Source organism: Mycobacterium sp. IDUB_28, from assembly GCF_055419285.1.
In genome coordinates, this window is record NZ_JBVAXK010000002.1 from 81,425 (window position 1) to 139,095 (window position 57,671).

Genomic DNA, 57,671 nt, shown 5'->3' on the forward strand with positions numbered 1-57,671 from the left:
GAGCGTCACGCCAGCGTGGGGGCGGTAGCCGGTGGGGTGGCGATGCTTGTGCTTGCGCACGTCGAGTGTCACGCCAGTGTGGCTGTGGCTGTCGAGCGTCACGCCAGCGTGGGGGCGGTAGCCGGTGGGGTGGCGATGCTTGTGCTTGCGCACGTCGAGTGTCACGCCAGCGTGGCTGTGGCTGTCGAGCGTCACGCCAGCGTGGGGGCGGTAGCCGGTGGGGTGGCGATGCTTGTGCTTGCGCATGTCGAGTGTCACGCCAGTGTGGCTGTGGCTGTCGAGCGTCACGCCAGCGTGACGCCCCCAGCGCCGGGGGCGCAAACACCGGCTTGCGAGTCGGGCCTACAACCCGAGCGCGCGATAGGTGTGCCGGACGAACCTCGGTTGCGCGGTCCGCAGCCGGGCCAGCGTCGGATTGCCCGCGACTGCCGCGGCCGCGTTCACCGTCAGGTCGGGGCAGTACTGAATTAGGTACATCAGGATCAGGTCTGCGCTCGGGTCGGCCTGCCACCACGTCCCGTAGGCGCCCGGCCAGCTGAACGTCCCCACGCCGCCCGGCCCGAACAGCGGGGTGGCCTTGGCCGGGTCGGTCACCACCGACAGGTTCAGGCCGAATCCGCGTCCCACCCAGTACGGCGACCCGAGGAAGTTGTGCCGCTTCTGCTCCTCGGTCAGCCGGTCGGTGCGCATCAGCGCCACCGACTCCGGGGTCAGGACCCGAACGCCGTCGACCGACCCGTCGCCCAGCAACATGCGCACGAATCGCAGATAGTCGTCGGCCGTCGACCACAACCCACCGCCGGCGTTGCAGAACGTCGGGGGCTTGACGTGCGGCGGACCCATCACGTCGTGCCGCAACCGGCCGTGCTCGTCGTGCCGGTACATGGTGGCGGCCCGGGATCGCGCCTCGGGCGTGACGAAGAACCCCGTGTCCGGCATGCCCACCGGTCCGAGCACCCGCTCGTCGAAAACCTCGTAAAGCGGCTTGTCCTCGATGCGGGACAGGATCACGCCGAGCAGGTCGATGGCGTGGCTGTAGGTCACCTTTTCGCCCGGTTGATGCACCAGCGGCAATTCGGCGAGTTCGCTCAGCCAGACGTCGGAGCCCTGGTTGAACGGCAGCCGCAGATACGCCTGCGCGATCGGACCGGTCACTGAAAAGCCGTATGCCAGGCCGCTGGTGTGGGTGAGCAGGTCCTCGATCAGGATGGGCCGTCGCGCGGGATGGGTGCGGTCCAACGGGCCACGCGGATCGTCGAGCACCTGCAGGTCGGCCAGCTCCGGCGCCCACCGGGTGATCGGATCGCGCAACGTCAGCTTGCCTTCGTCGACCAGGCTCATGACCGCTGCCACCGTCACCGGTTTGGTCATGGAGGCGATGCGGAACAACGTGTCGCGCTGCATGGGTAGGCCGGCCTCGACATCCCGGTACCCGATTTCGTTGACCTGCAACACTTCTCCGTGCTGCCAGACCACCGTGAGGGCTCCGGCCAGCAGACCCGCCTCGCACACCTCGCGGATGGTCGCCTGATTGCCGTCGAGATTCACTCGGGTAGGTTAGCGGCCCGGGCGCGCGCGCGGGAAATTGGCGTTTCCGCAAAGATCGACTGAGGCCGCCGCACCGGTCAGACCCCACCGTTAGTTACTGCCGGGAAACGGTTTGCACCGCGCGGGCCGCATGTTACTGTCGCGCTCTCCGGCAAAGTGATCTGGTGAACGCGCTGTGAGGGCGGCGACTCGGGAGAATGGTGTCGTTGCTGGTGAACCAGGGTGCGGGTGTGCAGTCACCGAGGTCCGCGACGAAGGGTGGGGGCGCGACGCCCAGGCTCCGTCCACACCGTACGACGAGGGTAGCGACCCGCTGCTCAATACCACCGGTTGGTTAACTCAGCAAAGGCTGGCCATGAATGGCTTGATCTCACAAGCGCAAATCTCCCATCGACCCGTCTCCCGTAAACCCTCGACCCGGGTGTAGGTCGCGATCCTGTTCGCCGCAGCACTTGTCGCGACCGTCATCACCGGCTGCGGCGGAAACAAGTCCTCCGAGCCGTCCAAGTCCTCGGGATCCTCGACCACGTCGGCGACGAGCGGAGCCGCTGGAACGTCCGGTTCGTCCACGTCCCCCTCACCCGACGCGCAACAGCTGCTGACGGACAGCTCCAAAGCCACCACCGGGCTGCGCAACGTGCACATCAATCTGTCGACCGCCGACATCAACACCTTGCCGATGGAATCGGTCAATGCTGATGTGACCAATGAGCCCGAGAATCTGGGTGGACGGGCCGTCGGCGACGCCACCATCAGGTTGCAACCCAAGACTCCCGCGGTACCCAAGACGTTCATCGTCACCAACAAGACCATGTTCATCAAGGACGACGCCGGCAAGTACAACTCGGTCGGCGAGGCGGTCAAGTTCTACGACCCAGGCGTGGTGCTGGACAAGGAAAAGGGTATCGGCGCGGTCATCGCGAAGGTCCAGAACCCGCAGGTTGCCGGGAACGACAACATCGACGGGGTCGCCGTGATCAAGGTGACCGGGACCATCGACCCGGCGGTCGTGGACCCGCTGGTGCCGCAGATCGGCAAGGACGCCAAGGGCCCATTGCCGATCACGCTCTACATCGCCGACGTCAAAGCGCCGGGGGCGCCCGGCACGCCGCCGAGCGCATATCTGGTGCGCATGGTGCTCGACAAGGACAAGGGTCACGTCACCATCAACTTGTCCAAATGGGGTGCGCCGGTGACCATTCCGAACCCGGAAGGTTAGCCGGGCAGTCTCCGATCGGGACCGACCCGGGCAAGGCGGCATCGCTCGAGCGACCGACGCGCCCGGGTCGCATCCCGTTTGACGTGCACTTTCTAACACCGAACAGACATCCTTTGAGAATCCTCCAAGGCTCCTCCAAGGCCGGCCCTCCACCATTTGGGCCAGCTCGCCGGAAAGCCCGGCGCGCAGCCGATTTCATTCGACCAGACCCGGAGGACCACGAATGACCAACGACCTCCCCGAGGTTCGGGAGCGCGGCCTCGCGCCGGGTCCTGAGCCCGGGCGGAACGGGGAAGCTCAAGAGCGGGGCCCCGGCCCGCGTCCCGGGCCTCCGCCGGGCGGCCCGCCGGTGCTTCCCGACGTGTGGGTGTACAACGGGCGGGCCTACGATTTGAGCGATTGGATCGACAAGCATCCCGGTGGCGCCTTCTTCATCGGGCGAACCAAGAACCGGGACATCACCGCGGTCATCGAGTCATACCACCGCGACCCGAAAGTGGTCGAGCGCATCCTTGATCGCCGCTATTCGCTGGACCGCGCCGCAACTCCGCGCGACATCCATCCCAAGCACAACGCGCCGCCGTTTCTGTTCAAAGACGACTTCGACAGCCGCCGGGACACACCGAAATACCGGTTCGGCAATCAGGAAGACCTGATGCACCGGGTCAAGACGCGGCTCACCGAGCCGGCGCTGGCCGCGCGAATCAAGCGCATGGACCGCGTTTTCAACATCGTGGTGGTGCTCCTGGCCATCTCCTATTTCGGGGTGCAGGCGGTGCGTTTGATCGAGCCGCGGTGGATGCCGTTGTGGGCGTTCGTGTTTGCGATGGTGCTGCTGCGCAGCTCGCTGGTCGCCTACGGCCACTACGCCCTGCACCGTGCCCAGCGGGGCCTGAATAGGGTGTTCGCCAACACATTCGACCTGAATTACATCGCGTTGGCGCTGGTCGTGGCCGACGGTCACACCCTGCTGCACCATCCGTACACGCAGAGCGACGTCGACATCAAGAAGAACGTCTTCACGATGATGATGCGACTGCCGCGGCTGTATCGCATTCCGGTGCACACCCTGCACAAATTCGGTCACCTTCTCACCGGTATGGCCGTGCGGATCGCCGACGTGTGGAACATGACCCGCAAGGTCGGTGTCGAAGAGGGCTACGGGAGTTGGCGCAATGCGCTGCCGCATTTCCTCGGGTCGTCCGGAGTGCGATTGCTGCTGGTGGCCGAGATGGTGGTTTTTCTGGCAGCCGGCGACTTCTGGGCCTGGGCTTTGCAATTCGCCGTCACGCTGTGGATCAGCACCTTTCTGGTGGTGGCCAGCCACGAGTTCGAGGACGAGGACAGCGCCGCCGTGCCCGCAGGACAGGACTGGGCCGTCGATCAGGTCCAGCACGCCAACGACTTGTCGGTGCTCGGCAACCGCTACGTCGACTGCTTCCTGTCGGCGGGCTTGAGCTCGCACCGCGTCCATCACGTATTGCCGTTCCAGCGCAGCGGATTCGCCAACATCGTCACCGAGGACGTGCTGCGCGAGGAGGCAACGAAGTTCGGTGTCGAATGGTTGCCGCCGAAGAGCTTCTTCGGCGACCGGCTGCCCAAGCTGTGCCGCAGCTATCTGTTGTCGCCGTCGCGGCCGGCGCGGGAACGCAAGTGGGGCGTGGTGCGCGAACATCTTTCGCCGACGGCGTTCAAGGACAGCGCCAGGTACGTGGTGGCCGGCTTCGTCGGGATCGGGTCGGTGTGAGTACCCCTACGGAGGGCGGCGTGATGTTCCCCGCCGCAGCAGAAGTCGAAGTCCGGCTGGCTCAGTTGCCGCCGGCGCCACCGACCACGGTGGCGGTCATCGAGGGCATCGCGACCGGTTCGCCGCCGCGGGTCGTGCACCAGGCCGATGCCGCCGAGCGAGTCGCGGAGCTCTTCGACGATCCCGAACAGCGGCAACGGATCCCGCGGCTGTACCGCAAGACGCGGGTCGGGGCCCGCCGGATGGCGGTGGACCCGCTGGATCCCGCGTTCGACGCATTCCGCAAGGAACCCGGCACCGTCCGGGACCGGATGAACCTGTTCTTCCAGCACGCGGTTCCGCTGGCGGTCGACGTCAGCAGACGTGCTCTGGCCGGTCTGCCGTACCGGACCGACGAGATCGGGCAGGTGGTGTTCGTCACCAGCACCGGATTCATCGCACCGGGTGTCGATGTCGCGATCGTCAAGGAACTGGGATTGCCGAAATCGGTGTCGCGCGTCGTGGTGAACTTCATGGGCTGTGCGGCGGCGATGAACGCCATACGCACCGCCGCCACCTACGTTCGGGCCCATCCGAGCATGAAGTCGTTGGTGGTGTGCATCGAATTGTGTTCGGTGAACGCCGTTTTCGCCGACGATGTCAACGACGTGGTGGTCCACAGCCTGTTCGGTGACGGGTGCGGGGCGTTGCTGATCGGCGCCAGCCAGGTGCACAAGCAGCTGCCGCAGGGCAACGTGGTGATCCGCAGCGCGTTCACCCAGCTGCTCGACGACGCCGAAGACGGCATAGTGCTGGGCGTCAACCACAACGGCATCACCTGCGAACTGTCGGAGAACCTACCCGACTACATCTTCCGCAGTGTCGCACCGGTGGTAGCAGAAGTATTGCGGGACAATGGATTACAGAAATCCGACATTGATCTGTGGGCGATCCATCCCGGTGGGCCCAAGATCATCGAGCAGTCCGTGCGATCGTTGGGTATCGGCCCGGAGCGGGCGTCGCACAGCTGGGAGGTGCTGGCCCGGTTCGGCAACATGCTCAGCGTCTCGCTCATCTTCGTGCTGGAACTCATGGTGCGACAGGCGGATTCGGCCAAGCCGATCTCGACGGGCGTGGCGTTCTCGTTCGCGCCGGGGGTCACCGTAGAAGGCATGTTGTTCGACATCATCCGGGGTGAATGAAATGAGCAATCGGCTGCGCGAGCGGGTGCTGTACCGCGAGTTGATGACCGACAATCTGCGCTGGGATGCGTTGCAGTTGCGCGAGGGTGACATCGTCATCTCCACCCCGCCGAAGTGCGGGATGACCTGGACGCAGCGGTTGGTGTCGTTGCTCGTCTTCGACGGGCCTGAGCTGCCCGGACCACTGTCGACGGTGTCGCCGTGGCTCGACCAGACGATCCGGCCCATCGGCGAGGTCGTCGCCGTCCTCGACGCGCAGCGGCACCGGCGGTTCATCAAGACCCACACGCCGCTGGACGGCCTGGTGCTCGACGACCGGGTCACCTACCTGTGCGTGGGGCGCGACCCGCGTGACGCCGCGGTGTCGATGCTGCATCAGACGACCAACATGGATCGCGCGCGGGTGCGGGCGCTGCACGAGATCGCGGTGCCTCCGCAAGAGCGCCTGGGTCCGCCGGGACCCGAACCCGGTCCGCTGGGCCGCGGACCGATCGACGAGTTCCGGCACTGGCTGGAAGGGCCCGCGCTGCCGCCACCCGGGGTGGGTTTCACCCCGCCGAAGGGAATCGGCACTCTGGCCAACGTGATGCACCAGTTCGGCAAGGTATGGGAGCGCCGCCACCTGCCCAACGTGGCGCTGTTCCACTACGCCGACTATCAGGCCGATCTGGTGGGGGAGATGCTGCGCCTTGCTGCTGTACTCGGCTACGACCTGAGCCGCGAGCGTGCGCAGGAGCTGAGCCGGCATGCCTCACTCGGTGAAATGCGTTCTCGGGCAGCTGAAGTCGCGCCGAACACCACCGACGGCATCTGGCGCAGCGATGAGCAGTTCTTCCGTCGCGGCGGCAACGGTGAGTGGCAGGAGTACTTCACCCGCGACGAGTACCGCCGCTACAACCACCGGATCAACCAGCTTGCGCCCCCGGACCTGCTTGCCTGGGCGCACGAGGGCCGCCGCGGGTACGACCCGGAAGTAGTCGCGGCGTCAGGTTAGTCCGCTCAACCCGTCCGCTCCGAATACGAACCCGCCGCCCCCGCCGGTGCCTGGATTACCTACCGGGCCGCCGACGCCGCGGTTACCGCCGTTGCCGCCGTTGCCGATCAACACCGCGTTCCCTCCGGAGCCACCCGCGCCGCCGAGACCCCCACTGACGTTGTCGCCACCGGCCCCGCCGGCACCGGCGACACCCAGAATGGCGACGTCGCCGCCGCGGCCACCGTTTCCGGCCGACGCACCACCGATCGTGATGCCACCGGTTCCTCCGTCACCGCCGAAACCGATGATGACGGCGCCGTTGCCGCCGCTGCCGCCGTCGCCTCCCGGGCCGGTCAGCCCGACTCCGCCGGTGCCACCGGGGCCACCACTCAGGCACAGCACCAGCGCATCGCCCCCGTCACCGCCGGCGCCCCCGGTGAGTCCGAAGCCACCGGTCCCGCCGGTTCCGCCGATGCCGAACAGGAGGCCGGGATTGCCGCCGGTCCCACCCTGACCGCCGGTGCCGGTCGCGCTGACGCCGCCGGCGCCGCCGGCGCCACCGGGACCGCCCACCAGCGCGCCCACCCCGCCGGCTCCGCCGGTGCCGCCGAGCAGGCTGCCGCTGCCACCCGACCCGCCGTTGCCCCCGACCGCGGTGACCACGCCGCCGAGAGGTCCGGCCGATCCGCCGGCCCCGCCCGTCCCGCCCAGTATTCCGCCGGTTCCCCCAACGCCACCGTTGCCGCCGGATCCGAACAAGCCACCGCCACCGCCGCCGCCGCCTACGCCACCCCGGAAGGAGTCGGCCAGCGTGGACCCACCGGCGCCGCCGAATCCACCGCGGCCGAACAGCAGTCCGCCGCTGCCGCCGGCCCCGCCGATCCCGCCGTCGCCGGTCGCGCAGTATGCACCGGTGCCGCCGGTGCCGCCGGCGCCGATCAATCCGCCCGCACCGCCGCCGCCTCCGCCGGTGCCGCCTGCTCCGGCTGACCCGCCGGCGCCACCGGCGCCGAGCAGGATTCCGCCCGCTGCACCGTCGAGGCCGGAGCCGGTCGGCGCGTTGGCCCCGTTACCGATCAGTGGACGGCCCAGCAGCGCTTCGGTGGGGGCGTTGACAACGTTGAACGCGCCCTGCAGCGGCCCCGCGATGCCGGCGGATCCGGCGGTGCCGACGGTGACCGGCGAGAACCCGCCGTTGCCGCCGTTGCCGGCGACACCGATCAGCCGGGCATCACCGCCCGCGCCGCCGATACCCCCCGTCCCGGCCGAGCTGTCACCGCCGGCCCCGCCGGCGCCGCCATTGCCGATCAGCAAGCCGCCCCGCCCTCCGGCCCCGGCGGCTCCGCCGTTCCCCCGTTCACTGAACCCGCCGGCAGCCCCAGCGCCGCCATTGGACACCCAGCCGCCGTCACCGCCCGCGCCGCCGGTCCCGCCCAGACCCGAAATGCTCTGTCCGCCAACACCGCCGGGTCCTCCGTCGGAAAGGAACATGCTCGCCGCACCGCCTGCGCCGCCGCTCCCGCCCGCCCCGGATCCGCTCGCCGCCCCGCCACCGCCGCCGGATCCGCCCGCGCCGACCAGGAACCCCGCAGTTCCGCCCGGTCCGCCGGCGCCGCCGTTGTCGAAGACGCCCACCCCGCCGGCGCCGCCGCTCCCACCCGGTCCGGCCGGCAGGCCCGCAGCGCCACCCGCCCCGCCCGCACCTCCGGTGCGGCCGACCCCGCCGTCGCCGCCGTTGCCGCCGCCCTCGGCGACCATCTGGCCCATGAACCCGGCGGCGCCGCCCCCGCCGCCGGTGCCGCCGACACCGGTCGGGTTTGCCCCACCGACTCCGCCGGGCCCGCCGCCGCCGAGCCACACCCCGGATCCGCCGGCGCCACCGGCGCCGCCCAGTCCGGTCGCGCTGCTGGACATTCCGCCGCTGCCGCCGGCGCCGCCGTTGCCGAGCAGCAGGCCGCCGGCCCCGCCCGTACCGCCGTTGCCGCCGACGCCGGCCGTCATGCTGCCACCGGCGCCGCCGGGACCTCCGTTGCCGAACAGGCCGGCTGCGCCACCGTTGCCGCCGTGTTGTCCGGGGTCGCCCGATCCGCCGGCGCCGCCGCTGCCGATCAGCCAGCCGGCCGCGCCACCGTTCTGACCCGATCCCGGCGCGGCGTTGGCGCCGTTGCCCACCAACGGGCGCCCGGTCAGTGTCTGCACCGGGTCGTTCACCGAGGCCAGCAACGTCTGCAACGGACCGGCGTTGCTCGCCTCTGCGCTCGAGTAGGCACCCGCCCCGGTGCTCAGCAGCTGTACGAACCGGGTGTGAAATGTCATGGCCTGGCCCGCGACCGCCTGGAACTGCTGTCCATGTCCGGAAAAGAGCGCCGCGATCGACGCCGACACTTCGTCATTCGCGGCCGCCGCGATGTGTGTGGTGGAATTCGCGGCCACCGCCTGGGCCGTTCGAATCAGGTCGGCGACGCGGGCCGCATCACCGGCAGTGGCTTGCAGGATTTCTGGTACGACACCGACAAACGACATGGTGTTTGGCTTCCTTCGACGTGGACGGGAACCACGCGTGGTCCGCCGGAATAGCCCTGCGGGCTGAGCCGTGGGTGCCCGGGCAACATCGCCCTAAACGTGCAGTCGCCGTCCGGCGCATCGTGCCCGTTTGGGCCGCAGAACGAACGATTGCCTGGTTCTGGCCCGCCGTCAGTGCTGTGCGCGGATGATCTGACCGGGGGATATCGGGTTGGTCCCGGCGGCGACGCGGCTCGCACCGGCGGGAGCAGCACAGTGCTGTGGCATCGGGGAGGGGCCGAGGGATGAACTTTGTCATGCTGCCGCCGGAGGTCAATTCGGCGCTGATGTTCGCAGGGGCGGGGACGGGGCCGATGTCGGCTGCCGCGACATCCTGGGAGCTGCTCGCGACGGAGATGAACGCGTCGGCGGCGGGGTTCTCCTCGGTGATCTCCGACCTGACCGGGCAGGCGTGGCAGGGCAGTTCGTCGGTTGCCATGGCCGAGACCGCCGCCCGGTATGCGTCCTTCTTGAATGTGGCTGCGGCGCAAGCGGAATTGGCAGCGCGCCAGGCGCAGACCGTGGTGAGCGCGTTCGAGGCAGCGCAGGCCGCCACGGTGCGTCCGTTGGTGGTCGCAGCCAACCGGAACAACCTGGTGGCGTTGGTCGTCTCAAACCTGTTCGGCCAGAACGCGCCCGCGATCGCCGCCGTCGAGTCGGTCTACGAGGAGATGTGGGCGCGCGATGTGAGCGCGATGGCCGGCTATCACGGCGAGGTTTCGGCAGCGGCAGCGCAATTGCCGTCGTGGCAAACCGCTGCGCTCGACCTGGTCAATGCACCCACTCAGGTGCTGCTGGGACGACCGCTGGTCGGCAACGGGGCCGCCGGCACGGCGAGCAATCCCGCCGGAGGCGCCGGGGGGCTGCTCTTCGGCGACGGCGGCGACGGCTACTCCAACTCCGCGCCGACGGGCAGCGGCGGCAGCGGCGGGTCCGCCGGCCTGGTCGGCACCGGGGGCAACGGCGGCAACGGTGGTACCGCGGGATTCGGCGGCGCCGGCGGAACAGGCGGGCTGCTGTTCGGTGCCGGAGGCCAGGGTGGCGGTGGTGGGGCCGGCGGCGCCGGCGGCAACGCCGGTCTGCTCGGGTTCGGCGGTGCCGGGGGCGCGGCTACCGGCGCGGGCCAACCCGGGGGCAATGGCGGAAGCGGTGGAGCTCTGGCCGGCAACGGCGGTGGCGGGGGCTTCAGCGCGTCCGGCAACGGCGGTGCCGGAGGCAGCGGCGGCGCCATCGCGGGCAGCGGGGGCGACGGCGGGTCGAGTGGGTCGGGCAACGGCGGCGACGGTGGAGCGGCGGCGGTCATGTTCGGCAACGGCGGCAGTGGCGGCAGTTCGTTGTTCGGCGGCGACGGTGGCGACGGGGGCGCCGGGGCGTCCCTGGCCGGCAGCGGCGGCAACGGCGGCAACGGGGGACAGGCCGCCCCCGGTGGCAACGCCGGTGACGGCGGCAACGGCGGCGACGCGGGTGACTTCGGCAGCGGCGGTGCCGGCGGTGCGGGTGGCAACAACCTGGTCGGCACGGTTGGCGCGATCGGCGGCAACGGCGGTAGCGGCGGCGCGTCCGTCATCGGCAACGCCGGTCCCGGCGGCAACGGCGGCACCGCGCAGACAGCCAACGGGTTCGCCCAGGGTGGCAACGGTGGCAACGGCGGTAGCTCGGCAGGATCGGGCACCGGTGGCTTCGGCGGACTCGGCGGAGATGCGAGCTCACTCACCGGCGACGCGACCGGCGGCCGGGGCGGCGCCGGTGGCAGCGGTGGGTTGACCGGCAACGGCGGACCGGGCGGCAACGGCGGTGACGCCGAGGCCGGGCTGGTCGCGCGCGGCGGCGCCGGCGGCCCCGGTGACAACGGCGGCATCGTCGCCCCGGGCGGCAACGGCGGCAACGGCGGCAACGGTATTGGCGGCGATGACGGTTTCGGCGGCAACGGCGGGGCCGGAGGTAACGGCTTCGGCGACGCCGATGGCCGCGGCGGCTTCGGCGGTTTCGGCAGCACCGCCGACGGCGCACCGGGTTGACTTTCGTTGCTGCGCTGACATTTCACATCGGTTGCGGTTGGGCAAAGTTACGGCAGCGTCCCTGCGGCGAGGGGGCCGGTACCGCCTGTCCGGCTATAGTGTTGGCTCCTATGAGCGGACGGCACAGATGCGAGAAGCCCTGGCGCACAGCGCTTCACGCAACCATGTCGGCATTCGCGGTGGCACTGTTCGGGATCGGCGCCGCCCCCGTGGCCGACGCGGCTGCCGCCACCGCGACGTTGACGGTGGAACACACCTGGCAGACCGGTTTCATCGCCCGCTTCATCGTCACCAACATGAGCGTGGCGCCGCTGACCGACTGGAAGCTGGAATTCGACCTGCCGGCGGGCGAATCCGTTTCGCATACCTGGAACAGCACGGTCACCCAGGTGGGCACGCACTACGTGATCACCCCGGCGAACTGGAATCGCACGATTGCCCCCGGTGGTACCGCCAACGGCGGCATGCGCGGCGTGTTGTCCGGTACCTATTCGCCGCCCGCGAACTGCCGGATCAACGGGCAATACTGTTCCTAGCGACGGCATCCAGCCAGTGGCGCAACAGCTCTGTGATTCGTGCAAAAGTCGCGCATAGGCAGGCAATTCGCGCAGAGGTGGGCAAACCACCGAGGGTGTCTGAATCCGGTACAGCTGAGCCGGATGGGACTGAAGTGACCAACATCCTTTTCGGCCTCCGCTGAGCCGCTGCCGGCGCCGAATCACCCACCCCAGCCCGTGTTAGGCTGCCCGGCAGTCGACATCCTTTAACGATCCGTCCGGAGAGGCGGAGAAGGAGGTCAAGCTCTCGTATGGGTGCTGTCCGGGAACCGCGAGAATTGATGTCAGCGGCCGACGTCGGTCGGACCATCTCTCGTATGGCTCATCAGATCATCGAGAAGACCGCACTGGACAACCCCGACTCGACCCGTGTTGTCCTGCTGGGAATCCCCACCCGCGGCGTCACACTGGCGGGCCGGCTCGCCGCCAACATCGCCGAATTCAGCGGCGTCGACGTCGGCCACGGCTCGCTGGACATCACCCTCTACCGCGATGACCTGATGATCAAACCGCCGCGACCACTGGCCGCGACGTCGATCCCCGCCGGTGGCGTCGACGACGCACTGGTCATCCTGGTCGACGACGTGCTGTATTCCGGTCGCTCGACCCGCTCCGCCCTGGACGCGCTGCGCGACGTCGGACGTCCCCGGGCAGTGCAACTGGCCGTCCTCGTCGACCGCGGCCACCGCGAGTTGCCGGTGCGCGCGGACTATGTCGGCAAGAACGTGCCCACCTCGCGCAGCGAGAGCGTGCACGTGCGGCTGCGCGAGGACGACGGGCACGACGGCGTGGTGATCACCCGATGACCAGGCGACACCTGCTCAGCGCCGGGGACCTGACCCGCGACGAGGCCACTGCGATACTCGACGACGCCGACCGCTTCGCCCAAGCCCTGGTGGGCCGTGACATCAAGAAACTCCCGACGCTGCGTGGACGCACCGTCGTCACGATGTTCTACGAGAACTCCACCCGCACCCGCGTCTCGTTCGAGGTGGCCGGCAAGTGGATGAGCGCCGACGTGATCAACGTCAGCGCGACCGGGTCCTCGGTCGGCAAGGGCGAGTCGTTGCGCGACACCGCGCTGACCCTGCGCGCGGCCGGCGCCGACGCGCTGATCGTGCGGCATCCCGCCTCGGGTGCGGCGCATCTGCTCGCCGAGTGGACCGGTCGCCAAGATGGGCCGTCGGTGATCAACGCCGGTGACGGCACCCACGAGCATCCCACCCAGGCTCTGCTGGATGCGCTGACCGTGCGGCAACGACTCGGCGGCATCGAGGGTCGCCGGGTGGTGATCGTGGGTGACATCCTGCACAGCCGGGTGGCCCGCTCCAACGTGATGCTGCTGCACACCCTGGGTGCGGAGGTGGTGCTGGTCGCGCCGCCGACCCTGTTGCCGCGCGGGGTGGAGAGCTGGCCGGTCACCGTGTCCAACGACTTCGACGCCGAACTGCCTGCTGCCGACGCGGTGCTGATGTTGCGGGTGCAGGCCGAGCGGATGAACGGCGGCTTCTTCCCGTCGGTGCGCGAATATTCGGCGCTGTACGGACTGTCCGCGCGGCGCCAGGCGCTGCTGCCAGGACACGCCGTGGTGCTGCACCCGGGCCCGATGCTGCGCGGTATGGAGATCTCCTCTGCGGTCGCGGATTCGTCGCAATCGGCTGTGCTGCAACAGGTTTCCAACGGTGTGCATGTGCGCATGGCGGTGTTGTTCCACGTTCTGGTGGGTGCCGAGGAGGCGGCGGCATGAGTGTGCTGATTCGGGGCGTCCGACGCTACGGTGCGGGCGATCCCGTCGACGTGCTGGTGGCGGACGGCCAGATCGCTGAAATCGGTGCCGGACTCGAGATTCCCGACACCGCCGACGTCATCGACGCCTCCGGTCAGGTGTTGCTGCCCGGCTTCGTGGATCTGCACACGCATCTGCGCGAGCCCGGCCGGGAGTACGCCGAAGACATCGAAACCGGTTCGGCGGCAGCCGCTCTCGGCGGTTACACCGCGGTGTTCGCGATGGCCAACACCGATCCGGTGGCCGACAGCCCGGTGGTCACCGACCACGTGTGGCACCGGGGTCAGCAGGTCGGCCTGGTCGATGTCCACCCGGTCGGTGCGGTCACCATCGGGCTGGCCGGCAAAGAGCTCACCGAGATGGGGATGATGCACGCCGGTGTCGCCGGGGTGCGGATGTTCTCCGACGACGGCATCTGCGTGCACGACCCGCTGGTGATGCGCCGCGCGCTGGAATACGCCACCGGGCTGGGGGTGTTGATCGCCCAGCACGCTGAAGAGCCGCGGCTGACCGTCGGGGCGATCGCCCATGAAGGGCCCACTGCCGCCCGGCTCGGACTCACCGGATGGCCGAGGGCCGCCGAGGAATCCATCGTCGCCCGCGACGCCCTGCTGGCCCGCGACGCCGGAGCCCGGGTGCACATCTGCCACGCCTCCACCGCCGGCACCGTGGAGCTGGTGAAATGGGCTAAGGAGCAAGGTATTTCGATCACCGCCGAGGTCACCCCGCATCACTTGCTGCTGGACGACAGCAGGCTGGCCAGCTACGACGGGCGCAATCGGGTCAACCCGCCCCTGCGCGAGGCCGCCGACGCTATCGCGCTGCGTCAGGCCCTGGCCGACGGGGTAATCGACTGTGTGGCCACCGATCACGCCCCGCATGCCGAGCACGAGAAGTGCGTCGAGTTCTCCGCGGCGCGTCCGGGCATGCTCGGCCTGCAGACCGCGTTGTCGGTGGTGGTGCAGACGATGGTGCGTCCGGGCCTGCTGACCTGGCGTGACGTCGCCCGGGTGATGAGCGAGAATCCGGCGCGCATCGTGGGGCTGCCCGATCAGGGCCGGCCGTTGGAAGTGGGGGAGCCGGCCAACGTGACCGTGGTCGATCCGGACGCCACCTGGACGGTCACCGGCGGCGAGTTGGCCAGCCGTTCGGCCAACACGCCATACGAGTCGATGACACTGCCTGCGACGGTCACTGCGACGCTGTTGCGCGGCAGGGTCACCGCCCGAGACGGGAAGAGTCCGGTATGAATTCAGGCACCATGGTGGGATCGCTGATCTTTGCGGCGGTCCTGGTGGTGTTGCTGGCGGTGGTCATCCAGTTGATGATGCGGGGCTGGCGACGCCGGGCCGAACGGCAGGTGGAGCTGGTCGGCGAGCTGCCCGAACTGCCCGACGAGGTGGGGGCCGCCCTGATCACCACGCCCGGCCTCTACGTCGGTTGCACACTGTCCCCGGCCTGGAACGACCGGATCGCCGTCGGCGATCTCGGGTACCGCAGCAAGGCGGTGCTGACCCGCTACACCGGCGGAATTCTAGTGGAACGCATTCGTGCGCAACCGATCTGGATTCCGCGGGAGTCGGTGGTGGACATCCGTTGTGAGCGCGGCATCGTCGGCAAGGTGGGTGTGCGCAATGGGATCCTGGCTATCCGGTGGCGGTTGCCGTCGGGCACCGAGATCGACACGGGGTTCCGGGCGAACAACCGGGACGACTATGCGAAGTGGTTGGAAGAAGAGGAGCCCGGGCAAGTGAGTTGCGTCGATGACGATGCAGGGGGGCAACCGCCCGCCGGCGGGGAACGAACCGACGAGGAGTGGCGCACATGAGTCGAGCGCTGCTGGTGCTGGAGGACGGGAAGGTTTTCGCCGGCACCCCGTTCGGCGCGGTCGGGCAGACACTCGGTGAGGCGGTGTTCAGCACCGGCATGTCCGGCTATCAGGAGACCCTGACCGACCCCAGCTACCACCGTCAGATCGTGGTGGCCACCGCCCCGCAGATCGGCAATACCGGCTGGAACGCCGAGGACGGCGAGAGCCGCGGCGATAAGATCTGGGTCGCCGGCTACGCGGTGCGCGACCCGTCGCCGCGCGCGTCGAACTGGCGCGCCACCGGCACGCTGGAGGACGAGTTGGTGCGCCAGCGCATCGTCGGGATCGCCGGGATCGACACCCGCGCGGTGGTCCGCCATCTGCGCAGCCGCGGCTCGATGAAGGCGGGCGTGTTCTCCGGGCCGGCTCTGGCCGATCCCGAACAGCTGATCGAGCGGGTGCGCGCGCAGGAAGCGATGCTGGGCGCCGACCTGGCCGGCGAAGTCAGCACGCCTGAGACGTACACGATCGAACCCGAAGGGCAGCAACGCTTTACCGTGGCCGCGCTGGATCTGGGTATCAAGACCAACACCCCGCGTAACTTCGCCAAGCGCGGGGTACGTAGCCACGTGCTGCCCGCCGGGGCGAGTTTCGAGCAGATCGCCGAGCTCAGACCCGACGGAGTTTTCCTGTCCAACGGGCCCGGCGACCCGGCCACCGCCGACCACACTGTCGCCCTCACCCGCGAGGTGCTGGGCGCCGGAATCCCGTTGTTCGGCATCTGTTTCGGCAATCAGATCCTGGGCAGGGCGCTGGGGCTGTCGACCTACAAGATGGTGTTCGGCCATCGCGGGATCAACATCCCGGTGATCGACCACGCCACCGGACGGGTGGCGGTAACGGCGCAGAACCACGGCTTCGCATTGGAAGGGGAGGCGGGCCAGCGGTTCGACACGCCGTTCGGCCCAGCGGTGGTGAGCCACACCTGTGCCAACGACGGCGTTGTCGAGGGCGTCAGACTCGTTGACGGAAAGGCTTTTTCGGTGCAATACCATCCGGAGTCCGCGGCCGGCCCGCACGATGCGGAATACCTGTTCGACCAGTTCATCGACCTGATGGACGGGAACCGCTAGTGCCGCGACGCCAAGACCTCAACCACGTGCTGGTGATCGGCTCCGGGCCGATCGTAATCGGCCAGGCCTGCGAATTCGACTACTCCGGCACCCAGGCCTGCCGGGTGCTGCGCGTCGAGGGACTGCAGGTCAGCCTGGTCAACTCCAACCCGGCCACCATCATGACCGACCCGGAGTTCGCCGACTTCACCTACGTCGAACCGATCACCGCCTCGTTCGTGGAGAAGGTGATCGCCCAGCAGGCCGAGCGCGGCAACCGGATCGACGCGCTGCTGGCCACCCTGGGCGGCCAGACCGCGCTCAACACCGCGGTGGCGCTCTACGAGCGCGGCGTGCTGGAACGGTACGGCGTGGAGCTCATCGGCGCCGACTTCGAAGCCATCCAGCGCGGTGAGGACCGGCAGCGGTTCAAGGACATCGTCACCAAGGTCGGCGGCGAATCCGCCCGCAGCCGAGTGTGTTTCACCATGGACGAGGTGCGGGACACGGTTGCCGAACTGGGCCTGCCGGTGGTGGTGCGGCCCAGCTTCACCATGGGCGGTCTCGGCTCCGGCATGGCCCGGTCGGTCGAGGAGGTCGACCGGATCGCCGGCGCCGGGCTGGCCGCCAGCCCCAGCGCCAACGTGCTGATCGAGGAATCCATCTACGGCTGGAAGGAATTCGAACTCGAGCTGATGCGCGACGGCCACGACAACGTGGTGGTGGTGTGCTCGATCGAGAACGTCGACCCGATGGGTGTGCACACCGGCGACTCGGTCACGGTGGCGCCGGCGATGACGCTGACCGACCGGGAATACCAGCGGATGCGCGACCTGGGCATCGCGATCCTGCGCGAGGTCGGCGTGGACACCGGCGGCTGCAACATCCAGTTCGCGATCAACCCCGACGACGGACGGCTGATCGTCATCGAGATGAACCCGCGGGTGTCGCGTTCGAGTGCGCTGGCGTCCAAGGCGACCGGCTTCCCGATCGCTAAGATCGCCGCGAAGCTGGCCATCGGCTACACCCTCGACGAGATCGTCAACGACATCACCAAGGAAACCCCGGCCTGCTTCGAACCCACCCTGGACTATGTGGTGGTCAAAGCGCCGCGTTTCGCCTTCGAGAAGTTCCCCGGCGCCGACCCGACCCTGACCACCACCATGAAGTCCGTCGGCGAGGCAATGTCGTTGGGCCGCAACTTCGTCGAGGCGCTGGGCAAGGTGATGCGCTCGCTGGAGACCACCCGCGCCGGGTTCTGGACCAAGCCCGATCCGCCCGATTCGACGCTGGACGAGGTGCTGACCCGATTGCACACGCCCACCGAAGGCCGGCTCTACGACATCGAACTCGCGCTGCGACTGGGCGGTTCGGTGGAGCAGGTGGCCAAGGCCAGCGGTGTCGACCCGTGGTTCGTGGCCCAGATCGACGAGTTGGTGGCCCTGCGCGCCGAACTCGTGGACGCACCCGTGCTCGACGCCGAACTGCTGCGTCACGCCAAGCACTGCGGGCTGTCGGACCGCCAGATCGCCGCGCTGCGACCGGAACTGGCCGGCGAAGACGGGGTGCGCTCGCTGCGCGAACGGCTGAACATCCACCCGGTGTACAAAACGGTGGACACCTGCGCGGCCGAGTTCGAGGCCAAGACGCCGTATCACTACAGCAGCTACGAACTCGACCCGGCCGCCGAGACCGAGGTCGCCCCGCAGACGGTGCGTCCCAAGGTGCTGATCCTGGGTTCCGGCCCCAACCGCATCGGGCAGGGCATCGAGTTCGACTACAGCTGCGTGCACGCGGCAACCACGTTGAGCCAGGCCGGTTTTGAGACGGTCATGGTGAACTGCAACCCGGAGACGGTGTCCACCGACTACGACACCGCCGACCGGTTGTACTTCGAGCCGCTGACGTTCGAGGACGTGCTGGAGGTGTTCCGCGCCGAGGAGCAGTCCGGGGCCGGCGGCCGGGGTGCCGGCGGTGTCGCCGGGGTCATCGTGCAACTGGGCGGCCAGACCCCGCTGGGGTTGGCCCAACGCCTGGCCGATGCCGGGGTGCCGATCGTCGGGACCCCGCCGGAGGCGATCGACCTGGCCGAGGACCGGGGCGCGTTCGGCGACGTGCTCAACGCCGCGGGCCTGCCCGCCCCCAAGTGGGGCACCGCGACCACGTTCGACCAGGCGCGTCGTATCGCCGCCGACATCGGCTATCCGGTGCTGGTCCGGCCGTCCTACGTGCTCGGCGGTCGCGGCATGGAGATCGTCTACGACGAGGCGACCCTGCGCGGCTACATCACCCGCGCCACCGAACTGTCCCCCGAGCACCCGGTGCTCGTCGACCGCTTCCTCGAGGACGCGGTCGAGATCGACGTCGACGCGCTGTGTGACGGCGCCGAGGTCTACATCGGCGGGATCATGGAACACATCGAGGAGGCCGGCATCCACTCCGGTGACTCCGCGTGTGCCCTGCCGCCGGTGACGTTGGGTCGCAGCGATATCGAGAAGGTCCGGAAGGCGACCGAGGCCATTGCCCGCGGGATCGGTGTGGTGGGTCTGCTCAACGTGCAGTACGCGCTCAAGGACGACGTGCTCTACGTATTGGAGGCCAACCCGCGGGCAAGCCGCACCGTCCCGTTCGTGTCCAAGGCAACTGCGATCCCGCTGGCCAAAGCCTGCGCGCGAGTCATGTTGGGCGCCAGTATTTCTCAGCTCCGCAGCGAGGGCATGCTGGCCGAGACCGGGGACGGCGCCAGCGTGGCGCCGGATGCCCCGATCGCGGTCAAGGAAGCCGTGTTGCCGTTCCACCGGTTCCGCCGCGCCGACGGTGCCGCGATCGATTCGCTGCTCGGTCCGGAGATGAAGTCCACCGGCGAGGTGATGGGCATCGACCGCGATTTCGGCACCGCCTTCGCCAAGAGCCAGACAGCCGCCTACGGTTCACTGCCCGCGCGGGGCACGGTGTTCGTGTCGGTCGCCAACCGGGACAAGCGGTCGCTGGTGTTCCCGGTCAAGCGGCTGGCCGACTTGGGTTTTCACGTGCTGGCCACCGAGGGTACAGCGGAGATGTTGCGCCGCAACGGAATTCCGTGCGACGAGGTCCGCAAGCACTTCGAGGCGCCGCAGGACGGGCGGCCGGTGGTGTCGGCTATCGACGCGATCCGGGCCGGCGAGGTCGACATGGTGATCAACACGCCCTTCGGCAACTCCGGCCCGCGCATCGACGGTTACGAGATCCGCTCGGCCGCGGTGGCGGTCAACATCCCGTGCATCACCACGGTTCAGGGCGCCTCGGCCGCCGTGCAGGGCATCGAGGCCGGCATCCGCGGTGACATCGGCGTGTTGTCGCTGCAGGAGCTGCACCGCAACCTGGGTTCGCGTAACGGCCACGATGGCTAGTTTCGGGGCCCGGCTGGCCGCGGCCAGGGCACAGCGCGGGCCGTTGTGCCTGGGCATCGACCCGCACCCCGAACTGCTGCGGGCGTGGGATCTGCCGGCCACCCCGGCCGGGCTGGCCGAGTTCTGCGACGTCTGTGTGCAGGCCTACGCGGGGTTCGCGGTGGTGAAACCTCAGGTGGCGTTCTTCGAGGCGTACGGCGCGGCCGGCTTCGCGGTGCTCGAGCAGACCATCGCCGCGCTGCGCGCCGACGGCGTGCTGGTGCTGGCCGACGCCAAGCGGGGCGACATCGGGACCACGATGGCCGCCTACGCCGCGGCCTGGGCGGGGGATTCGCCGCTGGCCGCCGACGCGGTGACGGCGTCGCCCTATCTGGGATTCGGCTCGCTGCGCCCGCTGCTGGACGTCGCGGCGGCCCATGACCGGGGGGTGTTCGTGCTGGCGGCCACCTCCAACCCCGAGGGAGCCACGGTGCAGCGCGCCGACGTCGGTGGCCGCACCGTGGCGCAGTTGATCGTGGACCACGTCGCGGCCGCGAACGCTGCGGCGCAACCCGGCTCCGTCGGCGTGGTCGTCGGCGCCACCGTCCTCGACCCGCCCGATCTGAGCGCTGTCGGGGGACCGGTCCTGGTGCCCGGGGTGGGAGCCCAGGGCGGCCGTCCCGAGGCGCTGGCGGGGCTCGGCGGGGCCGGGGCGGGCCTGCTGTTGCCGGCGGTCTCGCGTGAGGTGCTGCGCGCCGGCCCGGGTGTCGCGCAGGTGCGCGCGGCCGCCGAGCGCCTGCGCGACACCGTCGCGTATCTAGCCGGCGTCTGACTGGCCCACCCGGACGACGATCGCGCTGGCGTTGTCGTGCCCGCCGGCGGCGTCGGCCGCGTCCAGGATTCCGGTCACCGCCCGCTGTGGGTCGCTGTCCTGCAGGAAGGCCTCCAGGAATGCGTACGGGACCTGTTCGGCGACGCCGTCGCTACACAGCAGGAAGGCGTCGCCGGGACGAGGATTGACGTTCAGGACGTCCGGCTCCGGTAGGTCCGGGTGCCCGATATAGCGGGTCAGCTGATAGCGGGCGGCCCCGGCTTCGTGTGAATCGAAGGCATACCAGCCGTTGACCGCGCCCAGCCACGCCATCGTGTGGTCCACGGTCAGCTGCTCCAGCAGCTCGCCGCGTAACCGGTAGGCCCGCGAATCGCCGACCTGGGCGATCCACAGCCCGTCCCGGCCGGCGGCCATGGCGGTGAGCGTGCACCCGGTCAGCGCGCCGAGTTGGCGGCCGATCGCGCGGACGCGCTCCTGCGCTTCGGCGACCGCTTCCCGAATGCTCGTCGGCGTGATCTGCGCCCCGGTCAGGGCTGCCACGACGGTGTCTACCGCGGTCTGCCCGGCTAGCGCGCTGCCGCGTCCGTCACCCATGCCGTCGGCGACGACCGCCAGCAGCGGATCGGTGCCGAGGTGCACGACGTCGTAGTTCGCCTGATAGCGGCGTCCGATGTGGCTGCCGGCCGCGGTCCGCCAGTCCAGCATGGGGGCAGTATCGCAGCTCTGCGGGCGGTTCCCGGCGCCGGGAAGCGCCGCGCCGCACGTGCGCGACACGCGCGGACACGCCGCGGCGATCCGTGATCCTGGGCACGGGGACCGGCGCGCACCCCCCGACCGTGGGTGGCCCGCTGCCCTGCCGAGCCGTACGGTGCCGCACCAGCACCCTAAAACCGCAGTTCAACGTCGCTATTGGCGGCCCGTGGAACGGCGCGGCCACCGGTTTCCGCCCGCCGTCCGGCGGTGCCGCGCCGCACGTCGACGGCGCGATGTCGCGCTCGCACGCTGGGCGTTTAGCCCCGGAACCGGGGGGTCGGGTTAGATTTCGTCGGAGACCGTGAGTACGGTCGTCAGCGCTGGCCGAAGTACGTGGTCGAGACAAATGACGATCGATAGTTATCGACGAGAGACGGAGGAATCGTGGCCCTTCCCCAGTTGACCGACGAGCAGCGCGCGGCAGCGTTGGAGAAGGCTGCTGCCGCACGTCGGGCACGAGCCGAACTCAAGGATCGGCTCAAGCGTGGCGGCACCAACCTCACCCAGGTCCTCAAGGACGCCGAGAGCGACGAAGTCCTGGGCAAGATGAAGGTGTCTGCGCTGCTGGAGGCCTTGCCGAAGGTGGGCAAGGTCAAGGCGCAGGAAATCATGACCGAGCTCGAAATCGCCCCGACCCGCCGCCTGCGCGGCCTGGGCGACCGTCAGCGCAAGGCGCTGCTGGAAAAGTTCGGCTCCTAGTCGGCTGGACGATCCAACCCAGCCCCCGGCCCGGGAGCGCCAATGAGTGCCGGCGGGGGACCGGACTCCGGCCGCGTGGTCGTGCTGTCCGGTCCCTCCGCGGTCGGCAAGTCGACGGTCGTCCGGTGCCTGCGGGAGCGCATCCCGGACCTGCACTTCAGCGTCTCGGCCACCACCCGGGCGCCGCGGCCCGGTGAAGTCGACGGTGTCGACTACCACTTCGTCAGCCCCACCGCCTTTCAGCGCCTGATCGACCAGGGCGAGCTGCTGGAATGGGCGGAGATCCACGGGGGGCTGCACCGGTCGGGCACGCTGGCGGCCCCGGTGCGCGACGCCAAAGCAGCGGGTTTCCCGGTGCTCGTCGAGGTCGATCTCGCCGGTGCCCGAGCGGTCAAGGCGGCCATGCCGGAGGCGCTCACGGTGTTCCTGGCCCCGCCCAGCTGGGCGGACCTGGAGGCCAGACTGGTCGGGCGGGGCACCGAAACGGCCGAGGTGATCCAGCGCCGCCTGGACACCGCGCGGATCGAATTGGCCGCTCAGGGCGACTTCGACGTCGTCGTGGTGAACAGCCGATTAGAGTCTGCGTGCGCCGAATTGGTATCCTTGCTGGTTAGCAACCCATCCAGTGCTTGACCCAACCGTACTTTTGAAGCCGCCTATGAGCAGCTGCGTGCAGCCAGGAGAATTTTTACGTGACTATTCCGCAGTCCGACGTGTCGTTGACCGCCGTGGATCAGTTCGATCCGTCGGCCGGTGGGGCCGGTGCCTATGACACCCCGTTGGGCATCACCAACCCGCCCATTGACGAATTGCTGGAACGCGTCTCGAGCAAGTACGCGCTGGTGATCTACGCCGCCAAGCGGGCCCGGCAGATCAACGACTACTACAACCAGCTCGGCGAGGGCATCCTCGAGTACGTCGGCCCGCTGGTCGAACCGGGGTTGCAGGAAAAGCCGCTGTCGATCGCGATGCGCGAAATCCACGCCGACCTGCTCGAACACACCGAGGGCGAGTAACAGGGTCCGGCGCGCCATGGAGAGTCAGCGCAGTGAGGGCAGCAAGCGCGGCTCCAGACGCGTCGTAGTCGGAGTTTCCGGCGGGATCGCAGCCTACAAGGCCTGCACTGTGGTCCGGCAGCTGCGCGAGGCCGGGCACAGCGTGCGGGTCATTCCCACCGAGTCCGCGCTGCAGTTCGTCGGGGCGGCCACCTTCGAGGCGTTGTCCGGGGAAACAGTGCAGACCGGCGTCTTCAAGGACGTGCCCGAGGTGGCGCATGTGCGTCTCGGCCAGCAGGCTGACCTGGTGGTGGTCGCACCGGCCACCGCTGATCTGCTGGCCCGCGCGGTGGCCGGCCGCGCCGACGACCTGCTGACCGCGACGCTGCTCACCGCGCGATGTCCGGTGTTGTTCGCGCCGGCGATGCACACCGAGATGTGGCTGCATCCGGCCACCGTCGACAACGTCGCCACCCTGCGCCGCCGCGGCGCGATTGTGCTCGAGCCCGCCTCCGGACGGCTGACCGGCACCGACAGCGGCGCCGGCCGACTGCCCGAGGCCGAGGAGATCACCACGCTGGCCCACCTGCTGCTGGACCGCCACGACGCGCTGCCCTACGACCTGGCCGGGTGCCGGGTCCTGGTGACCGCCGGTGGCACCCGGGAGGCGATCGATCCGGTGCGCTTCATCGGCAACCGCAGTTCGGGCAAGCAGGGCTATGCCGTGGCGCGGGTCGCCGCGCAGCGCGGGGCCGAGGTCACGCTGATAGCGGGACACACCGCCGGGCTGATCGATCCGGCCGGTGTCAACGTGGTGCACATCAGTTCGGCAGAGCAGCTCGGTGAAGCGGTGTCCAAGCACGCGTCGGAAGCCAACGTGCTGGTGATGGCGGCGGCGGTGGCCGATTTCCGGCCCGCGCAGGTTTCCACCGCCAAGATCAAGAAGAGCCCGGACACCCAGGCCGGACCCGCTCCCATCGAGTTGCTGCGCAACGACGATGTGCTGGCCGGCGCCGTACAGGCCCGCTCGCACGGCCAGTTGCCGAACATGCGCGCCATTGTGGGGTTTGCCGCCGAGACCGGCGACGCCAACGGTGACGTGCTGTTCCACGCCCGGGCGAAGCTGCGACGCAAAGGCTGTGACCTGCTGGTGGTCAACGCTGTCGGCGAGGGCAAGGCATTCGAGGTGGACAGCAACGACGGCTGGCTGCTGGCGGCCGACGGCACCGAGTCGGCACTGCAGCACGGATCGAAGACGCTGATGGCGAGCCGTATTGTGGATGCGATCGTCGCCTTTCTGCACGGGGAGACACCGCAGTAACGTGGCGGGGCAGCCCGTGCTCCGGGCGGCCCATCAAATTTGCAAACACCCGGCGCAGCCGGTTGAGTAAGAGCCAGGAAAAATAATTCGCCTAACTAACCTTTGGCGAGCACGACGGGAAGGAAGCACAGGGTGAGCGAGAAGGGCCGGCTATTCACCAGCGAATCGGTGACCGAGGGGCATCCAGACAAGATCTGTGACGCGATCAGTGACTCGGTCCTCGACGCGCTGCTCGCGGAGGACCCTCGCTCCCGTGTCGCCGTCGAGACGCTGGTGACCACCGGCCAGGTGCACGTCGTGGGTGAGGTCACCACCTCGGCCAAGGAGGCGTTCGCCGACATCACCAACACCGTGCGCAAGCGCATCCTCGAGATCGGCTACGACTCGTCGGACAAGGGCTTCGACGGGGAGACCTGCGGGGTGAACATCGGCATCGGCGCCCAGTCGCCAGACATCGCCCAGGGCGTCGATACCGCGCACGAAGCACGTGTCGAAGGGGCGGCCGACCCGTTGGACTCGCAAGGCGCCGGTGACCAGGGGCTGATGTTCGGCTACGCGATCAACGACACCCCGGAGTTGATGCCGCTGCCCATCGCGCTGGCGCACCGGCTGTCGCGGCGACTGACCGAGGTCCGCAAGAACGGGACCCTGGACTACCTGCGGCCCGACGGCAAGACCCAGGTCACCATCGAGTACGAGGACAACGTGCCGGTCCGATTGGACACCGTCGTCGTCTCCACCCAGCACGCCGACGGCATCGACCTGGAGAACACCCTCGACCCCGACATCCGCCGGCACGTGCTGGACACGGTGCTGGCCGACCTGGCCCACGAGACCCTGGATTCGTCGTCGACCCGGGTGCTGGTCAACCCGACCGGCAAGTTCGTGCTGGGCGGTCCGATGGGCGACGCCGGGCTGACCGGCCGCAAGATCATCGTCGACACCTACGGCGGCTGGGCCCGCCATGGCGGCGGCGCGTTCTCCGGCAAGGATCCGTCCAAGGTGGACCGGTCGGCTGCGTACGCGATGCGGTGGGTGGCCAAGAACGTCGTGGCCGCCGGCCTGGCGCAGCGGGTCGAGGTGCAGGTGGCCTACGCCATCGGCAAGGCGGCGCCGGTCGGGTTGTTCATCGAGACGTTCGGCACCGAGGCCGTCGACCCGGTGAAGATCGAGAAGATCATCCCGGAGGTCTTCGACCTGCGGCCCGGCGCGATCATCCGCGACCTGAACCTGCTCCGGCCGATCTACGCTCAGACCGCCGCCTACGGGCACTTCGGGCGTACCGACATCGAGCTGCCGTGGGAGCAGCTGGACAAGGTCGACGACCTCAAGCACGCCATCTAGCCTGCCGAGCAGACGCAAAAGCCCCTATTTCGTGCCGAAATTAGGGGCTTTTGCGTCTGCTCGCCGTCAGGTGGGCGGTAGCGGGTGGTCGGGGTCCAACCCGGCCAGGCCGTCGATGCTGTGTTGATTGCGTCCGATCGAACGGGTATAGGCCTCCGCGGGCTGCTTGGCGTGATACGTGTCGAGCACCTGGCGGTCGTCGACCAGTTCGTAATATGGCACCGCGAACCCGCAGGCATCGGCGATCCGCTCCACGTCGATCACGATGGCCGCCCGCACCCCGGGGTGTAGATCCCCGAAATGTCTTCTGACACGGTCGAATTCGCCATCGTCGGGGCGCAGCATCCGGCCGGTGCCGAACAACCGCAGGATGCGGGAGTTGCGGCTGAACGAGCAGAACATGACCGTGATGCGCCCGTTGTCGCGCAGGTGCGCAATGGTCTCCACCCCGCTGCCGAACAGGTCCAGGTACGCCACTGTGTGGTCATCGAGTACCGCGAAGGTGTCGGCGTAGCCTTTCGGCGACAGGTTGATGTGGCCGCCCTGCGACGGTGCGGTCGCCACAAAGAACATCGCCTGCTCAGCGATGAACTCCCGCAACGAGTCGTCGATACGCGAAAACACCTTCGCCATATCGACTGAGCCTAGTGCCTGGGGTGCAATCCCTTCCTGACCAGCACGGTGCTGGCCGAGCGACCGCCGGTGACTCAGGCGCTGAACCGGTAGTCGTCGAGGTCGAAACGCCTGCTGCGCCAATAGGCTTCGACCGTGGTGGTGGGCCGCAACGGCACGTCGCCGTTCTTGTCGAAGTAGTAGCTGTTGGCCAGCCGGCAGCTGTCCTGCCAGAAGATCTGCCGGTGCCGCTTGCTCATCATCTCGGCGAAATACCGGTCGTTGGCGGCCGCGGTCACCTCGACGCGGTGCGAGCCGTCGCGGTCGGCCCGTTTCAGGCACCGCACGATGTGGTGGGTCTGGGTCTCGATCAGCGCGAAGTACGAGGAACCGACGTAGCCGTACGGCCCGAAGATGGTGAACATGTTGGGGAATCCGGGAACGCTGACGCCTTCATAGGCCTGCAGCCGGTGTTCGTCCCAGAACCGGGCCAACGACCGCCCGCCGCTGCCGGTGACGGCATAGGTGGGGACGTTGTCGGTGTCCATGACCTTGAAGCCGGTGGCCAGGATCAGCACGTCGATCTCGTGCTCCTCGCCGTCGGTGGTGACTACCGCTGCGGGGGTGACCCTGTCGATCGGCTCGGTGACCAACCGGACGTTGTCGCGGTTGTACGTGGCCAGGTAGGTGTTGTGGAAACCGGGACGCTTGCATCCCACGGCATAGTGCGGGGTGAGTTTCTCGCGCACCACCGGGTCTTTGACCTGCTGTCGCAGGTAGCCGCGGCCCGCCGTGGCCATGCTCTTGGCGAACGGGAACACCGTGAAGTACTGCGCCGAGAGCGGGAACGTCACCTCGACGAAAGCCTGACTCAGTAGCCGCTGAATGACGTTGCCGCCGGGAATCCGCATCGCCCAGCGCGCCGCGGCCGGCAACGGCACGTCGAATTTGGGAAAGCACCAGATCGGGGTGCGCTGAAAAACGGTGAGCCGGCTGACAATCGGCGCGATCTCCGGGATGACCTGGACGGCGGAGGCTCCGGTCCCGATGATCGCCACCCGCTTGCCGGTCAGGTCCTGGCTGTGGTCCCAGCGCGCGGTGTGCATGGTGATGCCGTCAAACGATTCCACGCCGGCGATGTCGGGCAGATTCGGCACCGTGAGCACGCCGCTGGCGCTGATCAGGAATCGGGCGGTGATCTCGTCACCCGGATCTGTCTGCAGCCGCCACAACGCCCGCTCGTCGTCGAACTCCGCGGAGATCACCTTGGTGTTGAACCGGATCCGGGACCGGATGCCGTACTTGTCCACGCAGTGATCGGCATAGGCTTTCAGCTCGCCGCCGGGGGCGTAGGTCCGCGACCAGTCCGGGCTCTGCTCGAACGAGAACTGGTAGGAGAACGACGGAATGTCCACGGCGATACCGGGATAGGTGTTCCAATACCAGGTGCCGCCGACCCCGTCGGCGGCCTCGATCACCAGGTAGTCGGACAGGCCCGCCTCGTCGAGCTTGATGGCCGCGCCGATGCCGGAGAACCCGGCGCCGACGATGACGGTGTGATAGTCGGGTGCCCCACCCATGGCGAATTCCTCCGATGACAATGCCGGTGCCGGCTCATGGCTATATGTCTGAGCCTACGTTCACGAGTACAGCGCCTTTTTCAACGCCGCCAGCCCGCGGTTGGTGGCCTCGGCCGCGGCGGGCACTACCGGCGCGAAGCTGACGTAGCCGTGCACCAGGGTCGGCTCGTTGCTGACCTCCACGGCGACCCCGGCGGCGCTGAGCAGCTGCGCGTAGCGGGCACCGTCGTCGCGCAACGGGTCGTGCTGGGCGGTGCCGATGAAAGCCGGCGGCAGCCCGGACAGCTCCCCGTTGCCGGGGGCAAGGCTGGCCGGCAGCGTGGTGTGGTCGGTGACGTCGAGGTGCGGCACGTACCACGCCAGGAAGGCGTCGATGACTTCCTCGTCCAGGATCGGGTCCACCGCGTACTCGATGAACGACGGCAGCGTCCGGTCACCGATGCACGACGGGTACCACAGCAGCTGGTAGACCAGCGCCGGGCCGCCGTTGTCGCGGGCGAGTTGGGTCATGACAGCTGAGATGTTCCCGCCCGCGGAGTCGCCGGCGACGGCTATCCGGCCGGGGTCACCGCCGAGCTCGGCGGCGTTGTCGGCGACCCATCGCAGCGCCGCCCAGGAGTCGTCGACCGCGGCCGGGAACGGATGCTCGGGGGCCAACCGGTAGTCGACGGACACCACGATCGCGTCCGCGCCGACGGCGTGGGCGCGCGCGACGTGGTCGTGGGTGTCCAGGTCGCCCAGCGCCCACCCGCCACCGTGGTAGAAGACCAGCACCGGCAGGTTGTCCTGCGCGGCTGTCGGCGGCCAGTAGATGCGGACCGGAATGTCGGTGTGCTCGCCGTAGCCGACCGTGCGTTCCTCGATGCGCAGCTGCGGGAGCATCTCCGCGGGAAACTTCAACGCCGCCAAGGCCGCCCGGGCGACCTCGACCCCGTCGGCCGCGTTGAAGGTCATCGGAATGACATCGAGCAGCATCTTCAGGGTCGGATCGATGCCCGGTGGGGTGCTGGTCGGCTCCGTCATGGCTTCACCGTACGCACGTTCGCCATTATCCGTGCAGCGCGGCGCGCAACGCTGTTAACCCGCGGTCCATCGCGGCGGTGGCGGCGGGCACCACGCCTGCGTACCCCAGGTATCCGTGCACCATCGTCTCGGCGTTGTGCACCTCGACCGGGACCCCGGCGGCGGACAGCAGTTCGCCGTACCGGATGCCGTCGTCGCGCAGCGGGTCGTGGCCGGCGACCGCAATGTAAGCGGCCGGCAGGCCAGACAGGTCCGCGGCCCGGCCCGGGGCCATGCCCGACGGCGGATCGGCCATGTCGGCGTCGCCGGCATACCATCGGGAGAAGTCCGAAATCGCCTTCGCGTCGAGGATCAGCGCGTCGGCGTTCTCGGTGAACGACGGCAGCGACGCGTCCCACATCGTGGACGGATACCACAACATCTGGAATGCGATCGGCGGTCCGCCCTCGTCGCGGGCCCGCTGCGCGATCACCGCCGCGATCGTGCCGCCCGCGGAGTCGCCGGCCAGCGCAATACGGCCGGGGTCGGCGCCCAGGTCCGTGCCGTGATCGGCGACCCATCGCGTTGCAGCCCACGCGTCCTCGACGGCCGCCGGGTAGGGGTGCTCGGGGGCCAGGCGGTAGTCGACCGACACCACGATCGCATCGGCGCCGACGGCATGCTGGCGCGCTGTGCCGTCATGGGTGTCCAGATCGCCCATCACGAACCCACCGCCGTGGAAGAACAACACCACCGGGTAGCTCCCCGAATCGGTTGCCGGCCAATAGATCCGGACACCGATAGGGCCGCCGGGCCCGTCCAGCGAACGATCTTCGACGCGCAGTTCGGGATGTAGCGGGCGGCGCGGCAGATCCCGCAACCGCTGTCGCACGGCGTCGATTCCGTCTTCGGTTGATAGCCGAAAGGGAACAGCATCCAGTACCTTCAGCAGGATGGAGTCCACACCGGGGTTCGCGTCGGGGGCCCCTACGCCGAGGTTGTCCAAGTTGGGCATGGGGGTACCGTACGCAGCCCGTCTGGTGGTCGGCGGTTGGGTGGCCGCGGGGTGGGCGGGCATCGCCTACGGCATCTACCTGACGGTGATCGCGGTGCGCCTGCCGCCCGGCAGCGAGCTGACCGGGCACTGGACTTTCCAGCCGCCGTTCAAGGCGTCGATGGCGGTGCTGCTGGCCCTGGCCGCGCTGGCGCACCCGGTGGTCCGCGAGCGGCGCTGGCTGGTGCCCGCCCTGGTGTTCTCGGCCGGCGGTGACTGGCTGCTGTCGATTCCCTGGTGGAAACACTCGTTCGTGTTCGGGTTGGGCTCATTCCTGTTGGCGCACATATGTTTTCTCGGAGCGCTGCTGCCGCACGTCGCCCCCACGCGCGGTCGGGTCGCGGCGGCCGCGGTGATGGTCGTCGCATCGGTGGCGATGCTGATCTGGTTCTGGCCGCACCTGAACGACGGCACGCAGAATCTGACCATCCCGGTGACCGTCTACATCACCGTGCTCTCGGCGATGGTGTGCACGGCGTTGCTGGCACGCCTGCCCACCATCTGGACCGCCGTCGGGGCGGTGTGTTTCGCGGCGTCGGACTCGATGATCGCGATCGGCCGGTTCATCCTGGGCAACGAGGCGCTGGCGGTACCCGTCTGGTGGTCCTATGCCGCCGCCGAGATACTGATCACGGCCGGCTTCTTCTTCGGCCGCGACGACCTGTACCGCACCGCGGACACCGCCACGCCCGCGGAGAGCTGAGCGCCGGCAACAAATACCTTGGCTGACAACATATCTCGCGGTTCAGGTGCTGCCGAGGTAGAGCCGGTGGCGCGGGTGCTGCCCATGCTGACGGTGCCGCACCTGGATCGGGACTTCGACTATCTGGTCGCACCCGAGCAGTCCGACGATGCGCAACCCGGGGCGCGGGTCCGGGTGCGCTTTCACGGCCGGCTCGTCGACGGGTTCATCCTGGAACGCCGCCACGACACCGACCACCCCGGCAAGCTGGGCTGGCTCGACCGCGTCGTATCGCCGGAACCGGTGCTCACCACCGAAGTCCGACGGCTGGTCGAAGCCGTCGCCGCCCGGTACGCCGGTACTCGGGCCGACGTGCTGCGCCTGGCGATACCCGCCCGGCACGCCCGGGTGGAGAAGGAAGCGATCGTGGTCCCGCAGCGGCCGGTGGTCGCGCCCGTCGACCCGGCGGGCTGGGCAACCTTCCACCGCGGTGCACAGTTTCTGGCCGCACTGGCCGAGTCGCGGGCTGCCCGCGCGGTGTGGCAGGCGCTGCCGGGTCAGTCGTGGGCCGACCGGTTCACCGAAGCGGCCGCGCAGACGCTGGCGGCCGGTCGCTCGGTCCTTGCGATCGTGCCTGACCAGCGCGATCTCGACCTGCTGCACCGGGCCGTGCTCGGCGTTGTCAACGAGGACAGCGTGGCGGCCCTGTCGGCGGGACTGGGCCCCGCCGCGCGTTACCGCCGGTGGCTGGCCGCCTTGCGCGGGGGCGCGCGGGTGGTGATCGGCACCCGGTCCGCGGTGTTCGCGCCGCTGGCCGACCTCGGTCTGGTCATGGTGTGGGCCGACTCCGACGACAGCCTGGCCGAGCCCCGAGCGCCCTATCCGCATGCCCGGGAGGTGGCGATGCTGCGGGCGCACCAGGCCCGTTGTGCCGCCCTGATCGGCGACTACGCCCGTACCGCGGAGGCCCAGGCGCTGGTGCGCAGCGGCTGGGCGCACGACATCGTCGCCGCCCGACCGGTGGTGCGCAGCCGGACCCCCCGGGTGATCGCCCTCGATGACAGCGGCGACGTCGACGAACGCGACCCGGCGGCGCGCACCGCACGGTTACCGTCCATCGCCCTGCGCGCTGCCCGCACCGCGCTGGCAGCTGAGGCTCCGGTGCTGGTCCAGGTGCCGCGGCGCGGGTATGTTCCGTCGCTGGCCTGTGGGCGTTGTCGCGCGATCGCCCGCTGCCGGCACTGCACCGGTCCGTTGGCCCTGGTCGAGCGCGGTGCGGGGACCGCATGCCGGTGGTGCGGGCGGGTCGACGCGGCGCCGCGGTGTGCGCGCTGCGGTTCGGATGCGGTGCGGGCGGTGGTGGTCGGCGCCCGGCGTACCGCCGAGGAGCTCGGCCGCGCCTTCCCGGGCACCGCAGTGGTCACGTCGGCGGGCGAGGCCATCGTGTCGGCGGTGGCCGCCCGGCCTGCGCTGGTGGTGGCCACGCCGGGTGCGGAACCATCGGCGACCGGCGGGTACGGGGCGGCATTGTTGCTGGACACCTGGGCGCTGCTGGGCCGGCAGGATCTGCGCGCGGCCGAGCACGCGCTGTGGCGGTGGATGTCTGCCGCCGCTCTGGTCAGGGCCCGCGGCGAGGGCGGGGTGGTCATCGTGGTCGCCGAATCCTCGCTTCCGACAGTGCAATCGCTGATCCGGTGGGACCCGGTCGGTCACGCCGACGCCGAGCTCGCGGCCCGCGCCGAGGTCGGTCTGCCGCCGAGTGTGCACATCGCAGCGCTGGACGGCAGCGCCGATGCGGTGAGTGCGTTGCTCGCCGAGGCGCGGTTACCCGACTACGCCGAGTTGCTCGGCCCGGTGGATCTGCCGGCCGGTGCCCGTCGCCCGGCGGCCATCGCATCCGGTGCGCCGGTCACCAGGATGCTGGTGCGGGTGCCGCGGGAGCACGGCCTGGCGCTGGCGGCCGCGTTGCGCGGCGCTGTCGGCGTCCTCAGCGCCCGCCAGACCCACGAGCCGGTCCGGGTGCAGATCGATCCGCTGCACATTGGGTGACGCGCCGCGCCCGGCCGTCGACCATACCCGCGAACTACTATTGTGGTGAGAAATAATCGATGGCTACGACTGTGCAGCTGTTACGCTTTTCGCTGCTAGCCGACCTAGGCGAAGGGTGCAGCGTGGCAGGGGACAACGCGACGGTCGATGATTCGCTGGACGTCATCACCGACTCGCTGCTGACCGCCTCCCGACTGCTGGTGGCGATCTCGGCGCGGTCGATCGCCCAGGTCGACGAGACCATCACCATCGCGCAGTTCCGCACCCTGGTGATCCTTTCCCACCGTGGCCCCATCAATCTCGCCACGCTGGCGAATCTGCTGGGCGTGCAACCCTCGGCGACCGGACGGATGGTGGACCGGTTGGTCAGCTCCGGGATGATCGACCGGCTGCCGCACCCCACTTCGCGCCGCGAACTGCTGGCGGCGCTGACCAAGCGCGGCCGCGACGTCGTCCGGCAGGTCACCGCCTACCGCCGCAAGGAAATCGCGCGGATCGTCGGACAGATGCCCCCGGCCGAACGGCACGGGCTGGTGCGTGCCCTGACCGCCTTCACCGCCGCCGGCGGTGAGCCCGACGCCCACATCGACATCGAAGACATCTGAGTGCCAAGCGGCTTGCTCCCACGCCGCGTCGTCCACCGGCAGGGACGGACTTCCTAGACTGAGCGCGTGCGCCTCGTCTTCGCTGGAACCCCCGAACCCGCGCTGCCCGCGCTGCGCCGGCTGCTCGACTCGCCGAATCACGACGTGGTCGCCGTGCTGACCAGGCCGGACGCAGCCTCAGGGCGCCGGGGCCGGCCCGAGCCGTCACCGGTCGCCCGCGAGGCACTCGAGCGCGGCATCCCGGTGTTGCGGCCGGCGCGGCCGAACTCGGCGGAGTTCGTCGCCGAACTGACGGAATTGGCGCCGCAATGCTGCGCGGTGGTGGCTTACGGAGCGCTGCTCGGCGACGGGCTGCTGGCCGTGCCCCCGTCGGGTTGGGTGAACCTGCATTTCTCGCTGTTGCCGGCCTGGCGCGGCGCGGCGCCGGTGCAGGCGGCGATCGCCGCCGGCGACACCATCACCGGGGCCACCACATTCCAGATCGAAAAGAGCCTGGACTCCGGACCCGTCTACGGGACCGTCACCGAGACCATCCGGCCGACCGATACCGCCGGTGAACTGCTTGAGCGCCTTGCGGTTTCGGGTGCGGCACTGCTCGCCGCCACCCTGGACGGGATCGCCGACCAGTCGCTGACACCGCAACCGCAGCCCGCCGACGGGGTCAGCCTGGCCCCCAAGATCACCGTGGAGCAGGCCCGGGTGCGCTGGGACCTGCCGGCGCCCGTGGTCGAACGACGCATCCGCGCGGTGACACCCAATCCGGGCGCCTGGACGCTGCTCGGTGACCTGCGTGTGAAAATCGGTCCGGTGCAACTGGCGCAGGACGCGCCGAAGTCGCTGTCGCCCGGCGAGATTCACGTCACACGCAACGCGGTGTGGATAGGTACCGCTTCGGCGGCGGTGCGGTTGGGCCAGATTCAGCCGCCCGGCAAGAAGCCGATGAACGCTGCGGACTGGGCCCGCGGTGCGCGGCTGGACGAGACGACCAGGGCCTCATGAGTCCCGCGCAGGACAAGCCCTACCGGAAACGTCCGGACCGCAAACCGCAACGGCCGCAACGGCCGTCGCAGCAGCGGGGCCCGCGGCGCAAGAACCTGGACCCGGCCCGCCAGGCCGCCTTCGACGCCCTGCGGGCGGTCAGCGAGCGCGACGCCTACGCCAACCTGGTCTTGCCCGCCCTGCTGCGCGAACGCGGAATCACCGGCCGCGACGCCGCATTCGCGACCGAACTGACCTACGGCACCTGCCGGACCCGTGGGCTGCTCGACGCCGTGATCGCCGCGGCCGCCGGCCGCCCGCCGGACACGATCGACCCGGTGCTGCTCGACCTGTTGCGCATGGGCAGCTACCAACTCCTGCGCACCCGGGTGGATGCGCATGCCGCGGTGTCGACCACCGTCGAGCAGGCCGGGCTCGAATTCGATTCGGCGCGAGCAGGTTTCGTCAACGGGGTGCTGCGCACCATCGCCGCGCGCGACGAGCAGTCCTGGCTGGACGAACTGGCGCCGCGCAATGATCCGGTAGGCCGTGCCGCGTTCGTGCACGCCCATCCGCGGTGGATCGCCCAAGCGTTCACCGACGCTCTGGGTGCCGCTGCGGGCGAGCTGGACGCAGCGCTCGCCAGCGACGACGAACGCCCCCAGGTTCATCTGGCGGCTCGTCCCGGAGTGCTCACGGCCGCCGACCTCGCCGACGCGGTCGGGGGCACGGTCGGCCGATTCTCGCCCTACGCGGTGTATCTGACCGGCGGCGATCCGGGCGGGTTGGCGCCGGTGCGCGACGGGCAGGCGCTGGTCCAGGACGAAGGCAGCCAGCTGGTGGCGCGCGCGCTGACGCTGGCACCCCTGGACGACGGTGAGGGCGGCCGGTGGCTGGATCTGTGCGCCGGGCCGGGTGGCAAGACCGCGCTGCTGGCGGCGTTGGGTGCCCAGTCGGGAGCGGCGGTGACGGCGGTCGAGCCGAGGGGCACCGCGCCGAGCTGGTGGAGGTGAACACCCGCGGATTGCCGGTCGAGGTGCTGCGGGTCGACGGGCGCGACTCCGGCCTCGAACCGGGTTTTGACCGGGTACTGGTCGACGTGCCGTGCACCGGGCTGGGTGCGTTGCGCCGCCGGCCGGAGGCCCGCTGGCGGCGGCAGCCGTCCGACGTTCCCGCGCTGGCCAAGCTGCAACGCGAGCTGCTTGCTGCCGCGATCTCCCTGACCCGGCCGGGCGGGGTGGTGCTCTACGCCACCTGCTCACCGCATGTGGCCGAGACGGTCGGGGTGGTCGCCGACGCGCTGCGCCGCCACCCGGTGACCGCGCTGGACACGCCGCCGTTGTTCGACCCGTTGGCCGACGGGATCGCGACCGGTCCCTCCGGTCACTACGTACAGCTGTGGCCACACCGACACGGCACCGATGCGATGTTCGCCGCGGCCCTGCGCCGCCAGTAAGGTGTCGCACATGTCTTCTCGGGGGGGACCGCTGATAGCCCCGTCAATTCTGGCCGCTGATTTCGCCCGACTCGCCAAGGAAGCGGCGGCCGTCGACGGCGCCGACTGGTTGCACGTCGACGTGATGGACAACCACTTCGTGCCGAATCTCACGATCGGCCTGCCGGTGGTGGAGAGCCTGCTGGCCGCGACCGACATCCCGATGGACTGCCATCTGATGATCGACAACCCGGACAAGTGGGCGCCGCCCTATGCCGAGGCCGGCGCCTACAACGTCACGTTCCACGCCGAGGCCACCGACAATCCGGTCGCGGTCGCCCGCGACATCCGGGCCGCCGGAGCCAAGGCCGGCATCAGCGTCAAGCCGAAGACCGCGCTGGATCCCTACCTGGACATACTGCCGCACTTCGACACCCTGCTGATCATGTCCGTCGAACCCGGTTTCGGTGGTCAGAGCTTCATACCCGAGGTGCTCAGCAAGGTACGCGCGGTGCGCAAGCTGGTGGACGCCGGCGAACTGAGCATCCTGGTCGAGATCGACGGCGGCATCAATGAGGACACCATCGAGCAGGCCGCCGAAGCCGGCGTCGACTGCTTCGTCGCGGGGTCCTCGGTGTACGGCGCAGACGACCCGGCCGCCGCGGTCAAGGCGCTGCGGCGGCAGGCCGCCGCGAAGTCGCCGCACCTGGGCAGCGGCTCATGACCGGACCGACCGTCCCCGAGCAGGTCAAGAGCATCGAAGAGGCCATGAAACTGGCCATCGACCACTCCTACCAGGTGAAGGGGACCACCTACCCCAACCCGCCGGTCGGGGCGGTCATCGTCGACCAGGAAGGTCGCGTCGTCGGCGTCGGTGCCACCCAACCGGCCGGGGGCGATCACGCCGAGGTCATGGCCCTGCGCCGGGCCGGCGGGTTGGCCGCCGGCGGCATCGCGGTCATCACCATGGAACCGTGCAACCACTACGGCAAGACACCCCCGTGCGTGAACGCCCTGATCGAGGCGCGGGTGGGAACGGTGATCTACGCCGTCGACGACCCCAACGGCATCGCGGGCGGCGGCGCGGGCCGGTTGACGGCGGCCGGACTGCAGGTGCGATCAGGGGTGATGGCCGACGCGGTCGTGGCCGGCCCGCTGCGGGAATGGCTGTTCAAGCAGCGCACCGGGCTGCCGCACGTGACGTGGAAGTACGCCACCAGCATCGACGGCCGCAGCGCCGCCGCCGACGGGTCCAGCCAGTGGATCTCCAGTGAGGCCGCGCGCGCGGACCTGCACCGTCGTCGGGCGATCGCGGATGCGATCGTGGTTGGCACCGGCACTGTCATCGCCGACGATCCCGCCCTGACCGCCCGGCTGCCGGACGGCTCGCTGGCCCCGCAGCAGCCGCTGCGGGTGGTGGTGGGCAGGCGCGAGATACCGCCGGAAGCCAAGGTGCTCAACGACGATTCGCGCACGATGGTGATCCGGACCCGCGAGCCGGTCGAGGTGCTCCGCGCGCTCAGCGATCGCACCGACGTGCTGCTCGAAGGCGGCCCGACGCTGGCGGGGGCCTTCCTGCGCGCCGGGGCGATCAACCGGATCCTGGCCTATGTGGCGCCGATCCTGCTCGGCGGTCCGGTGAGCGCGGTCGACGACGTCGGGGTGTCCAGCATGGCCCAGGCGCTGCGTTGGCAGTTCGACAGCGTCGAACAGGTCGGACCGGACCTACTGCTCAGCCTGGTGGCTCGGTAGCCGTCGGCGCCGGCTGGGCTTCGGCTGCGTGCCGCGGTGCTCCGGCCGCAGGTGCCGAGGGCGGTGCCGGTGCTGCGTGTTCGAAGACCGGCTGTTCCTCGGCATGCTCGTCGCGGGCGCCGATCAACAGCCCCAGTAGCGCGCCGACCACACAGATCGCCACGGTGACTTTGAAGATGTCCCCGTACATCAACGCGAACGCGTGCAGGTAGGACCCGGCCGTACGTTCCAACCCGGCCAGAATGTGGTTGAACCGGTAGAGCCCCCATGCACTCAGCGCGGCCACCCCGATCAGCATGCCCGTCATCCTGGCCACCACCACCGACGCCGACGCGATGCCGTGCTGAGCGGCAGGAACCACCCGCAGCGCCGCCGAGGACAGCGGTCCGATCACCAGGCCCAGACCCAATCCGGCGATCAGCAGGTCGGTGTGCACGGCGGGCAGCAATATCCCGAGGACGTCGTGCTTGCGTGACATCAGGTCGGCACGCCAATACGAAATGAGCCAGTATCCGCACCCGGCGATCAGCAATCCGACGAAGACGACGATGCGGTCGCCGGTGCGGGTGGCGATCCAGCCGCCGAGCAGCGCGCCCACCGGCAGTGCGATCAGGAACCACAGCAGCAGGCCCGCCGCCTGATTCTGGTTCATCCCGAGCACGCCCTGCCCGAACAACTCCACGTTCACCAGGGTCACCATCAGCGCCGCGCCGGCGCACACCGAGGCACCCAATGCGGACAGAAACGGCCGGAAACGCACGCCGGCCGGGTCGATGAGCCGGGTACGAGCGAAACGTTCCCAGACGAAGAACAGCACGCCAACCACCACCGCGCCGATCACCAGCGGCAGACCGTAGCTCGGCAGCACCTGTCTGCCGTCCGGTTTGGGGTTGTAGAGGCCGATGACCGCCAGGCCCAGCGCGAGCGCCAACAGTAAACCGCCGGTGACGTCGATCTTCTCCGGCTGTGCGCTGCGGTCGTGGGACGGCAGGCTGAAGTGGATCATCACCATCGCGGCCAGGGTCAGCGGCACATTGACCCAGAACACGTCGCGCCAGTCGTGGAACAGCCACACGATGAAGATGCCGTACAGCGGACCCAGCACGCTGCCGAGTTCCTGGGCGGCGCCGATACCGCCGAGCACGCCGGCCCGGTTGCGCTGGGCCCACAGGTCGGCGCCCAGCGCCAGCGTCACCGGCAACAGGGCACCGCTGGCAATGCCCTGAATGGTGCGCCCGGCGATCAGGTAGTGGAACGCCCGGTCGGGATCGGGGTCCACCATGTAGTCGCCGAACTCCGGATTCCAGTTGCCCAGCTTCACCGACATCGCGGTGATCACCGAGCCGACGATGAACATGGCCAGGCTGGACTGCAGCACGAACTTACGTCCGAAGCGGTCCGATGCCCGGCCCAGCAGCGGCATCGCGGCGATGTAGCCCAACAGATACATCGTGACGATCCAGGTGATGCGCTGCAGCTCGTTGACCGGAATGCCGACGCTGGTCATGATGTCGCGCATGATGGTGACCACGACATAGGTGTCGAGGGCGCCCAGCAGCACCGCGAGGCTGCCTGCGCTGATCGCTATCCGGCGTCCTGCTCGCATTCTCATCGGATCAGCTCTCCGGCTTCGTGACGACGACGGGCTGGTTCCAGTTCGACAGCGTCATCTGGATCGAGTTGCCCGACCCCTTGTCGATCATCACCTGCGCCAACTGGTGCTCACCGGTCTCCTGGATCCAGACGGTGGTCGGAACCTGGTCTGTGGCGTTCAGCGGCGCGAGCTTGTTCACCACGTCGCCGTTGACCTTTCCGCTGATGCGCACGGCAGTCTGCCCGTTGATCATGTCGCGGCCCTCGGCTTTCGGATCGTTGAGATTCGCCAGAATGTTGGCGACGCCCGTTTCCGGGCTGAGAATTGCCGACGGGTCGTAGTGCAACAGTTCCTCGATCTTGCCCACGTCGGTCCATTGCCCGGGGGACAGGGCGGTGGTGTACAGCTCGCCCTCCAAGATCACGAAGTCGGCCTGAACCTCGTTGCCGAACGCAATGATTCGGGCGTTGCCCTTGCCGGCGGTGGTCGGGGTGGTGGTCAGATCGCCGGTGAGGTTCTTCAGCGGCAGGCCCGCGATCTTGCCGTTCACCGTCAAGTTCAGATGCGCGCTCTTGACGCCTTTGGTGACCGCGGCGGACTGGCTGACCAAGGTCTTTGCGTCGGGAAGTGGACCACCTTTGGCTTTCTTGCTGATCGTGCACCCGCCGCTGAGCGTGACAGCGACGCTCAGGATGGCGAAGACGGCTAAGAGTCGTCGGGGGGTCTGCATACGTTGCATCGTAGAGGGTGCCCATGTCAGACCCCTGGTAGCCGGGCGGGTGCAGACGGCCGCAAACAGTCACTAACCTGGTGCGATGTTCACCGGAATTGTCGAGGAGCTGGGGCAGGTGGTCGGCCGGGACGCGCTGGTCGATGCCGCGCGGCTGATCATTCGCGGGCCCACCGTGACCGCCGACGCCGGTCACGGCGATTCGATCGCCGTCAACGGCGTGTGTCTGACAGTGGTCGACGTGCTGCCCGACGGCCAGTTCAGCGCCGACGTGATGGCCGAGACGCTGAACCGCTCGAATCTGGGCCGGCTGCAACCGGGGAGCCCGGTGAACCTGGAACGCGCGGCGGCGATCAACAGCCGGCTGGGCGGACACATCGTGCAGGGCCACGTGGACGGGACCGGTGCGATCGTCGCCCGCACGCCCGCTGAGCACTGGGAAGTGGTGCGCGTCGAGATGCCCGCGGCCGTGGCCCGCTACGTCGTGGAGAAGGGGTCGATCACCGTGGACGGGATTTCGCTCACCGTGTCCGCCCTGGGCGCCCAGCCCCGGGACTGGTTCGAGGTCTCCCTGATTCCGACCACCCGGGAGCTGACCACGTTGGGTTCCGCCCCGGTCGGCACCCAGGTGAACCTGGAGGTGGACGTGATCGCGAAGTACGTCGAGCGCCTGCTGCAAGCCCAGCGCGACTGATGTGGGCCTCCCGCTCAACACGCAGCGGCAATAACCCGGGGCCGGCGGTGGTTCATACTGAATGCAACACGGCGGTTTTCGTGCTGGCCGTTCGAACAGCAAGGTAGCGACGATGACGAGGTTGGACTCCGTCGAGAGGGCGGTTGCCGACATAGCGGCGGGCAAGGCCGTCGTCGTCATCGACGACGAGGAACGCGAAAACGAGGGCGACCTGATTTTCGCGGCCGAGAAGGCCACCCCGGAGCTGGTGGCGTTCATGGTCCGCTACACCTCGGGATACCTGTGCGTGCCGCTGGCCGGGGAGATCTGCGACCGGCTGGGTCTGCTGCCGATGTACGCGGTGAACCAGGACAAGCACGGCACCGCCTACACCGTGACTGTCGATGCGAGACTCGGTGTGGGAACCGGGATCTCAGCGTCGGACCGGGCCACCACGATGCGGCTGCTGGCAGATCCGGCGAGTATCTCGCAGGATTTCACCCGTCCCGGTCACGTGGTTCCGTTGCGCGCCAAGGATGGTGGTGTGCTGCGGCGTCCCGGTCACACCGAAGCCGCGGTCGATCTGGCCCGGATGGCGGGCCTGCAGCCGGCCGGCACCATCTGCGAGATCGTCAGTCAAAAAGACGAGGGCGCGATGGCCCAGACCGACGAGCTGCGGGTCTTCGCCGACGAGCACGGTCTGGCGCTGATCACCATCGCCGACCTGATCGAGTGGCGCCGCAAGCACGAGAAGCACATCGAGCGCATCGCCGAGGCCCGGATCCCGACCCGGCACGGGCAGTTCCGCGCCATCGGCTACAGCAGCATCTACGAGGACGTCGAGCATGTCGCGTTGGTCCGCGGTGACATCGCCGGACCCAACGGCGACGGCGACGACGTGCTGGTGCGGGTGCACTCGGAGTGCCTCACCGGGGACGTGTTCGGCTCGCGCCGGTGTGACTGCGGGCCGCAACTGGATGCCGCCATGGCGATGGTCGCCCGGGAGGGCCGCGGCGTGGTGTTGTACATGCGCGGCCACGAGGGCCGCGGCATCGGCCTGATGCACAAGCTGCAGGCCTATCAATTGCAGGACGCCGGCGACGACACGGTGGATGCCAACCTCAAGCTCGGATTGCCCGCCGACGCACGCGATTACGGGATCGGCGCGCAGATCCTGGTCGATCTCGGGGTCCGCTCGATGCGGCTGCTGACCAACAACCCGGCCAAGCGGGTCGGCCTGGACGGATACGGGTTGCACATCATCGAACGGGTGCCGCTGCCGGTGCGGGCGAACGCCGAGAACATCCGCTACCTGATGACCAAACGCGACAAGATGGGCCACGACCTGGCGGGCCTGGACGATTTCCACGAATCCATTCATCTGCCAGGCGAATTCGGCGGTGCCTTGTGAGGGGTACGCGGTGAGCGGTGGCGCTGGCGTGCCGGACATCCCGGCGCTCGACGCTTCAGGCGTGCGGTTGGGCATTGTCGCCAGCACCTGGCACGGGACGATCTGCGACGCGCTGCTGGCCGGTGCGCGCAAAGTCGCCACCGCGTCCGGTATCGACGATCCGACGGTGGTACGGGTGCTGGGTGCCATCGAGATCCCGGTCGTGGCACAGGAACTGGCCCGCAGCCACGATGCCGTCGTCGCGCTTGGTGTGGTGATCCGCGGTGAGACACCGCATTTCGACTACGTCTGCGACGCGGTGACCCAGGGACTGACCCGGGTCTCGCTGGACGCGGCCACGCCGGTGGCCAACGGGGTGTTGACCACCAACAACGAGGCGCAGGCCCTCGACCGGGCCGGGCTGCCGTCGTCGGCCGAAGACAAGGGCGGCCAGGCCGCGGCGGCAGCGCTGAGCACCGCACTGACCCTGCGCGACCTGCGCGCCCGATCGTGACGACGAAATCCGCCGCGGGTGACTGGGACCTGGTCTGCCGACCACGCCTGACACCGTTGTTTGCCTACGGGGCGGCGTTCATCCTGCTGGCGGCGCATATCGCCGGTGGACTGCTGCTCAAGATCGGGTCCAGCGGAGTGGTCTTCCAGACTGCCGACCAGATCGCGATGGCACTGTTGGGCGCGGTCCTGGCGGGTGCCGTGCTGTTGTTCGCACGGCCCCGGCTGCGCGTCGGCGCGGCCGGGTTGTCGGTACGAAATATGTTGGGTGACAAGTTGATTCCGTGGTCCGATGTGGTCGACGTGTCGTTTCCGGTCGGTGGCCGCTGGGCTCACGTCGACCTGCCCGACGACGAATACATCCCGGTGATGGCGATTCAGGCCGTGGACAGGGAACGCGCGGTCGCGGCGATGGATTCGGTGCGATCGCTCATGGCCCGCTATCGGCCGGACCTGCACGCGCGCTGATGGCGCGACCGAGGTGGCGTGGCCGCCGTGTCCACCGAAACCCGCCCGACCACTAACCTGGTTTGGTGCCAGATCCCGCCACCTACCGTCCGGCTCCCGGGTCTATCCCGGTCGAGCCGGGGGTGTACCGATTCCGGGATCCGCACGGGCGCGTCATCTACGTCGGCAAGGCCAAGAGCCTGCGCAGCCGGCTGACGTCGTATTTCCAGGACATCTCCGCCCTGCACCCGCGCACCCGGCAGATGGTGACCACCGCCGCCAAGGTCGAGTGGACGGTGGTGAACACCGAGGTCGAGGCGCTGCAGCTGGAATACAACTGGATCAAGGAGTTCGATCCGCGCTTCAACGTCCGCTACCGCGACGACAAGTCCTACCCGGTGCTGGCCGTCACCCTCAACGAAGAGTTCCCGCGGTTGATGGTGTACCGCGGGCCCCGGCGCAAGGGGGTGCGCTATTTCGGACCGTATTCGCATGCCTGGGCCATCCGCGAGACGCTGGACCTGCTCACCCGGGTCTTCCCGGCGCGGACCTGCTCGGGCGGAGTCTTCAAGCGACACAGCCAGATCGACCGGCCCTGCCTGCTCGGCTACATCGACAAATGTTCGGCGCCCTGCGTCGGCCGGGTGAGTGCCGAGCAGCACCGTCAGATCGTGCTCGATTTCTGCGACTTCCTGTCCGGCAAGACCGACCGCTACGCGCGCGAGCTGGAGCAGCAGATGCACGCCGCGTCCGAACAGCTGGATTTCGAACGGGCCGCGCGGCTGCGCGACGACCTCGGTGCGCTCAAGCGTGCGATGGAGAAGCAGGCCGTGGTACTCGGCGACGGCACCGACGCCGACGTGATGGCATTCGCCGACGACGACCTCGAGGCCGCGGTGCAGGTCTTCCACGTGCGCGGCGGGCGGGTCCGCGGCCAGCGCGGCTGGGTCGTGGAGAAATCCGCGGAAGCCGGGGATTCCGGCGCCGAGCAGCTGGTCGAGCAGTTCGTCACGCAGTTCTACGGCGATCAGGCCGAACTGGGTCTGGAAACCAGCCAAGCGGCCGACGAATCCGTCAACCCGGTGCCCCGCGAAGTGCTGGTGCCCTGCCTGCCGGCCAACCACGACGAGCTGGTCGCCTGGCTGTCCGGTCTGCGTGGTGCGAAGGTCGCACTGCGGGTGCCCCGGCGTGGTGACAAACGCGCGCTCGCCGACACCGTGGAACGCAACGCCAAAGATGCTCTGCAGCAACACAAGCTGAAGCGCGCCGGCGACTTCAACGCCAGATCCGCTGCGCTGCAGAACATTCAGGAGTCACTCGGGTTGGCGGACGCCCCGCTGCGCATCGAGTGCGTCGACATCAGCCACGTGCAGGGCACCGACGTCGTCGGCTCGCTGGTGGTCTTCGAGGACGGTCTGCCGCGCAAATCGGACTACCGGCACTTCGGGATCCGCGAGGCCGCGGGCGAGGGGCGGTCGGATGACGTCGCCTCCATCGCCGAGGTGACCCGGCGCCGGTTCCTGCGTCATCTCAGCGACCAGAGCGATCCGAATCTGCTTTCCCCGGAAGGTAAATCGCGCCGATTCGCCTACCCGCCCAACCTCTACGTCGTGGACGGCGGCGCGCCCCAGGTCAACGCGGCCAGTGCCGTGCTCGAGGAGCTCGGCATCACCGACGTCGCGGTGATCGGTCTGGCCAAGCGGCTGGAAGAGATCTGGGTGCCGGCCGAACCGGACCCGATCATCATGCCGCGCAACAGCGAGGGACTGTATCTGCTGCAGCGGGTGCGCGACGAAGCGCACCGGTTCGCCATCGCCTACCATCGCAGCAAAAGATCCAAACGGATGACGGCGTCGGCGCTGGATTCCGTGCCCGGACTGGGTGAGCACCGACGCAAGGCGCTGGTCACCCACTTCGGATCGATAGCCCGCCTCAAGGAGGCCACCGTCGAGCAGATCACGGCCGTCCCCGGCATCGGAGTAGCCACGGCCACCGCCGTGCTGGACGCGCTGCGGCCCGAGTCGACGGGAGTCACCGAATGACCGGCAACGAGGTCCCCGCCGGCATCGACGTCGTGCTGGTGACCGGGCTCTCGGGCGCGGGACGGGGCACCGCCGCCAAGGTGCTCGAGGATCTCGGCTGGTATGTGGCCGACAACCTGCCGCCGCAGCTGATCACCCGCATGGTGGATTTCGGTTTGGCCGCCGGCTCGCGGATCACCCAGCTCGCGGTGGTGATGGACGTGCGGTCGCGCGGCTTCACCGGTGACCTGGACGAGGTGCGCAACGAGTTGGCCACCCGCGACATCACCCCGCGTGTGGTGTTCATGGAGGCTTCCGACGACATGCTGGTGCGCCGCTATGAGAACAATCGCCGCAGCCACCCGCTGCAGGGCGAGCAGACCCTGGCCGAAGGTATTGCCGCCGAACGCCGGATGCTGGCTTCGGTTCGGGCCACGGCGGACCTGATCATCGACACCTCGACGTTGTCGGTGCGCGGGCTGCGGGAGACCATCGAGCGCGCGTTCGGCAGCACCGCCGCCGCAACCACCAGCGTCACCGTGGAATCGTTCGGCTTCAAATACGGCCTGCCGATGGACGCCGACATGGTGATGGACGTTCGCTTCCTGCCGAACCCGCACTGGGTCGACGAGCTGCGTCCGCTCACCGGCCAGCACAGCGCGGTGCGCGACTACGTCCTGAGTCAACCCGGCGCGGCGGATTTTCTGCAGACCTACCACCGGTTGCTGGCCCTGGTGGTCGACGGGTACCGGCGGGAAGGCAAGCGCTACATGACCGTCGCGGTCGGCTGCACCGGCGGTAAGCACCGCAGCGTCGCGATCGCAGAGACGTTGATGGAACTGCTGGGGTCGGATCCGCTGCTCACGGTGCGGGCGTTGCACCGGGATCTGGGCCGCGAATGAATTCCTCGGTGAGCCAGAGCATCGTCGCGATGGGCGGCGGGCACGGCCTGCATGCGACGCTGTCGGCCGCGCGCCGGCTGACGCCGTACGTCACCGCCATCGTGACCGTCGCCGACGACGGCGGCTCGTCGGGCCGGCTGCGCGGGGAACTCGACGTGGTGCCCCCCGGTGACCTGCGAATGGCGTTGGCGGCCTTGGCATCTGACAGTCCGCACGGGCGGCTCTGGGCGACCGTCATGCAGCACCGGTTCGGTGGCACGGGAGCGCTGGCCGGGCATCCGATCGGCAACCTGTTGCTGGCGGGCCTGTCCGAGGTGCTGGCCGATCCGGTCGCGGCACTCGACGAGGTAGGGCACATCCTGGGTGTCAAGGGGCGGGTGCTGCCGATGTGCCCGATCGCCCTGCAGATCGAGGCCGACGTTTCCGGGCTGGAGTCCGATCCGCGCATGTTCCGGTTGATCCGGGGGCAGGTCGCCATCGCCACCACGCCGGGCACGGTGCGCCGGGTACGGTTGCTGCCCGCCGACCCGCCGGCCACCCGGCAGGCCGTCGACGCGATCATGGCCGCCGACCAGGTGGTGCTGGGGCCGGGCTCGTGGTTCACCAGTGTGATCCCGCATGTGCTGGTGCCCGGTCTGCGCACTGCGTTGCGGGCCACCACCGCGCGCAAGGCGCTGGTGCTCAATCTGGTGGCCGAGCCGGGGGAGACGGCCGGCTTCTCGGTGGAACGCCACCTTCATGTGTTGGTCCAGCACGCGCCGGACTTTACGGTGGACGACATCATCATCGACACCGACCGGGTGCCGAGCGATCGCGAACGCGACCAACTGCGCCGCACCGCAACGCTGCTGCAGGCGGAGGTCCACTTCGCCGACGTGGCCCGACCTGGTACACCTTTACATGACCCGGGCAAGCTGGCGGCGGTCCTGGACGGGGTGCGGCAACGTGGCAGTGCTCGTCATGAGGGCTCAGGTGAGCCCGCGGTGACGGCTACCGAAGAGATACCGATCGACGGTGGCCGTCGGGAACGAACCAAGGGGTGACGACGCGTGGCGATGACGACCGAAGTCAAGGACGAACTGAGCCGTCTGGTGGTCAAGTCGGTCAGTGCGCGCCGCGCGGAGGTCACCTCGCTGCTCAGGTTTGCCGGCGGGTTGCAGATCGTGTCCGGGCGGGTGGTCGTCGAAGCCGAGGTGGATCTGAGCAGCATCGCGCGCCGGCTGCGCAAGGACATCTTCGACCTGTACGGCTACAACGCGGTGGTGCACGTGTTGTCGGCCAGTGGAATTCGCAAGAACACCCGCTATGTGCTGCGGGTCGCCAGTGACGGCGAGGCGCTGGCCCGCCAGACCGGCCTGCTCGACATGCGCGGGCGTCCGGTGCGCGGCCTGCCGGCGCAGGTCGTCGGCGGCAGCGTCGGCGACGCCGAAGCCGCTTGGCGGGGAGCTTTTTTGGCGCACGGCTCGCTGACCGAGCCGGGCCGGTCCTCGGCGCTGGAGGTCAGCTGCCCGGGCCCGGAGGCGGCGCTCGCGCTCGTCGGTGCGGCGCGCCGACTCGGGGTCAGCGCCAAGGCGCGCGAGGTGCGTGGCGCCGACCGGGTGGTGGTGCGCGACGGCGAGGCGATCGGCGCGCTGCTGACCCGGATGGGCGCCCAGGACAGCCGGCAGGTCTGGGAGGAGCGCAGGATGCGCCGCGAGGTCCGGGCCACGGCCAACCGGCTGGCCAACTTCGACGACGCGAACCTGCGCCGGTCGGCGCGCGCGGCGGTGGCTGCGGCGGCGCGGGTGGAACGGGCCCTGGAGATTCTCGCCGACACCGTGCCCGAACATCTGGCCACGGCGGGCCGGCTGCGGGTCGAGCACCGCCAGGCCTCGCTGGAGGAGTTGGGTCGGCTCGCCGACCCGCCGATGACCAAAGATGCTGTGGCAGGCCGTATTCGGCGGTTGCTGTCGATGGCCGATCGTAAGGCGAAGGTGGACGGCATTCCCGACACCGAGTCGGCGGTGACCCCCGATCTGCTGGAGGACGCGTAACACCGGGCTGTGAGATTCTCCGGGTTGCTGGCTTCGCTGGGTGGACGGACGCTACGGTCGGGGAATGCAACGGCTCTCTAGTGTTGATGCGGCGTTCTGGTCCGCGGAAACCGCAGGCTGGCACATGCACGTCGGTGCGCTGGCAATCTGCGACCCCACCGACGCGCCCGATTACAGCTTCCAGCGGCTGCGCGAACTGCTGATCGAGCGGTTGCCGGAGATTCCGCAGCTGCGCTGGAAGGTGACCGGCGCTCCGCTGGGCCTGGACCGCCCGTGGTTCGTCGAGGACGACGAACTCGATATCGATTTCCACGTGCGACGCATCGGCGTTCCCGCCCCCGGCGGGCGCAAAGAGGTCGACGAACTCGTCGGCCGGCTGATGTCCTACAAGCTGGACCGCTCGCGTCCGCTGTGGGAACTGTGGGTCATCGAGGGCGTCAAGGGTGGCCGCATCGCGACCCTGACCAAGATGCATCACGCCATCGTTGACGGGGTTTCCGGCGCCGGGCTCGGCGAGATCCTGCTGGACGTCACCCCCGAGCCGCGCCCCCCGCAGAAGGAAACAGTCGGTTTCGTCGGCTTCCAGATCCCCGGGCTGGAGCGGCGCGCGATCGGTGCGCTGATCAACGTGGCCGTCAAGACACCGTTTCGCATCACCAGACTGCTGGAACAGACGGTCCGCCAACAGATAGCGGCGCTCGGTGTCGCCGGCAAGCCGCCCCGCTATTTCGAGGCACCCAAGACCCGGTTCAATGCCCCCGTGTCGCCGCACCGGCGCATCACCGGCGCGCGCGTGGAGTTGAAGCGGGCCAAGGCCGTCAAGGATGCGTTCGGGGTCAAGCTCAACGATGTGGTGCTCGCGCTGGTCGCGGGGGCGGCGCGCGAGTACCTGCTCAAGCGCGACGAGTTGCCGTACAAGCCGCTGATCGCCCAGATCCCGGTGTCCACCCGCACCGACGAGTCCAAATCCAACATCGGCAACCAGATCAGTTCGATGACGGCGTCGCTGGCCACCGACATCGACGACCCGGGCGAGCGGCTGCTGGCGATCCACGAAAGTACCCGCAACGCAAAGGAAATGGCCAAAGCTCTGTCCGCGCACCAGATCATGGGGCTCACCGAGACCACGCCGCCCGGGCTGCTGCAGTTGGCCGCCCGCGCCTACACGGTCAGCGGGTTGTCGCGCAACTTCGCGCCGATCAACATGGTCGTCTCCAACGTCCCCGGCCCGTCGGTCCCGCTGTACATGGCCGGCGCCAAGTTGGAGTCGCTGGTTCCGCTCGGCCCACCGGTGATGGACGTGGCGCTCAACATCACCTGCTTCTCCTACGACCAGTGCCTCGACTTCGGTTTCGTGACCACACCGGAGGTCGCCAACGACATCGACGACATGGCCCGAGCCATCGAGCCGGCGCTCAAGGAGTTGGAGCGCGCCGCCGAAGCGCTGTAGTGCGCTATGTGCTCGGCGGGTTCGTCACGTAGACCCAGGACAGGAACCGGGCCACCGCGTCGGCCGACTTGTGTGCCCGTGGCGAGCCGAAGATGTCGAAAGCGTGCTGCGCGTTCGGTAATTCGGCGTAGGCGACCGGCGACTTCGACACCGCGCGCAGTTCGTCGACGAACTCGCGGGCCTCTTCCACCGGGATCAGCGAATCATCCTCGCCGTGCAGCACGAAGAACGGTGGCGCGTCGGGTCCCACGTAGCTGACCGGGGAGGCGTCGACGTAGATATCGCGGTGCGTGCTGAACTTCTTCTTGACCACCATTCGGGCCAGGATCTCGACGAATTCCGCGCGCCCCGGCGCGTCGGTGGAGAACCAGTCGTAGCGACCGTAGAACGGCACGGCGGCCACCACCGAGGTGTCGGCGTCTTCGAAACCCGGCTGGAACTTGGGGTCGTTGGGTGTCAGCGCAGCCAGCGCCGAGAGGTGACCGCCGGCCGAACCACCGCTGATCGCAACGAAATTCGGGTCCCCACCGTAGGCTGCGATGTTCTCCTTCACCCAGGCCAGCGCGCGTTTGACGTCGACGATGTGGTCCGGCCAGGTGTGCACCGGGGATACGCGGTAACCCATCGACACACACACCCAGCCGCGCGAAACCAGATGCGCCATCAGCGGATACGCCTGCGGACGGCGCATCCCGATCATCCAGGCGCCGCCCGGCACCTGCAGCAGCACCGGCGCTTTGCCGTCCCGGTCCAGATCGCGCCGACGCCAGATGTCGGCCCGGTTGGCGCGACCGTGCGGACCGTAGGACACGATGTTCTCTTTGTCGACGAAACGCCGGCGTGCCATCGTGGTGCGCAGCGGCGGGTTGCGCCGACCGGATTGCGTGGGCTGGGTGGGCAATTCCTGCAATTCTTCGGTGTAGTCGGGGCCGAGTTGATCGGTCAGCGCCGACTCCAGCACCGGGCCGGGGGTGACCAGGCCGCGGTAGCCGATTACCCCGAGCATCGCCCACGCCGCGCCGGTCAGCGCCAGCGCCACCTTGCCCTTGGGGCCGGCGAAGTCACCGCGCCGCCCGCGGCGCACCGCGTCCAGCACGGACACCCCCGCATACAGCGCCGGCACCTCGGAGGTGGGCCAGCCGAACCAGAACACCGTCGGGGCTGCCCACGAGTTGCGGGTGATCGGCCGTAATCCGTTGGCGGCGTTGACGAATTCCACCGCGGCACGGGTCAGCGGCCGCGGCCGGCGCAGCTGCCTGAGCAGTGGGCGCAGGTTCATGAGTCGCTCACCCGGGCCTTGAGTTCGTTGCGCAGGATCTTGCCGGTGCTGCCGCGCGGCAATTCATCGAGGACCGTGATCGCACGAGGCACCTTGTAATTGGCCAGGTTGTCCCGGACATGCTGTTTGAGGGTCTCGTCGGTGGCACGGGCGCCGGGTGTCAGGACCACGAAAGCCGCCAATCGCTGGCCGTACTGTTCGTCGTCCACGCCGATCACCGACGCTTCGGCGACTTCGGGATGGGATGCCAGCGTCTTCTCCACTTCGATCGGATAGATGTTCTCCCCGCCGGAGACGATCATCTCGTCGTCGCGGCCCACCACGAACAGCCGGCCGTTCTCGTCGAGGTAGCCGACGTCACCCGACGACATGTAGCCGGCGTGGAAATCCTTCTGCTTCGACCCCTCGGTGTAACCGTCGAACTGAGTGTCGTTGTGCACGTAGATGGTCCCGGTCTCACCGGTGGGCAGTTCGTGAAAGTCCTTGTCCAGGATGCGGATCGAGGTACCACCCGCCGGCTTGCCCGCGGTGTCGGGGGCCGCGCGCAGGTCCTCGGGCGTCGCGGTGGCGATCATGCCGGCCTCAGTGGCGTTGTAGTTGTTGTAGATCACGTCGCCGAACTGGTCCATGAACGAGATCACGACGTCGGGACGCATCCGTGAACCCGAGGCCGCGGCGAACCGCAGCGATTTCCCGCTGTAGCGGTTGCGCACCTCGTCGGGCAGGTCCATGATCCGGTCGAACATCACCGGTACCACCGCCAGGCCGGTCGCCTGGTAGCGGTCGATCAGGTCCAGCGTCGCTTCCGGGTCGAATTTGCGCCGGGTGACGATGGTGCAGGCCATCGATGCGGCGAAAATCAGCTGCGAGAAACCCCAGGCGTGGAACATGGGCGCGACGATCACGATCGTTTCCTCGGCCCGCCACGGGGTGCGGTCCAGGATCGCCTTGAGCGTACCTATTCCGGCGTTGCCGCCAGACTGCTTGGCGCCCTTGGGTGTTCCGGTGGTACCGGAGGTGAGCAGGATGATGTTGCCCTTGGCCGCACCGCGCTGCGGCCGCTGGCCGGCGTGCGCGGTGATCAGTTCCTCGACCTTGTGCCGGCCCGGCTCAGCGGAGTCGGTCCAGGCCAGGATTCGGGTGGCATCGGGCCGGTCGGCCAGCGCGCGCTCGACGGTGTCGGTGAACTCCTCGTCGTAGATCACCGTGTCGACGTTCTCGCGGTTCACCACTTCGGCCAGGGCCGGACCGGCGAATGATGTGTTGAGCAACAGGATCTCGGCACCGATCCGGTTGGCGCCCACCACCGCTTCGATGAAGCCGCGATGGTTGCGGCACATCACGCCGACCACTTTCGGTGCGCCGGAAGGCAACTGCTGCAGGGCAGCACCCAGGGCGTTGATCCGCTCGTCGAGCTCACGCCAGGTCAGCGTGCCCAGCTCGTCGATCAGGGCGGGACGGTCCGGGCAGCGCTGCGGTGCTCCGGCGAAACCTGTTGTCATGCCCATGCCTTCGCGGCGCATGGCCGCGATCATTTTCATGTAGCGGTCGGGGCGCAGCGGCGCGATCAAGCCGGCACGCCGCATGGTGCGGATGACTCCGAGAATGTCTTCGACGCGAGATGCCATGGCTCAGCCCAGGATCGGGAAGCGGCGCTTGGCGGCGAGTTCGTTCAGGCCGGCCTGCATCACCGAGCGGACGTGTTCGTCGACGGCATCGACGTCGGGGTCGGCACCGAATTCCGCGACGATGTCGATCGGTGCGAGCACCTGGGTGACGATCTTGGAAGGCAGCGGCAGATTCGGCGGAATCGGACTGGTCAGCCCGAACGGGAACCCGATGGACAGCGGCAGGATGTCGCTGCGCAGCAACCGTTTCAGGCCCAGCCGCTGTGCCAGCCAGGTGCCGCGGGTCAGGTAGAGCTGGGTTTCCTGGCCACCGATGGAGACCATGGGCACGATGGGTACGCCGGCTTCGATCGCGGTGCTGACGTAGCCTTTTCGGCCGTTGAAGTCGATGACGTTCTCCGCGGCCGTCGGCCGGTAGGCGTCGTAGTCGCCGCCGGGGAACACCACCACCACGCCGCCGGAGCGCAGTGCTTTGGCGGCGTTCTCCCGGTTGGCCCGGATGTAGCCGGTCTTTCGGAAGAAGTCCGCGGTCGGCCCCATGAACAAGATGTCGTGGCTCAGGGTCAGCACCGGCCGGTCATAGCCGAACTTGTCGTAGAAGTCGACGCTGAAGATCGGCACGTCCATGGGGAACTGACCACCCGAGTGGTTGGCGACCACCAGCGCGCCGCCCGGCGGGAACCCGTCCAGTCCGTGCACCTCGCTACGGAAGTACGTCTTCAACATCGGGCGCAGCACCGAGATCATCCGCTGGGTCATGCCGGGGTCGAATTTGCCGATGTCGTCTTCGCTCACTGAGGCTCCTTTGCCGACGAGTTCCTTGATCGTAGCGAGCAGCCTCGACCGTCGATCCGAACCCTCGACGCACTGCGGCGGGTGCCTACATATGCTGCAACGCGACAGAGCTCACCCGAAGGGACTCCCGATGGCCATCCTCGACAGCTTCCGACTCGACGACCGCGTCGCGATCGTCACCGGCGCGTCCAGTGGCCTGGGCGTCGGGTTCGCCGCCGCCCTGGCACAAGCGGGAGCCGACGTGGTGCTCGGCGCGCGGCGCGAGGAACGCATGGCCCGCACCCGGGAACTGGTGGAGGCGGCGGGCCGCCGGGCCGTCGCCGTGCGCACCGACGTGACCGACCCCGGCGATTGCCAGCACCTGGTCCGGGCGGCGGTGGAAAGTTTCGGGCGGGTCGACATCCTGGTCAACAACGCCGGCGTCGGAACCGCCGTCCCGGCGCTGCGCGAGACACCCGAGCAGTTCCGGTCGGTCATCGACCTGAACCTGAACGGTTGCTACTGGATGGCGCAGGCGTGTGCGCAGGTCATGCAACCCGGCAGTTCGATCGTGAACATCAGCAGCGTGTTGGGGCTCACCACCGGGGGCCTGCCGCAGGCCGCCTATGCGGCGTCGAAGGCCGGCGTCATCGGTCTGACGCGCGATCTCGCCCAGCAGTGGACCGGGCGCAGGGGCATTCGGGTCAACGCGCTGGCACCGGGGTTCTTCGAGTCGGAGATGACCGACGAATTGCCGGCCGGCTATCTGGAGAGCACCGTGGTCCCGCGTACCCTGGCCGGCCGCATCGGCCGGGTCGAAGAGCTCAGTGCTGCACTGATTTTCCTCGCCAGCGACGCCAGTAGCTATATCACCGGTGTCACGCTGCCGGTCGAAGGCGGCATGCTCGCCACCTGAGGGTGTTGCAGGACGGCTTCGCTCTGCGGAAGGATCCCAGAGGTGGCCCAGCCCGAAGCCGAGGCCCGCGGTCAGCTTGCGGTGATCGCCCGGCAGATGAGTGCCATTCGCGATGAATTCATCACCGAGGTGTTCGCGGCGATGAAGAAGGACATTCAGGGCCTCAACTACGACAGCCGGATGCTGTCGTTGTGGCGGAGCAGCCTCACCGAGCACGTGGTGGCGGGCATTCACTATCTGGAGCGGGATCCACCGGAACCGTTCCTGGAGGCCCCGGCCGCGGGATTGGCCTACGCACGGGCGGCGGCTCAGCGAGACATCCCGTTGTCGGCGCTGGTTCGGGCCCATCGGATCGGACATGCGCGATTCCTGCAGCAGGCAATGCCGTTCGTGTCGCTGTTGTCCGCCGCACAGCGGGTGCCGGCGATGATCGAGCTGGTGAGCCGCTGTTCGCGCTTTGTCGACGTGATCGGCGACCAGCTGATCATGGCCTACGAACAGGAACACGACCGCTGGGTCAGCCGGCGCAGCGGCCTGCAACAACAGTGGGTCACCGACCTGCTCGCCGGGGCGCCGATCGACGTCCAACGTGCCGAAACGGTGCTGGGCTATCAGCTGGACGGGCCGCACGTCGCCGCGGTGTTGTGGGCGGACGACACCACCTCCGCGCGTGACGTCGCGGCGCTGTTCGAGAAGACAGCGGCGCTGCTGGCGGGGGAGCTGCGGGCGGTGGGGCGGTCGCTGATGGTCCCGACCGACGAGCGCGAAGCGCGGCTGTGGTTTTCGCCGTCGGCCGGCCGGGACGCGACGGTCGTGGATCCGCAGCGGGTGCGCGCGGCCTGCACCTCGGCCGGATTGGACGCACGATTGGCGTTCGGCCGGGTCGAACAGGGGCTGGACGGCTTTCGTGCCTCGTTGAAACAGGCCGAACGCGCCAAGGCGGTAGCCCTTGCCGGTGGCGACCACCCCCGCCACCGGGTGGTGTTCTATGCCGATGTCGCGCCGGTTGCGCTGATGGCCGGCGACCCCGAGGAGCTGCGGCGGTTCGTCGCCGACACGCTGGGCGACCTCGATGTGCACGACGAGCGCAATCGCTGGCTGCGGGAGACGCTGCGGCAGTTCCTGGCCCGCAACCGCAGTTATGTCGCCACTGCCGAAGCAATGATGCTGCACCGCAACACTATTCAATATCGGGTGGTGCAGGCGATGGAACGTTGCGGGCAGAACTTCGACGATCCCGACGCGGTGTTCAAGGTACAGCTGGCGCTGGAGGTCCGCCGGTGGATGGGTCCGGTCGTGCCGCGCGCGGTCACGCCTACGGCCTGACGGTGTTCGTGCGCAGCGCACAAAGCCGGCGGTGAGCTTCGGCGCCGCGGCACATGGTATCGGCAAATTAGGAACGTTATCGTTCACCTATGGAGTCACCGCACTGCCCGGCATGCCGCTGTCACGGGCGGTCCCCGATCGCGGTGTCCGCCCCCGCCAACACCGGATGGGCAACGAGAAGCGTTATCCGAGAAGTAAATTCATGCAACCGAAACCGCCGACCGGTGCCGGTGTTCCCCGCTACGCCGCCGAAGCCGTGGCCGGGTACCGCCGCCAGGCCGAATACTTCATGGCGCTGCTCAAGCTGAACCTGCAGCGCGTCGACCACCGGATCGAGAAGTGCCGGGCCGCGATCGCCTTTTCGCAGGCCGCCGGTGACATCGAGAACGTGATCGGCTTCCGCGACCTGCTGCGACTCGAGCAGCAGGAACGTCAGGCTGTCGAGGTGATGATCGCGAACCTGCGCCGTCGTTTCGCGCCGCCGGGGACCGAAAAGTCCTTCTGATCGGCCCGCGGGTGGCGCTCCGCTGCCAGGGCCCGGCCCGATACATTTGGTCTCGCTGGAGTCAGCAGCGGGAACGGGGGCCGTCATGGGGTTCATGTCACCAGACCTACCGGATGTCGATCGCGACACCTGGTCGAGTTTGCCGCGGGCCACGCGCCTGCAGGTCGTGACCCGGCACTGGGCGGAGAACGGCTTCGGCACACCGTACGCGGTGTACCTGATCTATCTGCTGAAAATCGCGCTCTACCTCGCCGCTCCCGCGGCAATCATCTCGTTGACCCCCGGCCTGGGTTCCCTCGGCGACATTTCGACCTGGTGGACGCAGCCGATCGTCTATCAGAAGCTGATCGTCTTCACGCTGCTGTTCGAGGTGCTCGGTTTGGGGTGCGGGTCGGGTCCGCTGACCGGTCGCTTCACCCCGCCGATCGGCGGGGTCCTGTACTGGTTGCGCCCCAGGACAATTCGGCTGCCACCCTGGGGGGACAAGGTCCCCTTCACCCGGGGCGATTCTCGCAGCATCGTCGACGTCGCGCTCTACGCGGTGGTGTTGCTCAGCTGCGGGTGGGCGCTGTTGGCGCCCGGGGGCGGTCCGGTCACCTCCGCCGGCGACGTCGGCCTGCTCGATCCACTGCTGGTGGTCCCGATCATCGTGGCTCTGGCGCTGCTGGGCTTGCGTGACAAGACGGTGTTCCTGGCGGCCCGCGGCGAACACTATTGGCTCAAACTCTTCGTGTTCTTCTTCCCGTTCGCCGATCAGGTCGCGGCCTACAAGCTCATCATGTTGCTGCTGTGGTGGGGCGCGGCCACCTCCAAGCTCAATCATCACTTCCCCTATGTGGTTTCGGTGATGACGAGCAACAACGCGTTGCTGCGCAGCGCGTTGTTCACCCCGCTCAAACGCAAGATGTACCGCGACCACCTCGACGATCTGCGGCCCACCCTGATACCGAAGCTGATGGCCCACGTCGGGGGCACCACCGCGGAGTTCGTGGTGCCCACCATTCTGGTGTTCGTCGCCGGCGATCAGCCGTGGCGGTGGTTCCTGATCGGATTCATGGTCATCTTCCACCTCAACATCCTGTCCAACCTCCCGATGGGAGTTCCGTTGGAGTGGAACGTCTTTTTCATCTTTTCGCTGTTCTATCTGTTCGGGCACTACGGTTCGATCCGCGCGATCGACCTGCGGTCGCCGCTGCTGTTGGCCCTGGTGTTGGCGGCGGCCGCGGTCGCCGTCGCGGGAAACCTCTTCCCGGCGAAGATTTCGTTCCTGCCCGGCATGCGCTACTACGCGGGAAACTGGGCCACCAGCGTGTGGTGCTTCCGTTCCGGCGCCGAGGACAAGATCGAAACCGATGTGGTGAAAAGCTCTGCGCTGGTTATCAATCAGCTGGCCAAGCTGTACGACCCGGCTACCGCAGAGATCATGGCCGACAAGACCGCCGCGTTTCGTGCGATGCACACCCACGGCCGCGCGCTGAACGGATTGCTGCCCCGCGCGATCGAAGACGAAGCCGACTACAAGATCCGCGAGGGTGAGATCGTGGCCGGACCGCTGGTCGGGTGGAACTTCGGCGAAGGGCACCTGCACAACGAGCAACTGCTCGAGGCGGTGCAGCGCAGGTGCAACTTCGCCGAGGGTGATGTTCGGGTCATTGTCCTCGAGGGCCAGCCGATCCAGCATCAGAAGCAGTGGTACCGCATCTTCGACGCCAAAACCGGCCTCATCGAAGCCGGTTATGTCGACGTCGTGGAAATGCTGACCCGTCAGCCCTGGCCGGAGCCGGGCGACCACTTCCCGGTCCACGTGACCACCGCAGCCGGCGCATGACGACCGCGGTCGTCGTCGGCGCCGGGCCCAACGGATTGGCCGCCGCCATCCACCTCGCCCGCCAGGGCCTCGATGTGCACGTGCT

The 57,671-nt window shown here is 68.6% G+C and carries 50 protein-coding genes and 3 pseudogenes (1 of these 53 cut by a window edge); 39 read left to right on the top strand and 14 right to left on the bottom strand.

Annotation, left to right across the window (positions count from 1 at the left end; translation table 11 throughout):
• The 3 genes from ACZYZ9_RS04440 to ACZYZ9_RS04450 all read right to left on the bottom strand — a co-directional run.
• Positions 1-288 (bottom strand): hypothetical protein (locus ACZYZ9_RS04440; RefSeq protein WP_463825009.1); only part of this gene is annotated, 288 nt, incomplete at its 3' end.
• A gap of 54 nt (positions 289-342) precedes the next feature.
• A complete protein-coding gene (locus ACZYZ9_RS04445; RefSeq protein ID WP_463825010.1) occupies positions 343-1,548 on the bottom strand; it encodes a serine hydrolase domain-containing protein in 1,206 nt (401 codons plus the stop codon).
• A gap of 339 nt (positions 1,549-1,887) precedes the next feature.
• The gene (locus ACZYZ9_RS04450; protein ID WP_463825011.1) at positions 1,888-2,118 is read right to left on the bottom strand and encodes a hypothetical protein; all 231 of its coding nucleotides are present in this window, start codon (positions 2,116-2,118) and stop codon (positions 1,888-1,890) included.
• A 25-nt stretch (positions 2,119-2,143) separates the two neighbouring features.
• Between ACZYZ9_RS04450 and ACZYZ9_RS04455 the strand changes: the two genes are divergently transcribed.
• The 4 genes from ACZYZ9_RS04455 (at position 2,144) to ACZYZ9_RS04470 (ending at position 6,689) form a co-directional block, all read left to right on the top strand.
• Positions 2,144-2,767, top strand: coding sequence for an LppX_LprAFG lipoprotein (locus tag ACZYZ9_RS04455; RefSeq protein WP_463825440.1), 624 nt, complete (start codon positions 2,144-2,146; stop codon positions 2,765-2,767).
• A gap of 223 nt (positions 2,768-2,990) precedes the next feature.
• A complete protein-coding gene (locus tag ACZYZ9_RS04460) occupies positions 2,991-4,514 on the top strand; it encodes a fatty acid desaturase (RefSeq protein WP_463825012.1) in 1,524 nt (507 codons plus the stop codon).
• Positions 4,515-4,537: 23 nt separating this feature from the next.
• Positions 4,538-5,695 (top strand): type III polyketide synthase, encoded by a 1,158-nt coding sequence (locus tag ACZYZ9_RS04465; protein WP_463825441.1) that lies wholly within the window; start codon positions 4,538-4,540, stop codon positions 5,693-5,695.
• 1 nt (position 5,696) lies between these two features.
• Entirely contained in the window at positions 5,697-6,689 is a 993-nt protein-coding gene (locus ACZYZ9_RS04470) for a sulfotransferase domain-containing protein (RefSeq protein ID WP_463825013.1), read from the top strand.
• On the opposite strand, the gene ACZYZ9_RS04475 is transcribed toward ACZYZ9_RS04470, so the two are convergent.
• Positions 6,681-9,194, bottom strand: coding sequence for a PE family protein (locus tag ACZYZ9_RS04475; RefSeq protein WP_463825014.1), 2,514 nt, complete (start codon positions 9,192-9,194; stop codon positions 6,681-6,683). The genes ACZYZ9_RS04470 and ACZYZ9_RS04475 overlap by 9 nt on opposite strands.
• A 284-nt stretch (positions 9,195-9,478) precedes the next feature.
• On the opposite strand from ACZYZ9_RS04475, the gene ACZYZ9_RS04480 reads away from it, so the two are divergent.
• The 9 genes and pseudogenes from ACZYZ9_RS04480 to pyrF all read left to right on the top strand — a co-directional run bounded on the left by ACZYZ9_RS04480 (position 9,479) and on the right by pyrF (position 20,716).
• Positions 9,479-11,251 carry a PPE family protein gene (locus ACZYZ9_RS04480; protein WP_463825015.1) on the top strand — a complete coding sequence of 591 codons (1,773 nt, stop codon included), beginning with the start codon at positions 9,479-9,481 and terminating at the stop codon, positions 11,249-11,251.
• Positions 11,252-11,361: 110 nt separating this feature from the next.
• Positions 11,362-11,787, top strand: a complete 426-nt coding sequence (locus ACZYZ9_RS04485; RefSeq protein ID WP_463825016.1) for a cellulose-binding domain-containing protein — start codon at positions 11,362-11,364, stop codon at positions 11,785-11,787.
• 272 nt (positions 11,788-12,059) lie between these two features.
• Complete coding sequence (gene pyrR / locus ACZYZ9_RS04490) at positions 12,060-12,614, top strand: bifunctional pyr operon transcriptional regulator/uracil phosphoribosyltransferase PyrR (protein WP_463825017.1); 555 nt, start codon at positions 12,060-12,062, stop codon at positions 12,612-12,614.
• Positions 12,611-13,555 (top strand): aspartate carbamoyltransferase catalytic subunit, encoded by a 945-nt coding sequence (locus ACZYZ9_RS04495; protein WP_463825018.1) that lies wholly within the window; start codon positions 12,611-12,613, stop codon positions 13,553-13,555. Before pyrR ends, ACZYZ9_RS04495 begins: the two co-directional genes overlap by 4 nt.
• Complete coding sequence (locus ACZYZ9_RS04500; RefSeq protein ID WP_463825019.1) at positions 13,552-14,844, top strand: dihydroorotase; 1,293 nt, start codon at positions 13,552-13,554, stop codon at positions 14,842-14,844. The genes ACZYZ9_RS04495 and ACZYZ9_RS04500 overlap by 4 nt, the downstream gene beginning before the upstream one ends.
• Positions 14,841-15,329: pseudogene (locus ACZYZ9_RS04505) on the top strand (PH-like domain-containing protein); the annotation flags it as partial. The gene ACZYZ9_RS04500 and the pseudogene ACZYZ9_RS04505, both read left to right, overlap by 4 nt.
• A gap of 89 nt (positions 15,330-15,418) precedes the next feature.
• Positions 15,419-16,537 (top strand): glutamine-hydrolyzing carbamoyl-phosphate synthase small subunit, encoded by a 1,119-nt coding sequence (gene carA / locus ACZYZ9_RS04510; RefSeq protein WP_463825020.1) that lies wholly within the window; start codon positions 15,419-15,421, stop codon positions 16,535-16,537.
• Positions 16,537-19,905, top strand: a complete 3,369-nt coding sequence (gene carB, locus ACZYZ9_RS04515) for a carbamoyl-phosphate synthase large subunit (RefSeq protein ID WP_463825021.1) — start codon at positions 16,537-16,539, stop codon at positions 19,903-19,905. The genes carA and carB overlap by 1 nt, the downstream gene beginning before the upstream one ends.
• Positions 19,898-20,716 (top strand): orotidine-5'-phosphate decarboxylase, encoded by an 819-nt coding sequence (pyrF, locus tag ACZYZ9_RS04520; RefSeq protein WP_463825022.1) that lies wholly within the window; start codon positions 19,898-19,900, stop codon positions 20,714-20,716. The genes carB and pyrF overlap by 8 nt, the downstream gene beginning before the upstream one ends.
• Here the strand turns inward: pyrF and ACZYZ9_RS04525 are convergent.
• A complete protein-coding gene (locus tag ACZYZ9_RS04525; protein WP_463825023.1) occupies positions 20,702-21,421 on the bottom strand; it encodes a PP2C family protein-serine/threonine phosphatase in 720 nt (239 codons plus the stop codon). The two genes, pyrF and ACZYZ9_RS04525, sit on opposite strands and share 15 nt — an antisense overlap.
• A 432-nt stretch (positions 21,422-21,853) precedes the next feature.
• Here ACZYZ9_RS04525 and mihF point away from each other — a divergent pair, with 432 nt between their 5' ends.
• The 5 genes from mihF (at position 21,854) to metK (ending at position 25,828) form a co-directional block, all read left to right on the top strand.
• On the top strand, positions 21,854-22,168 hold the full coding sequence (gene mihF, locus ACZYZ9_RS04530) for an integration host factor, actinobacterial type (protein WP_036355303.1): 315 nt from the start codon (positions 21,854-21,856) through the stop codon (positions 22,166-22,168).
• Between the two features lie 42 nt (positions 22,169-22,210).
• On the top strand, positions 22,211-22,801 hold the full coding sequence (gmk, locus tag ACZYZ9_RS04535) for a guanylate kinase (protein WP_463825024.1): 591 nt from the start codon (positions 22,211-22,213) through the stop codon (positions 22,799-22,801).
• Positions 22,802-22,860: 59 nt separating this feature from the next.
• Positions 22,861-23,184: a DNA-directed RNA polymerase subunit omega gene (gene rpoZ / locus ACZYZ9_RS04540; protein ID WP_463825025.1), complete on the top strand. Its 324-nt coding sequence runs from the start codon at positions 22,861-22,863 to the stop codon at positions 23,182-23,184.
• Positions 23,185-23,200: 16 nt separating this feature from the next.
• On the top strand, positions 23,201-24,484 hold the full coding sequence (coaBC, locus tag ACZYZ9_RS04545; RefSeq protein ID WP_463825026.1) for a bifunctional phosphopantothenoylcysteine decarboxylase/phosphopantothenate--cysteine ligase CoaBC: 1,284 nt from the start codon (positions 23,201-23,203) through the stop codon (positions 24,482-24,484).
• 132 nt (positions 24,485-24,616) lie between these two features.
• Positions 24,617-25,828 (top strand): methionine adenosyltransferase, encoded by a 1,212-nt coding sequence (gene metK, locus ACZYZ9_RS04550; protein ID WP_463825027.1) that lies wholly within the window; start codon positions 24,617-24,619, stop codon positions 25,826-25,828.
• A gap of 66 nt (positions 25,829-25,894) precedes the next feature.
• On the opposite strand, the gene ACZYZ9_RS04555 is transcribed toward metK, so the two are convergent.
• The 4 genes from ACZYZ9_RS04555 to ACZYZ9_RS04570 form a co-directional block, all read right to left on the bottom strand.
• Positions 25,895-26,461 carry a pyridoxamine 5'-phosphate oxidase family protein gene (locus tag ACZYZ9_RS04555; protein ID WP_463825028.1) on the bottom strand — a complete coding sequence of 189 codons (567 nt, stop codon included), beginning with the start codon at positions 26,459-26,461 and terminating at the stop codon, positions 25,895-25,897.
• Positions 26,462-26,535: 74 nt separating this feature from the next.
• The gene (locus ACZYZ9_RS04560; RefSeq protein ID WP_463825029.1) at positions 26,536-28,020 is read right to left on the bottom strand and encodes a flavin-containing monooxygenase; all 1,485 of its coding nucleotides are present in this window, start codon (positions 28,018-28,020) and stop codon (positions 26,536-26,538) included.
• 60 nt (positions 28,021-28,080) lie between these two features.
• Positions 28,081-29,043, bottom strand: a complete 963-nt coding sequence (locus tag ACZYZ9_RS04565) for an alpha/beta hydrolase (RefSeq protein WP_463825030.1) — start codon at positions 29,041-29,043, stop codon at positions 28,081-28,083.
• 25 nt (positions 29,044-29,068) lie between these two features.
• On the bottom strand, positions 29,069-30,037 hold the full coding sequence (locus tag ACZYZ9_RS04570; protein ID WP_463825031.1) for an alpha/beta hydrolase: 969 nt from the start codon (positions 30,035-30,037) through the stop codon (positions 29,069-29,071).
• Here ACZYZ9_RS04570 and ACZYZ9_RS04575 point away from each other — a divergent pair.
• From ACZYZ9_RS04575 to ribD, 7 genes and pseudogenes are all read left to right on the top strand, one after another.
• Positions 30,036-30,779: a lysoplasmalogenase gene (locus ACZYZ9_RS04575; protein ID WP_463825032.1), complete on the top strand. Its 744-nt coding sequence runs from the start codon at positions 30,036-30,038 to the stop codon at positions 30,777-30,779. The genes ACZYZ9_RS04570 and ACZYZ9_RS04575 overlap by 2 nt on opposite strands.
• Before the next feature lie 84 nt (positions 30,780-30,863).
• The gene (locus ACZYZ9_RS04580) at positions 30,864-32,807 is read left to right on the top strand and encodes a primosomal protein N' (RefSeq protein ID WP_463825442.1); all 1,944 of its coding nucleotides are present in this window, start codon (positions 30,864-30,866) and stop codon (positions 32,805-32,807) included.
• 122 nt (positions 32,808-32,929) lie between these two features.
• Positions 32,930-33,412, top strand: coding sequence for a MarR family winged helix-turn-helix transcriptional regulator (locus ACZYZ9_RS04585; protein ID WP_463825033.1), 483 nt, complete (start codon positions 32,930-32,932; stop codon positions 33,410-33,412).
• 66 nt (positions 33,413-33,478) lie between these two features.
• A complete protein-coding gene (gene fmt, locus ACZYZ9_RS04590; protein ID WP_463825034.1) occupies positions 33,479-34,411 on the top strand; it encodes a methionyl-tRNA formyltransferase in 933 nt (310 codons plus the stop codon).
• Positions 34,408-35,846: pseudogene (locus tag ACZYZ9_RS04595) on the top strand (RsmB/NOP family class I SAM-dependent RNA methyltransferase). Before fmt ends, ACZYZ9_RS04595 begins: the two are co-directional and overlap by 4 nt.
• 10 nt (positions 35,847-35,856) lie before the next feature.
• Entirely contained in the window at positions 35,857-36,549 is a 693-nt protein-coding gene (gene rpe / locus ACZYZ9_RS04600; protein WP_463825035.1) for a ribulose-phosphate 3-epimerase, read from the top strand.
• Entirely contained in the window at positions 36,546-37,577 is a 1,032-nt protein-coding gene (gene ribD, locus ACZYZ9_RS04605; protein WP_463825036.1) for a bifunctional diaminohydroxyphosphoribosylaminopyrimidine deaminase/5-amino-6-(5-phosphoribosylamino)uracil reductase RibD, read from the top strand. Before rpe ends, ribD begins: the two co-directional genes overlap by 4 nt.
• Here ribD and ACZYZ9_RS04610 read toward each other — a convergent pair.
• Complete coding sequence (locus tag ACZYZ9_RS04610; RefSeq protein WP_463825443.1) at positions 37,558-39,183, bottom strand: MFS transporter; 1,626 nt, start codon at positions 39,181-39,183, stop codon at positions 37,558-37,560. The genes ribD and ACZYZ9_RS04610 overlap by 20 nt on opposite strands.
• Before the next feature lie 10 nt (positions 39,184-39,193).
• The gene (locus ACZYZ9_RS04615) at positions 39,194-39,910 is read right to left on the bottom strand and encodes an LppX_LprAFG lipoprotein (protein WP_463825037.1); all 717 of its coding nucleotides are present in this window, start codon (positions 39,908-39,910) and stop codon (positions 39,194-39,196) included.
• 76 nt (positions 39,911-39,986) lie between these two features.
• Between ACZYZ9_RS04615 and ACZYZ9_RS04620 the strand changes: the two genes are divergently transcribed.
• The 9 genes and pseudogenes from ACZYZ9_RS04620 to ACZYZ9_RS04660 all read left to right on the top strand — a co-directional run bounded on the left by ACZYZ9_RS04620 (position 39,987) and on the right by ACZYZ9_RS04660 (position 49,330).
• Entirely contained in the window at positions 39,987-40,595 is a 609-nt protein-coding gene (locus ACZYZ9_RS04620; RefSeq protein WP_463825038.1) for a riboflavin synthase, read from the top strand.
• A gap of 112 nt (positions 40,596-40,707) precedes the next feature.
• Positions 40,708-41,985: a bifunctional 3,4-dihydroxy-2-butanone-4-phosphate synthase/GTP cyclohydrolase II gene (locus ACZYZ9_RS04625; RefSeq protein ID WP_463825039.1), complete on the top strand. Its 1,278-nt coding sequence runs from the start codon at positions 40,708-40,710 to the stop codon at positions 41,983-41,985.
• Positions 41,986-41,995: 10 nt separating this feature from the next.
• Positions 41,996-42,478 (top strand): 6,7-dimethyl-8-ribityllumazine synthase, encoded by a 483-nt coding sequence (ribH, locus tag ACZYZ9_RS04630; RefSeq protein WP_463825040.1) that lies wholly within the window; start codon positions 41,996-41,998, stop codon positions 42,476-42,478.
• Positions 42,475-42,945: a PH domain-containing protein gene (locus ACZYZ9_RS04635; RefSeq protein WP_463825041.1), complete on the top strand. Its 471-nt coding sequence runs from the start codon at positions 42,475-42,477 to the stop codon at positions 42,943-42,945. The genes ribH and ACZYZ9_RS04635 overlap by 4 nt, the downstream gene beginning before the upstream one ends.
• Positions 42,946-43,010: 65 nt before the next feature.
• Positions 43,011-44,966 carry an excinuclease ABC subunit UvrC gene (gene uvrC / locus ACZYZ9_RS04640; protein WP_463825042.1) on the top strand — a complete coding sequence of 652 codons (1,956 nt, stop codon included), beginning with the start codon at positions 43,011-43,013 and terminating at the stop codon, positions 44,964-44,966.
• The gene (gene rapZ / locus ACZYZ9_RS04645) at positions 44,963-45,847 is read left to right on the top strand and encodes an RNase adapter RapZ (protein WP_463825043.1); all 885 of its coding nucleotides are present in this window, start codon (positions 44,963-44,965) and stop codon (positions 45,845-45,847) included. Before uvrC ends, rapZ begins: the two co-directional genes overlap by 4 nt.
• Before the next feature lie 8 nt (positions 45,848-45,855).
• Positions 45,856-46,906, top strand: a pseudogene (gene yvcK, locus ACZYZ9_RS04650) (uridine diphosphate-N-acetylglucosamine-binding protein YvcK).
• Complete coding sequence (whiA, locus tag ACZYZ9_RS04655; RefSeq protein WP_463825044.1) at positions 46,903-47,880, top strand: DNA-binding protein WhiA; 978 nt, start codon at positions 46,903-46,905, stop codon at positions 47,878-47,880. The pseudogene yvcK and the gene whiA overlap by 4 nt, the downstream one beginning before the upstream one ends.
• Before the next feature lie 64 nt (positions 47,881-47,944).
• Positions 47,945-49,330, top strand: a complete 1,386-nt coding sequence (locus ACZYZ9_RS04660; RefSeq protein ID WP_463825045.1) for a WS/DGAT/MGAT family O-acyltransferase — start codon at positions 47,945-47,947, stop codon at positions 49,328-49,330.
• A gap of 4 nt (positions 49,331-49,334) precedes the next feature.
• Here ACZYZ9_RS04660 and ACZYZ9_RS04665 read toward each other — a convergent pair whose 3' ends face one another.
• The 3 genes from ACZYZ9_RS04665 to ACZYZ9_RS04675 are packed head-to-tail and all read right to left on the bottom strand — an operon-like array spanning position 49,335 to position 52,996.
• Positions 49,335-50,609, bottom strand: a complete 1,275-nt coding sequence (locus ACZYZ9_RS04665) for an alpha/beta hydrolase fold domain-containing protein (protein WP_463825046.1) — start codon at positions 50,607-50,609, stop codon at positions 49,335-49,337.
• Complete coding sequence (gene fadD12 / locus ACZYZ9_RS04670) at positions 50,606-52,237, bottom strand: acyl-CoA ligase FadD12 (protein WP_463825047.1); 1,632 nt, start codon at positions 52,235-52,237, stop codon at positions 50,606-50,608. The genes ACZYZ9_RS04665 and fadD12 overlap by 4 nt, the downstream gene beginning before the upstream one ends.
• A gap of 3 nt (positions 52,238-52,240) precedes the next feature.
• Positions 52,241-52,996 carry a 1-acyl-sn-glycerol-3-phosphate acyltransferase gene (locus ACZYZ9_RS04675; RefSeq protein WP_463825444.1) on the bottom strand — a complete coding sequence of 252 codons (756 nt, stop codon included), beginning with the start codon at positions 52,994-52,996 and terminating at the stop codon, positions 52,241-52,243.
• A gap of 166 nt (positions 52,997-53,162) precedes the next feature.
• Between ACZYZ9_RS04675 and ACZYZ9_RS04680 the strand changes: the two genes are divergently transcribed.
• The 5 genes from ACZYZ9_RS04680 to ACZYZ9_RS04700 form a co-directional block, all read left to right on the top strand.
• Positions 53,163-53,927: an SDR family NAD(P)-dependent oxidoreductase gene (locus ACZYZ9_RS04680; protein WP_463825048.1), complete on the top strand. Its 765-nt coding sequence runs from the start codon at positions 53,163-53,165 to the stop codon at positions 53,925-53,927.
• A gap of 96 nt (positions 53,928-54,023) precedes the next feature.
• A complete protein-coding gene (locus tag ACZYZ9_RS04685) occupies positions 54,024-55,253 on the top strand; it encodes a PucR family transcriptional regulator (protein WP_463825445.1) in 1,230 nt (409 codons plus the stop codon).
• Positions 55,254-55,365: 112 nt separating this feature from the next.
• Positions 55,366-55,758 carry a hypothetical protein gene (locus ACZYZ9_RS04690; protein ID WP_463825049.1) on the top strand — a complete coding sequence of 131 codons (393 nt, stop codon included), beginning with the start codon at positions 55,366-55,368 and terminating at the stop codon, positions 55,756-55,758.
• Between the two features lie 85 nt (positions 55,759-55,843).
• Positions 55,844-57,586: a DUF3556 domain-containing protein gene (locus ACZYZ9_RS04695; RefSeq protein WP_463825050.1), complete on the top strand. Its 1,743-nt coding sequence runs from the start codon at positions 55,844-55,846 to the stop codon at positions 57,584-57,586.
• Positions 57,583-57,671 carry the 5' end (the start) of a phytoene desaturase family protein gene (locus ACZYZ9_RS04700; protein ID WP_463825051.1) on the top strand. Its footprint extends 1,330 nt past the window's final position, so only the first 89 of its 1,419 coding nucleotides appear in the window; the start codon lies at positions 57,583-57,585; its stop codon lies off the right edge, out of view. Before ACZYZ9_RS04695 ends, ACZYZ9_RS04700 begins: the two co-directional genes overlap by 4 nt.

Coding starts and splice junctions, on each gene's coding strand:
- ACZYZ9_RS04665 (WP_463825046.1), bottom strand. CDS start 50,609: ATGAACCTGCGCCCACTGCTCAGGCAGCTGCGCCGGCCGCGGCCGCTG.
- ACZYZ9_RS04695 (WP_463825050.1), top strand. CDS start 55,844: ATGGGGTTCATGTCACCAGACCTACCGGATGTCGATCGCGACACCTGG.
- whiA (WP_463825044.1), top strand. CDS start 46,903: ATGACGACCGAAGTCAAGGACGAACTGAGCCGTCTGGTGGTCAAGTCG.
- ribD (WP_463825036.1), top strand. CDS start 36,546: ATGACCGGACCGACCGTCCCCGAGCAGGTCAAGAGCATCGAAGAGGCC.
- ACZYZ9_RS04625 (WP_463825039.1), top strand. CDS start 40,708: ATGACGAGGTTGGACTCCGTCGAGAGGGCGGTTGCCGACATAGCGGCG.
- ACZYZ9_RS04620 (WP_463825038.1), top strand. CDS start 39,987: ATGTTCACCGGAATTGTCGAGGAGCTGGGGCAGGTGGTCGGCCGGGAC.
- ACZYZ9_RS04610 (WP_463825443.1), bottom strand. CDS start 39,183: ATGCGAGCAGGACGCCGGATAGCGATCAGCGCAGGCAGCCTCGCGGTG.
- ACZYZ9_RS04465 (WP_463825441.1), top strand. CDS start 4,538: ATGTTCCCCGCCGCAGCAGAAGTCGAAGTCCGGCTGGCTCAGTTGCCG.
- ACZYZ9_RS04675 (WP_463825444.1), bottom strand. CDS start 52,996: ATGACCCAGCGGATGATCTCGGTGCTGCGCCCGATGTTGAAGACGTAC.
- carA (WP_463825020.1), top strand. CDS start 15,419: ATGAGTCGAGCGCTGCTGGTGCTGGAGGACGGGAAGGTTTTCGCCGGC.
- ACZYZ9_RS04570 (WP_463825031.1), bottom strand. CDS start 30,037: ATGCCCAACTTGGACAACCTCGGCGTAGGGGCCCCCGACGCGAACCCC.
- ACZYZ9_RS04615 (WP_463825037.1), bottom strand. CDS start 39,910: ATGCAACGTATGCAGACCCCCCGACGACTCTTAGCCGTCTTCGCCATC.
- ACZYZ9_RS04495 (WP_463825018.1), top strand. CDS start 12,611: ATGACCAGGCGACACCTGCTCAGCGCCGGGGACCTGACCCGCGACGAG.
- fadD12 (WP_463825047.1), bottom strand. CDS start 52,237: ATGGCATCTCGCGTCGAAGACATTCTCGGAGTCATCCGCACCATGCGG.
- rpe (WP_463825035.1), top strand. CDS start 35,857: ATGTCTTCTCGGGGGGGACCGCTGATAGCCCCGTCAATTCTGGCCGCT.
- ACZYZ9_RS04690 (WP_463825049.1), top strand. CDS start 55,366: ATGCCGCTGTCACGGGCGGTCCCCGATCGCGGTGTCCGCCCCCGCCAA.
- ACZYZ9_RS04525 (WP_463825023.1), bottom strand. CDS start 21,421: ATGCTGGACTGGCGGACCGCGGCCGGCAGCCACATCGGACGCCGCTAT.
- ACZYZ9_RS04565 (WP_463825030.1), bottom strand. CDS start 29,043: ATGACGGAGCCGACCAGCACCCCACCGGGCATCGATCCGACCCTGAAG.
- ACZYZ9_RS04470 (WP_463825013.1), top strand. CDS start 5,697: ATGAGCAATCGGCTGCGCGAGCGGGTGCTGTACCGCGAGTTGATGACC.
- coaBC (WP_463825026.1), top strand. CDS start 23,201: ATGGAGAGTCAGCGCAGTGAGGGCAGCAAGCGCGGCTCCAGACGCGTC.
- ACZYZ9_RS04580 (WP_463825442.1), top strand. CDS start 30,864: ATGCTGACGGTGCCGCACCTGGATCGGGACTTCGACTATCTGGTCGCA.
- ACZYZ9_RS04475 (WP_463825014.1), bottom strand. CDS start 9,194: ATGTCGTTTGTCGGTGTCGTACCAGAAATCCTGCAAGCCACTGCCGGT.
- ACZYZ9_RS04685 (WP_463825445.1), top strand. CDS start 54,024: ATGAGTGCCATTCGCGATGAATTCATCACCGAGGTGTTCGCGGCGATG.
- ACZYZ9_RS04575 (WP_463825032.1), top strand. CDS start 30,036: ATGGGGGTACCGTACGCAGCCCGTCTGGTGGTCGGCGGTTGGGTGGCC.
- pyrF (WP_463825022.1), top strand. CDS start 19,898: ATGGCTAGTTTCGGGGCCCGGCTGGCCGCGGCCAGGGCACAGCGCGGG.
- ACZYZ9_RS04485 (WP_463825016.1), top strand. CDS start 11,362: ATGAGCGGACGGCACAGATGCGAGAAGCCCTGGCGCACAGCGCTTCAC.
- ACZYZ9_RS04500 (WP_463825019.1), top strand. CDS start 13,552: ATGAGTGTGCTGATTCGGGGCGTCCGACGCTACGGTGCGGGCGATCCC.
- ACZYZ9_RS04560 (WP_463825029.1), bottom strand. CDS start 28,020: ATGGGTGGGGCACCCGACTATCACACCGTCATCGTCGGCGCCGGGTTC.
- ACZYZ9_RS04555 (WP_463825028.1), bottom strand. CDS start 26,461: ATGGCGAAGGTGTTTTCGCGTATCGACGACTCGTTGCGGGAGTTCATC.
- rapZ (WP_463825043.1), top strand. CDS start 44,963: ATGACCGGCAACGAGGTCCCCGCCGGCATCGACGTCGTGCTGGTGACC.
- ACZYZ9_RS04660 (WP_463825045.1), top strand. CDS start 47,945: ATGCAACGGCTCTCTAGTGTTGATGCGGCGTTCTGGTCCGCGGAAACC.
- pyrR (WP_463825017.1), top strand. CDS start 12,060: ATGGGTGCTGTCCGGGAACCGCGAGAATTGATGTCAGCGGCCGACGTC.
- ACZYZ9_RS04680 (WP_463825048.1), top strand. CDS start 53,163: ATGGCCATCCTCGACAGCTTCCGACTCGACGACCGCGTCGCGATCGTC.
- gmk (WP_463825024.1), top strand. CDS start 22,211: ATGAGTGCCGGCGGGGGACCGGACTCCGGCCGCGTGGTCGTGCTGTCC.
- ACZYZ9_RS04460 (WP_463825012.1), top strand. CDS start 2,991: ATGACCAACGACCTCCCCGAGGTTCGGGAGCGCGGCCTCGCGCCGGGT.
- ACZYZ9_RS04480 (WP_463825015.1), top strand. CDS start 9,479: ATGAACTTTGTCATGCTGCCGCCGGAGGTCAATTCGGCGCTGATGTTC.